41 protein-coding genes and 1 tRNA gene are annotated in these 43,301 nt (G+C 73.8%); 26 read left to right on the top strand and 16 right to left on the bottom strand.

All coding sequences use genetic code 11. The features are described 5' to 3' along the window. Positions 1-367: 367 nt before the first annotated feature. The 4 genes from hisN to KZX45_RS19185 all read right to left on the bottom strand — a co-directional run bounded on the left by hisN (position 368) and on the right by KZX45_RS19185 (position 4,145). Positions 368-1,174 carry a histidinol-phosphatase gene (hisN, locus tag KZX45_RS19170; RefSeq protein WP_248259360.1) on the bottom strand — a complete coding sequence of 269 codons (807 nt, stop codon included), beginning with the start codon at positions 1,172-1,174 and terminating at the stop codon, positions 368-370. A gap of 77 nt (positions 1,175-1,251) precedes the next feature. Continuing rightward, a complete protein-coding gene (rsgA, locus tag KZX45_RS19175) occupies positions 1,252-2,280 on the bottom strand; it encodes a ribosome small subunit-dependent GTPase A (RefSeq protein WP_248259361.1) in 1,029 nt (342 codons plus the stop codon). A 4-nt stretch (positions 2,281-2,284) separates the two neighbouring features. Then, positions 2,285-3,634: a 3-phosphoshikimate 1-carboxyvinyltransferase gene (aroA, locus tag KZX45_RS19180; RefSeq protein ID WP_248259362.1), complete on the bottom strand. Its 1,350-nt coding sequence runs from the start codon at positions 3,632-3,634 to the stop codon at positions 2,285-2,287. Positions 3,635-3,644: 10 nt separating this feature from the next. Further along, positions 3,645-4,145 (bottom strand): DoxX family protein, encoded by a 501-nt coding sequence (locus tag KZX45_RS19185; RefSeq protein ID WP_248259363.1) that lies wholly within the window; start codon positions 4,143-4,145, stop codon positions 3,645-3,647. 121 nt (positions 4,146-4,266) lie between these two features. Here KZX45_RS19185 and KZX45_RS19190 point away from each other — a divergent pair, with 121 nt between their 5' ends. The 6 genes from KZX45_RS19190 to KZX45_RS19210 all read left to right on the top strand — a co-directional run bounded on the left by KZX45_RS19190 (position 4,267) and on the right by KZX45_RS19210 (position 8,107). After that, entirely contained in the window at positions 4,267-4,989 is a 723-nt protein-coding gene (locus tag KZX45_RS19190) for a sigma-70 family RNA polymerase sigma factor (protein WP_282453932.1), read from the top strand. Further along, positions 4,986-5,312 (top strand): mycothiol system anti-sigma-R factor, encoded by a 327-nt coding sequence (gene rsrA, locus KZX45_RS19195; protein ID WP_248259365.1) that lies wholly within the window; start codon positions 4,986-4,988, stop codon positions 5,310-5,312. The genes KZX45_RS19190 and rsrA overlap by 4 nt, the downstream gene beginning before the upstream one ends. A gap of 120 nt (positions 5,313-5,432) precedes the next feature. Next, entirely contained in the window at positions 5,433-5,507 is a 75-nt protein-coding gene (locus KZX45_RS20525) for a 50S ribosomal protein bL37 (protein ID WP_156968370.1), read from the top strand. A gap of 167 nt (positions 5,508-5,674) precedes the next feature. Next, positions 5,675-6,664, top strand: coding sequence for a zinc-binding dehydrogenase (locus tag KZX45_RS19200; RefSeq protein ID WP_248259366.1), 990 nt, complete (start codon positions 5,675-5,677; stop codon positions 6,662-6,664). 10 nt (positions 6,665-6,674) lie between these two features. Next, positions 6,675-7,490 carry a hypothetical protein gene (locus KZX45_RS19205; protein ID WP_248259367.1) on the top strand — a complete coding sequence of 272 codons (816 nt, stop codon included), beginning with the start codon at positions 6,675-6,677 and terminating at the stop codon, positions 7,488-7,490. Continuing rightward, positions 7,487-8,107 (top strand): hypothetical protein, encoded by a 621-nt coding sequence (locus tag KZX45_RS19210; RefSeq protein WP_248259368.1) that lies wholly within the window; start codon positions 7,487-7,489, stop codon positions 8,105-8,107. The genes KZX45_RS19205 and KZX45_RS19210 overlap by 4 nt, the downstream gene beginning before the upstream one ends. Before the next feature lie 25 nt (positions 8,108-8,132). Here KZX45_RS19210 and KZX45_RS19215 read toward each other — a convergent pair whose 3' ends face one another. Genes KZX45_RS19215 through KZX45_RS19235 form a run of 5 tightly spaced genes read right to left on the bottom strand, consistent with a single transcriptional unit; the run spans position 8,133 to position 13,823 of the window. Then, positions 8,133-9,080, bottom strand: coding sequence for an ATP-binding protein (locus tag KZX45_RS19215; RefSeq protein WP_248259369.1), 948 nt, complete (start codon positions 9,078-9,080; stop codon positions 8,133-8,135). Then, positions 9,077-9,784, bottom strand: a complete 708-nt coding sequence (locus KZX45_RS19220) for a molecular chaperone (RefSeq protein WP_248259370.1) — start codon at positions 9,782-9,784, stop codon at positions 9,077-9,079. Before KZX45_RS19220 ends, KZX45_RS19215 begins: the two co-directional genes overlap by 4 nt. Positions 9,785-9,798: 14 nt before the next feature. Next, complete coding sequence (locus KZX45_RS19225) at positions 9,799-10,731, bottom strand: DmsC/YnfH family molybdoenzyme membrane anchor subunit (protein WP_248259371.1); 933 nt, start codon at positions 10,729-10,731, stop codon at positions 9,799-9,801. A gap of 3 nt (positions 10,732-10,734) precedes the next feature. Beyond that, positions 10,735-11,352, bottom strand: coding sequence for a DMSO/selenate family reductase complex B subunit (locus tag KZX45_RS19230; protein ID WP_248259372.1), 618 nt, complete (start codon positions 11,350-11,352; stop codon positions 10,735-10,737). Between the two features lie 14 nt (positions 11,353-11,366). After that, positions 11,367-13,823, bottom strand: coding sequence for a DMSO/selenate family reductase complex A subunit (locus KZX45_RS19235; RefSeq protein ID WP_248259373.1), 2,457 nt, complete (start codon positions 13,821-13,823; stop codon positions 11,367-11,369). Positions 13,824-14,060: 237 nt separating this feature from the next. On the opposite strand from KZX45_RS19235, the gene KZX45_RS19240 reads away from it, so the two are divergent. The 3 genes from KZX45_RS19240 to KZX45_RS19250 are packed head-to-tail and all read left to right on the top strand — an operon-like array spanning position 14,061 to position 15,240. Then, positions 14,061-14,381, top strand: a complete 321-nt coding sequence (locus tag KZX45_RS19240) for a carboxymuconolactone decarboxylase family protein (protein ID WP_248259374.1) — start codon at positions 14,061-14,063, stop codon at positions 14,379-14,381. After that, positions 14,378-14,791 (top strand): DUF6457 domain-containing protein, encoded by a 414-nt coding sequence (locus KZX45_RS19245; RefSeq protein ID WP_248259375.1) that lies wholly within the window; start codon positions 14,378-14,380, stop codon positions 14,789-14,791. The genes KZX45_RS19240 and KZX45_RS19245 overlap by 4 nt, the downstream gene beginning before the upstream one ends. Next, on the top strand, positions 14,788-15,240 hold the full coding sequence (locus KZX45_RS19250; protein ID WP_248259376.1) for a molybdenum cofactor biosynthesis protein MoaE: 453 nt from the start codon (positions 14,788-14,790) through the stop codon (positions 15,238-15,240). Before KZX45_RS19245 ends, KZX45_RS19250 begins: the two co-directional genes overlap by 4 nt. A 28-nt stretch (positions 15,241-15,268) precedes the next feature. Here KZX45_RS19250 and KZX45_RS19255 read toward each other — a convergent pair whose 3' ends face one another. From KZX45_RS19255 to KZX45_RS19270, 4 genes are all read right to left on the bottom strand, one after another. After that, positions 15,269-15,568, bottom strand: a complete 300-nt coding sequence (locus tag KZX45_RS19255) for a MoaD/ThiS family protein (protein ID WP_248259377.1) — start codon at positions 15,566-15,568, stop codon at positions 15,269-15,271. Between the two features lies 1 nt (position 15,569). Beyond that, positions 15,570-16,667: a GTP 3',8-cyclase MoaA gene (gene moaA / locus KZX45_RS19260; RefSeq protein WP_248259378.1), complete on the bottom strand. Its 1,098-nt coding sequence runs from the start codon at positions 16,665-16,667 to the stop codon at positions 15,570-15,572. A gap of 136 nt (positions 16,668-16,803) precedes the next feature. Further along, entirely contained in the window at positions 16,804-17,430 is a 627-nt protein-coding gene (locus tag KZX45_RS19265; protein WP_248259379.1) for a GDSL-type esterase/lipase family protein, read from the bottom strand. Positions 17,431-17,568: 138 nt separating this feature from the next. Next, positions 17,569-21,375: a multifunctional oxoglutarate decarboxylase/oxoglutarate dehydrogenase thiamine pyrophosphate-binding subunit/dihydrolipoyllysine-residue succinyltransferase subunit gene (locus KZX45_RS19270; RefSeq protein ID WP_308221774.1), complete on the bottom strand. Its 3,807-nt coding sequence runs from the start codon at positions 21,373-21,375 to the stop codon at positions 17,569-17,571. A 418-nt stretch (positions 21,376-21,793) separates the two neighbouring features. Between KZX45_RS19270 and KZX45_RS19275 the strand changes: the two genes are divergently transcribed. From KZX45_RS19275 to KZX45_RS19310, 8 genes are all read left to right on the top strand, one after another. Beyond that, positions 21,794-23,110, top strand: coding sequence for a hemolysin family protein (locus tag KZX45_RS19275; protein ID WP_248259380.1), 1,317 nt, complete (start codon positions 21,794-21,796; stop codon positions 23,108-23,110). Beyond that, positions 23,107-24,165, top strand: coding sequence for a hemolysin family protein (locus tag KZX45_RS19280; RefSeq protein ID WP_248259381.1), 1,059 nt, complete (start codon positions 23,107-23,109; stop codon positions 24,163-24,165). The genes KZX45_RS19275 and KZX45_RS19280 overlap by 4 nt, the downstream gene beginning before the upstream one ends. A 236-nt stretch (positions 24,166-24,401) precedes the next feature. Next, positions 24,402-25,520 (top strand): M23 family metallopeptidase, encoded by a 1,119-nt coding sequence (locus KZX45_RS19285; RefSeq protein WP_248259382.1) that lies wholly within the window; start codon positions 24,402-24,404, stop codon positions 25,518-25,520. Positions 25,521-25,813: 293 nt separating this feature from the next. Then, positions 25,814-26,581: an ABC transporter ATP-binding protein gene (locus KZX45_RS19290; RefSeq protein WP_248259383.1), complete on the top strand. Its 768-nt coding sequence runs from the start codon at positions 25,814-25,816 to the stop codon at positions 26,579-26,581. Beyond that, on the top strand, positions 26,574-27,266 hold the full coding sequence (locus KZX45_RS19295; RefSeq protein ID WP_248259384.1) for an ABC transporter ATP-binding protein: 693 nt from the start codon (positions 26,574-26,576) through the stop codon (positions 27,264-27,266). Before KZX45_RS19290 ends, KZX45_RS19295 begins: the two co-directional genes overlap by 8 nt. A gap of 110 nt (positions 27,267-27,376) precedes the next feature. Then, complete coding sequence (locus tag KZX45_RS19300; protein WP_248259385.1) at positions 27,377-28,630, top strand: ABC transporter substrate-binding protein; 1,254 nt, start codon at positions 27,377-27,379, stop codon at positions 28,628-28,630. A 70-nt stretch (positions 28,631-28,700) separates the two neighbouring features. Then, entirely contained in the window at positions 28,701-29,570 is an 870-nt protein-coding gene (locus tag KZX45_RS19305; protein ID WP_248259386.1) for a branched-chain amino acid ABC transporter permease, read from the top strand. Next, positions 29,567-30,580 (top strand): branched-chain amino acid ABC transporter permease, encoded by a 1,014-nt coding sequence (locus tag KZX45_RS19310; protein WP_248259387.1) that lies wholly within the window; start codon positions 29,567-29,569, stop codon positions 30,578-30,580. The genes KZX45_RS19305 and KZX45_RS19310 overlap by 4 nt, the downstream gene beginning before the upstream one ends. Positions 30,581-30,649: 69 nt before the next feature. Here the strand turns inward: KZX45_RS19310 and KZX45_RS19315 are convergent, their stop codons facing one another. Then, on the bottom strand, positions 30,650-32,524 hold the full coding sequence (locus KZX45_RS19315) for a GAF domain-containing protein (RefSeq protein ID WP_248259388.1): 1,875 nt from the start codon (positions 32,522-32,524) through the stop codon (positions 30,650-30,652). A 124-nt stretch (positions 32,525-32,648) separates the two neighbouring features. Next, positions 32,649-33,410, bottom strand: a complete 762-nt coding sequence (locus KZX45_RS19320) for a 3-hydroxybutyrate dehydrogenase (RefSeq protein ID WP_248259389.1) — start codon at positions 33,408-33,410, stop codon at positions 32,649-32,651. Positions 33,411-33,519: 109 nt separating this feature from the next. Here KZX45_RS19320 and KZX45_RS19325 point away from each other — a divergent pair, with 109 nt between their 5' ends. Together KZX45_RS19325 and KZX45_RS19330 are read left to right on the top strand one after the other, a co-directional pair. Continuing rightward, positions 33,520-34,302 carry a glycerophosphodiester phosphodiesterase gene (locus KZX45_RS19325; RefSeq protein ID WP_248259390.1) on the top strand — a complete coding sequence of 261 codons (783 nt, stop codon included), beginning with the start codon at positions 33,520-33,522 and terminating at the stop codon, positions 34,300-34,302. A 25-nt stretch (positions 34,303-34,327) separates the two neighbouring features. Then, a complete protein-coding gene (locus tag KZX45_RS19330) occupies positions 34,328-34,873 on the top strand; it encodes a TetR/AcrR family transcriptional regulator (RefSeq protein WP_248259391.1) in 546 nt (181 codons plus the stop codon). Positions 34,874-34,960: 87 nt separating this feature from the next. On the opposite strand, the gene KZX45_RS19335 is transcribed toward KZX45_RS19330, so the two are convergent. Further along, positions 34,961-35,033 (bottom strand) — tRNA-Arg (locus KZX45_RS19335). 232 nt (positions 35,034-35,265) lie between these two features. Between KZX45_RS19335 and KZX45_RS19340 the strand changes: the two genes are divergently transcribed. The 7 genes from KZX45_RS19340 to KZX45_RS19370 all read left to right on the top strand — a co-directional run. Next, on the top strand, positions 35,266-35,997 hold the full coding sequence (locus tag KZX45_RS19340) for a hypothetical protein (RefSeq protein WP_248259392.1): 732 nt from the start codon (positions 35,266-35,268) through the stop codon (positions 35,995-35,997). Between the two features lie 127 nt (positions 35,998-36,124). Further along, complete coding sequence (gene argS, locus KZX45_RS19345) at positions 36,125-37,771, top strand: arginine--tRNA ligase (RefSeq protein ID WP_248259393.1); 1,647 nt, start codon at positions 36,125-36,127, stop codon at positions 37,769-37,771. Further along, positions 37,768-39,171: a diaminopimelate decarboxylase gene (gene lysA, locus KZX45_RS19350; RefSeq protein ID WP_374112621.1), complete on the top strand. Its 1,404-nt coding sequence runs from the start codon at positions 37,768-37,770 to the stop codon at positions 39,169-39,171. Before argS ends, lysA begins: the two co-directional genes overlap by 4 nt. Before the next feature lie 173 nt (positions 39,172-39,344). Further along, on the top strand, positions 39,345-40,652 hold the full coding sequence (locus tag KZX45_RS19355; protein WP_248259394.1) for a homoserine dehydrogenase: 1,308 nt from the start codon (positions 39,345-39,347) through the stop codon (positions 40,650-40,652). Beyond that, complete coding sequence (thrC, locus tag KZX45_RS19360) at positions 40,652-41,752, top strand: threonine synthase (protein ID WP_248259399.1); 1,101 nt, start codon at positions 40,652-40,654, stop codon at positions 41,750-41,752. Before KZX45_RS19355 ends, thrC begins: the two co-directional genes overlap by 1 nt. A 5-nt stretch (positions 41,753-41,757) precedes the next feature. Beyond that, positions 41,758-42,648: a homoserine kinase gene (gene thrB / locus KZX45_RS19365; RefSeq protein WP_248259395.1), complete on the top strand. Its 891-nt coding sequence runs from the start codon at positions 41,758-41,760 to the stop codon at positions 42,646-42,648. Positions 42,649-42,954: 306 nt separating this feature from the next. Beyond that, positions 42,955-43,301: Rho termination factor N-terminal domain-containing protein (locus KZX45_RS19370; RefSeq protein WP_248259396.1), on the top strand; the 347-nt coding region annotated here is incomplete at its 3' end.

Raw genomic sequence — 43,301 nt, forward strand, 5'->3', positions numbered from 1 at the left:
GTGGCGGGACGGGGACAACTGGACGTACAAGCACCGGGACTGGATCGCGGCCCAGCACTTCGACGACCTCGCCGCCCAGACGACCCTGCGCCACTACATGGCGACCCTCGACGCCCGCGAGGCCGCGCTGACGGCCAGGCCACCACACAGGGCCCGGCGCGTGGCTATCTCGGCAAGACAACCCCACAGCGTTAACCAGGGTCCCACCTGTCCGCGCCATCAAAGGATTCTGGACGCGCACCCACGGCCTCAAGGGTCGCTACGCGATCGCTCCGCGACGGCCTACGGCCGCCCTTGACCCCGCACGCCCGCGCCCAGAACCAGGGCGACTACGCGGAATCCCCCTACTTGACAGAGCCGTTCCACATCAGTCCTCCTGCGAGGCCAGCTGCGCCAGCACGGCGTCGTGCAGCAGAGAGTTGGTCACCACCGCGTTGCCGCCCCACGGACCGTCGACGCCGTCGAGGCTGGTGAACCGTCCGCCGGCCTCGGTGACGATGGGGACGAGCGCGGCCATGTCGTACAGCTCGAGGTCGGGCTCGCAGGCGATGTCCACCGCGCCCTCGGCCACGAGCATGTACGACCAGAAGTCCCCGTACGCGCGGGTGCGCCAGACCTGCTGCGCCAGGCCGAGGAACGAGCGGAGCGAGCCTCGCTCGGCCCAGCCGTCGAGGCTGGAGTAGCTCAGGGACGCGTCGGTGAGATCGGCGACGCCGGAGACGCGGATCTGCCGCGCCGCGGACAGGGAGCGGCCGGTCCAGGCGCCCGATCCCTTGGCAGCCCACCAGCGGCGGTTCAGCGCGGGGGCCGAGACCACCCCGAGAACAACCTCGCCGTCCTCCACGAGACCGATGAGCGTGGCCCACACCGGCACGCCGCGCACGAAGTTCTTCGTCCCGTCGATCGGGTCGATCACCCACTGCCGCTGGGAGTGACCGGTGGTTCCGAACTCCTCGCCGAGGACGGAGTCCCGCGGCCGCGTCCGGGCGAGCTGGGCGCGGACGATCTCCTCGGCGGTGCGGTCCGCGTCGGAGACGGGGGTGAGGTCGGGCTTGGTGTCCACCCGCAGGTCCTGCGCCCCGAAGCGGCCCATCGTCTGCCCGTCGACCTGGTCGGCGACCACGTGCGCGAGGCGCAGGTCGTCGGTGTAGCGGCTCGCGCCTTGCACAGTCATGCGGGGAACCTATCGCGGGCGCGGTGCCGGGCCGGTCATTCGTCGAACAGGTGGCACCTCGACCAGAAGGGGCGAGGCTAGTCGGCGGCCTCGGTCTTCGCGGCGAGCAGCCGCCGGAAGGACGCGAGCCGGGCCTCGCCGGCCGCGCCGGCCCGGCCGCCGGCCACCCACTCGTCGAGCGCGCAGTCGGGCGCGTCCGCCGCGTGGGAGCACCCCCGCGGGCAGTCCTGTGCGACGGCGTGAAGGTCCTCGAACGCCGCCAGCAGGCCGTCGGGGCTCACGTGGCTGAGCCCGAAGGAGCGCACCCCGGGGGTGTCGATGGCCCACCCGCCGCCCGGCAGGGGCAGCGCGACGGCGGAGGAGGAGGTGTGCCGCCCGCGCCCTGTCACGACGTTGACGTCCCCGGTCGCCCGACCGGCACCGGGCACGAGCGCGTTGACGAGGGTCGACTTTCCGACGCCGGAGTGACCGATGAGCACCGAGATACGCCCGGCGAGCCGCTCCCGCACCGCGTCGAGGCCGCGGACCTCGCCGCCCACGAACGACGTCACCAGGGCCGGCACCTCCAGCGCCTCGTAGAGGGAGAGGAACGGCGCCGGGTCCGTCAGGTCCGCCTTGGTCAGGCACAGCACCGGTTCCATGCCCGCGTCGTACGCCGCCACCAGGCACCGGTCCACCATGCGCGGGCGGGGCTCGGGGTCGGCCAGCGCGGTGACGATGACGAGCTGGTCGGCGTTGGCGACGATGACCCGCTCGACGCCGGCCGTCTCGCCGTCCTCCGCGGAGCGGCGCAGCGCGGAGGTGCGCTCCTCGACCCGGACGATCCGGGCGAGGGTGTCCTTGGCGCCGGACACGTCGCCCACCACCCGGACGCGGTCCCCGACGACGACGGCGGAGCGGGACCCGCGCCCCAGCTCGCGCGCCTTCATCCCGACCACCGCGACGCCGTCGTCCGTGAGCAGGTGGTACCGGCCACGGTCCACCCCGAGGACCAGGGCGCCCACCGCGTCGTCGAACGCGGGCCGCTTCTTCGTGCGCGGCCGGTTCCCCTTCGGGTTCGGCCGGACGCGGACCCGCGCGTCGTCGGTGCCGGTGTCGCGAACCATCGGCTCAGCGGGCCCCGGCGAGCATCGCCTGCCACATCCCGGTGAAGTCGGGCAGGGTCTTGGCGGTGGTGCCGACGTCGACGATCTCGACGCCGGGCACCCGCAGCCCGATGACGGCGGCGAAGGTGGCCATCCGGTGGTCGGCGTAGGTCTCCACCCGGGCGCCGTGCAGCGCGGCGGGCTCGATCTCTACACCGTCGTCCGTCTCGCGGGCGCGGCCCCCGAGCCGGTTGATCTCGGTGACGATCGCGGCGAGCCGGTCCGTCTCGTGCCCGCGGAGGTGGGCGATGCCGCGCAGCCGGGACGGCGCGGCGGCCAGCGCGCACAGGGCGGCGACCGTCGGGGCGAGCTCGCCGACGTCGTGCAGGTCGGCGTCCAGGCCGCGGATCACGCCGTCGGCGGGGCCGGTGACCGCGAGGACGCCGTCGGTCAGGTCGACGGTGGCGCCCATGCGGGCGAGCAGGTCGCGCAGCCCGTCGCCGGCCTGGGTGGTGGCCGCCGGCCAGCGCGGCACCCGGACCGTGCCGCCGGCGGCGAGGGCCGCGGCGAGGAAGGGGCCGGCGTTGGAGAGGTCCGGCTCGACGACGATGCGCCCGCCGGCCACCGCCCCGGGGTGCACCCGCCAGCGGCTGGGGGCGACGCCGGTGCGCCCGCCCGCGGGTCCGCCGTCGGCCGTGAGCTCGTCGACGGCGACGCCGCGCCCGCGCAGGAGGGCGACAGTCATGTCGATGTGGGGGAGCGAGGGAAGGGTGGGGCCGGTGTGGCGCAGGTCGATGCCGCCCTCGAACGCCGGGGCGGCGAGAAGGAGCGCGGAGACGAACTGGCTGGAGCCGGAGGCGTCGACGTCGACCGCCCCGCCCGCGAGCTTGCCCCTCCCGTGCACGGTGAGGGGGAGGACCGCCGCGCCGCCCGGACCGGAGGCGGCGTCGATCTGGGCGCCGAGGTCGCGCAGCGCACCGACGACGGGGGCCATCGGGCGCTCACGGGCGCGCTCGTCGCCGTCGAGGCGCACCTCGCCGTCGGCCAGGACGGCGAGCGCGGGCACGAACCGCATGACGGTGCCCGCGAGCCCGCAGTCCACCTGCGCGGGCCCCCGCAGCGGGCGCGGGGTGACGAGGAGGTCCGAGCCGTCCTCGCCGGCGGGCCGGACCTCCGTGCCGAGGGCGCGCAGCGCCCCGACCATGAGCTCGGAGTCGCGCGAGTGCAGCGGGCGTACGAGCTCGGTGGGGCTCTCCGCGAGGGCGGCGAGGACGAGGTAGCGGTTCGTCAGCGACTTGGACCCGGGGACGTCGACGAGGGCGTCCAGAGGCTGGGTGGCGGTCGGGGCGGGCCAGGCGGCGGTGGACACGGGCATACCGCGGAGCCTAGTCAGTCGACGCGTACCGGGCCTTCACGCGGGCCGTGACGGGGCGGGCGGCGGCGCGCTCCCTGCGCGCGTTGGCCAGGCGCCAGCCCCAGGAGGGCTTCCCGGCGAGGTCGGCGGCCGCGACGAGCAGGCCGCCGCCGAGGCTCACGCCGCGCACGAGACCGCCGAGGTAGCGCTTGCGCTCCTCGCCGTGCGCGGCCCAGACGGGGTTGTTGAGCAGCGTGAGCGGGACGTTGACGAGCGCCAGCGTCAGGGCGGCGCTGCGCGGGCGGCGGCCCGTGGCGAGCATGAGCCCCGAGACGGCGGTGACCGCGCCGCTGACGCGGGCGAGCATCTTCGGGTCGGCGTACAGCGCGGCCGGCACCCCGGCCCGCTCCAGCGCCGGAACCACCTTCCTGAACTTCTCCGCGTGCGCCTCGGGGCGGATCACGGAGTCCACCCCGTCCGTGACGAACGTGGCGGCGAGCATCGGGCGCGCGATCAGGCGTAGGAGGTTCATGTCACATTGCTACCGCACAACCGCGGTGAGGGCGACCGTTCCGGCGGTGCCGCTGCCACATGTCTCGAATAGGCGGGCCGGTGCCCGGAATGGACCGGGCGGGCTCGCGGTTGTACCCGGCATGACCAGCCCGACCCTCGTCCTGCACGCGACCGCGCCACCCGCCCCGGCAGCCTTGGGCACCGCGGGACCGGAGGGCGGACCCGGGTTAGGCTCGTGGGTGATGAGCGAGACCCACGAGGGCGACCTCGACCGCACTCCCGACGGCGAGACGGGCGCCGAGCGGGCCGAACGTTTCGAGCGCGACGCGCTGCCGTACCTGGACCAGCTGTACGGCGCCGCGATGCGCATGACGCGCAACCCCGCCGACGCCGAGGACCTCGTCCAGGAGACGTTCGCCAAGGCGTTCGCCTCCTTCCACCAGTACCGACCGGGCACGAACCTGAAGGCGTGGCTGTACCGGATCCTGACGAACACCTTCATCAACTCGTACCGGAAGAAGCAGCGCGAGCCGCAGCAGTCGGACGCCGAGCAGGTCGAGGACTGGCAGATCCACCGCGCCGCCTCCCACACCTCCACCGGGCTGCGCTCGGCCGAGGCGGAGGCCATGGACCTCCTGCCCGACTCGGAGATCAAGCGCGCGATGAACGAGCTGCCCGAGGACTTCCGCATCGCGGTGTACCTCGCGGACGTCGAGGGCTTCGCCTACAAGGAGATCGCGGACATCATGGGCACGCCGATCGGGACGGTGATGTCCCGGCTGCACCGCGGGCGGCGGCAGCTGCGCGAGCTCCTGGTCGACCATGCCCGCGACATGGGGATCCGGACGGAGGCCAAGGCATGAGCGAGGACACTGAGAACCTCACCGAGCGGGCCGAGAAGGCGTTGCGGGCGCGCGCCGAGGGGCGCACCACGCCGTGCAGCTGCGACGAGCTTCTCGAGCACCTCTTCGAGTTCCTCGACTCCGAGCTCGACGAGGACCAGGTGGAGCGGTTCCGGCGGCACGCGGCGGAGTGCCCGACGTGCACCGAGGCCACCGACGCCGAGCAGCACATCCGCGCCCTCGTACGGCGCTCGTGCGCGGAGGTCGCCCCCAGCTCGCTGCGCCTGCGCGTGCAGTCCCAGCTCACGGTGCTGCGGGTGAACGGCATCCGCGCGGTCGACTGACCCGGTCCGCGGCACCTCGGGCGCACGCCGCCGCCCCGTCCCGCGCGGGAGCCTGCGGATGTGTGGGAGGATGATCGGCGTAAATCCGCCCGTCCGGGCGAGCACAGATCGGGAGACAACATGAGCAAGCGCGGTCGCAAGCGCCGGTCCCGCAAGGGCAGTGCCGCCAACCACGGCAAGCGCCCCAACGCCTGAGTCCGGCGGGCGTAGCGCCCCCTGGCTCCACGGGCCGGTCACCCACGGGTGACCGGCCCGTCGTCGTCCCCAGGGGTCAGCCCCGTCGTCGTCCTGGGGCGCCCTCCGTCGGCCCGGCCCGTCGTCGTCCCGGAGCTGCCGACGACGGCGCCGCTAGGGTGTCCGCCATGCGCTGCGCCTTCGTCCGGAGCCAGGACCCCGACGACCCGCTCGCGGGCCTGGAGATCGGCGAGCTGGACCCCGAGCCGCCCGCCGGCTGGGTGCCGGTGACGGTGCGCGCGGCCTCCCTCAACCACCACGACCTGTGGTCGCTGCGCGGGGTCGGCCTGCCGGCGGACCGGCTGCCGATGATCCTGGGCACCGACGCCGCCGGCGTCCTCGACGACGGCACCGAGGTGGTCGTGCACTCGGTGCTCCCCAGCCCGGCCTGGCACGGCGAGGAGACCCTCGACCCGCGCCGCACCCTGCTCTCCGAGAAGCACCCCGGCACGCTCGCCGAGCGCGTGTGGGTGCCCGCGCGCAACCTCGTCCCCAAGGACCCCGCGCTGAGCTGGGCCGAGGCGGCGTGCCTGCCCACCGCCTACCTCACCGCCTACCGGATGCTCTTCGACGCGGCCGGCCTGCGCCCCGGCGGGACGGTGCTCGTGCAGGGGGCCGGGGGCGGGGTCGCCACCGCGGCCATCCTCCTCGCCCGGGCCGCCGGGCTGCGCGTGTGGTGCACCTCCCGCACCGAGGCCAGGCGCGCCCGCGCGGTCGAGCTCGGCGCCCACGAGGCCTTCGAGACCGGCGCCCGGCTGCCCGAGCAGGTCGACGCGGTGCTGGAGACGGTCGGGGAGGCCACCTGGTCCCACTCCCTCCGGGCGCTGCGGCCGGGCGGCACCGTCGCGGTGGCCGGGGCGACGTCGGGCGCCATGCCGCCCGCCGACCTCAGCCGGGTCTTCTTCCGCTCGCTGCGCATCGCGGGGACGACCATGGGCACCCGTGAGCAGCTCGTCGCCGTGCAGCAGATGCTGCTCGCCACGGGGGTGCGCCCCCTCGTCGACTCTGTCGTCCCCCTCGACGGCGTCCGGGACGCCCTGGCCCGGATGGCGGGGGGCGACGTCGTGGGCAAGATCGTCGTCGAGCCCGGTGGGGTCGACGCGGCGGCCGCCGCGTAGGGTCGGGGGCATGGCTACCCGGTCCTGGATCGTCCCCGGCCCCTCCCAGCACGACGTCGAGGGCGTCGCCCGCCTGCGCGTCCAGCTTGTGGCGGGTTCCGTCACCGTCCTCGGGCACGACGCCCCGCACGTGCGGGTGGACGTCGCCGAGGTCGTGGGGAACCCGCTGGAGCTCACCGTCGAGGGGGACCGGCTCACCGTCGGCTACCCGTTCCTCGGCTGGGACGGCTGGGTCAAACGGCTGCGCTCGTACCGTTCCACGGACACCGCCCGCCTGACCGTCCACGTCCCCCGGGCCACGGCCGTCACCGTCGCCACTGCACTCGCCGAGGCCACCGTCGGCGACGTCGCCGAGGACGTCACGCTGACCACGGCCAGCGGGCGGCTGCGCGTCACCGGCTGCCGCGGCGCGGCGTCGCTCAAGTCGGTGTCCGGGACGGTGGACGTTCTCGGCCACGACGGACCGGTGCGCGTGAGCACGGCCGCGGGCCGCACCACCCTGACGGGCGACCTGCCGCGGGTGGAGGCCAGCACCGTCGCGGGCGCCGTCGACGTCGCCACCTCCGCCCGGACCTCCATGGTCGACCTGTCCACGGTGTCCGGGGCGCTGGCCGTGTCCCTGCCCGCCGGCACCGGGGTGTCGATGACGGCCCGGACCGTCGCGGGCCCGGTGCGCCTCGACGGCACCGACCGCCGGTCCCCGGGCCTGGGCGCCACCACCGTGGAGGACCGCACCGACGGCGGCATCTGCTTCCTCACCACCCGGTCGGTCTCCGGCAGCGTCGACGTCACCCGCGCCGCCGTGCTGCCGGAGGGGCTGCGGTGAGCGAGGACGGGCGGCTGGCCCCGGTCGAGGGCATCGCGGAGGACACCGCTGCCGGGTTCCGCGCCCAGGTGGCGCAGGCGGCCAGGGACCGGGCGGGCAGCTGGGACGCCGTCGCCGACGTGCTCGCGGCCCCCGGGCCCGAGCTGGTCGAGCGTCTGCGCGCCGGCGAGCTCGCCACGGTCTGGCGCCTCGGGGCGCGCTGGCTGGGGGCCGACGCCGAGCTGTTCACCCGGGACCTCATGAGCCTGGACGTCTACGCGCGCGGGTCCAGGCGTCGCAGCGCCGACGACGACCTCGCCGCGCTGCGGGCCGACCACGACCGCTCGGTCGCCGCCGAGGGTGACCTGGTCTCGCCCGTCCGCCGCGTCGCTGACCTCTGTCGCGAGGAGGCCGACGCCTGGGCCGCCGGGGACATGGCGGCCGGGCGGGCCGTCCGCGCCCGGGAGCGCACCCTCATCGAGGACACCCTCGTGCCGGGCCTCCCGAACGCCGGCGGGCGCCTCGCCCAGGAGGCCGAGGCGCGAGTGTCGAGCACGCTCGGCCGGCTGGTCCTCGCGGTGCTCTCCGTGGAGAGCGGCCGGGACTACCTGCGCGCGGTGCTGGGCGACGAGGGCTGAGTCGACCGCAGGCCGTGCCAGGACGCTAGACGGCCGCGCGCTGCGCCGCCGGCGGGACCACAGAGCCGAACGGGTTCGCCCGGCGGTAGGCGCACACCGGGCACAGCCGCTCGCCCGACGGCGTGGGGAAGCGGGTGCCGCACCGCTCGCAGGGCGCCGTGGAGAGCGTCTGGACCGGCGCGAGCCCGCCGCCCAGCACCTTCTTCCAGGACTCCTGGCCGGCCGCCGTGAGCGCGTCCTGCGGGCACAGGTCGACGCAGCGGAGACAGCCGTCGCAGGCCGCCGGGTCCTGCAGCAACGTGGTGATCGCCGGTCCGGACGCGGCGCTGTGCCGCAGGGCGAGCGCGTCCGTGGGGCACGCCTGGACGCACACCCCGCACGCGGTGCAGCCGCGGGCGGACAGCGCCGCCGCGGGCCCGGCCAGCGCGGCGAGCGCGGGGGCGTCGGGGGCGACGAGCTGCCGGGCGGCCGCGACGAGGCGCACCTGCGGGTGGGCGTCCTCGTCGGGGAGCTGACGGGGCGCCGGGTCGGCCAGCCCCATCACCTGGCGACGGCTCAACGGCATGTGCTCGGCGTCGAGGACGGCGCGGCGACGGCGCGACCCGCGAGGCCACCGGCCTGCCGCCCCCGGGCCCTCAGCGTCCGTCGGTCCGGCGTCCGGCCCGTCGACGCGGAGCCGGTCCACGCCGGACGACTCGAGCAGGGCGACGAGCGGGCCGAGCCGCGACGTCGCCATGGTGGCGGCGGCGCAGCCGTCGAGCCGCACGAGAACGTCCGGGGCGCCGAGCGTGAGGAGCTCGAGCAGCTCGTGCGCGGCGAGGTCCGCGGCGCACGAGCCCAGCCGCACGACCACGCGCCGGCGGTCGCCCAGGGAGGCGCCCGGGTGCTCGGCGCACACGAGCTCCAGGGGGCGCGGCTCCGGCTGGCGCACGAGCCAGGCCTGCACCCCGCGCAGCCCGACGGTGCCGCTCATGGCAGGAAGGTGACCCGTGCCAGGTCCAGGGTGCCGAGCCCGAGCGCGGCGACGCCCTGGTAGAAGAACGTGGTCGAGCCGTTCGCCGCCTGCGTGAGGCAGCGCGGGGCCCACGCGAGCAGGTGCTCGTCCAGGAACGCCACCAGAGCACGGAGGAGGTGCGCGAGCTCGCGGTCGTCGCCGAGCTCCAGCGCGTCCAGGCCCCGCACCGCCAGCGTCGCGACGAAGCTCAGCTCGAGCCCGAGGTGGTCGTCCGGCTCGCTGTTGAGGCGCGGCGCCACCAGGCCGAACTCGGCGTAGGCGGCGCGCACCTGCATCGTCTCCGCCTCGAAGAGCAGACGGTCCTCGGACCGGTGCACGGACTCGTAGGGAGGTGCCTTCATCGGACCTGGCCCGCGGAACAGCCGGAGGTAGTCCCGGCGGATGCGCGTCTCGTCCTCGTCGGCGGCCGCAGACTCGGCGAGGAGCGCGACGCCCCGCCGACAGTCGGCGTGACCGGGCAGCGGCCACTCGCGCAGCAGGTCGGCGTCACGGACGCGGGCGAGGACGTCCGCGGACGGCGCCGCGACCAGCAGCGAGGACAGCGTCGTGAAGGCGGCGGCGAACCGGTCGAGCGTCTGCGCGAGGACCGCGCGGTCCCCGAGCAGGGTGGCGACGGGCGTGGGGTCCGCGGTCGCACCGGGGCGGACGGGTGTGGCGGTCATGTCATGGCCTTCCCTCACATGCCGATCCGGGTCATGGAGTCGTAGAACAGCGAGCGGCCGATCAGCTCGCCCCCGAGGACCAGCACCAGGGCGGTGACGGCCAGCACGGCCAGCGGCACGGCGCGGGCGGTCGGCGACGCGCGCCGGACGAGGAAGACGGACAGGAGCCCGGCGCCGGCGAACACCAGCACCAGCCGGGCGACGAACCAGCCGCCGGAGAAGACCGCGGCAGACTCGGCCGCGGCCCCGCCCGCCGTCGTGAGGCTGGTCAGGTGGAGCGGGATGATGAGGAACTCGACGCCCAGGAGTGCGACGGCGGCGACCCCGACGCCCTTGAGGGAGGAGGACAGCAGCTCCCGGGTGGGGGCGTCCACCTCGTCCGTGCGTCCCGCGCGGGCGGCCGCGCGCCGCCGCCACAGGACGGTCCCCATGAACGCGGCCCCGACGGCCAGCGAGCCGAGGAGGAACGTCGTGGTGAAGAACTGCGCCGGCGTGGCCCAGGTGTGCCAGGCCGGGACGGTGACGAGCGAGTAGTAGATCATGCTCATGGAGAGGACGAGCAGCAGCCCGACCGCCGCGGCGACCACGGCGAGCGCCTGACGCAGCCTGACGGATCCCCACCGGAACCACTGGGCGAGGGCGAACAGGAACCCCAGCCCCGCGAACGTGGTGCCGGCGATGATCTCCCGCGAGAGCCACGAGGTCTCCACGTGGCGGATGACGTTGAGCGTGTTCGTCACGTCGTTCATGTGGAACATCGAGGCGATCAGGCCCAGCACCAGGGTCGGTCCGATGGCGTAGAGCGCGGGGTCGGTGACGCGGTCCACCGCCTCACGACCGAACCGGCGCGCGGCGACGACCTGGACCACGCCGAGGACGACGAACGCGCCGACGCTCATCTGCGCGAGCACGGTGAAGATGATCATGGGCAGCTCGTGCGTGTTCACGGTTCACAGCTCCTCGGGGTTGGCCACGGCGCCGGTCCCGGCACCCGTGGGCTGCGCGTCGCGGTGGGGGGTGATGACCAGGCGCGGGCGGGTGATGGAGGGGTCGGGCAGCGGCTCGACGGCGGCCAGGTCGCCGTGCCGGGCGCGCAGCTCGTCGATCGGGCCCCAGTCGAGCGCGCGGGACGGGCAGGCCGCCACGCACGCGGGGTCCTCGCCCTCGGCCCGGTAGTCCGCGCACATGTCGCACTTGGACATGTGACCGGTCTGCGGGTTGAACTGGGGGGCCGAGTAGGGGCAGGCCCACTCGCAGTAGCGGCAGCCCACGCACTTGTCGTCGTCGACGCTGACGATCCCGTCCTCGCCGACGTGCATCGCGGTGGTGGGGCAGACCTCCACGCAGATCGGGTTCTCGCAGTGGTTGCACGCCATCGACGTGTAGTACGAGAAGACGTTCGGGACGAACGTGTCGCCGTCCTGCTGCCAGGTGCCGCCGGTGTACTCGGCGACGCGGCGCCAGGTCACCCCGGTGGGGAGGTCGTGCTTGTCCTTGCAGGCCACCGAGCAGGCCTTGCAGCCGTTGCACAGGGTCTGGTCGAAGTGGAATCCGAGTTGCTGAGCCATGTTCCTCTCCTGCCTCAGACCTTCTGGACCTGAGCGAGCGTGGTGTGCTGGGCGTTGCCCTTGGCGATGGGGGACGGGTGCCAGGAGGTCAGCGAGTTCACCGAGCCTCCGACGTCGACCCCCCGCTTGTCGGGGGAGTACCAGGCGCCCTGCGGGACGGACATCACCCCGGGGGCGATCCGCGCGGTGACCCTGGCGGGCAGCTGGATGCGGCCGCGGTCGTTGAACACCTGCACGAGGTCACCGTTGGCGATGCCGCGCGCGGCGGCGTCGCCGGGGTTGATCCACACCACCTGCGGGTGCGCCTCCTTCATCCAGTCGACGTTCCCGTAGGAGGAGTGCGTGCGCTGCTTGTAGTGGTGGCCGATGACCTGCAGCGGGTACGTGGCGTTCGTCCTCGCCTCGGCGGCGCCCTCCCAGGTGTCGAGGTGCTCGGGCAGCGCCGTGATCCGGTCCCCCTCGGGCAGCTCCCACGTCCTCGCCAGCTCGAAGAGCTGCTGGGAGAAGATCTCGATCTTTCCCGACGGCGTGGCGAGGGGGTTGGCCTCGGGGTCGGCACGGAAGTCGGCCAGGGCGACGTTGCCGCTGTCGGTCGGCGCCTTGACCTTCCACACGCCCATCTCCCGCAGCTCCTCGAAGCTCGGCAGGTCGGGGATGTTCTCCCGGGAGGCGTCGACGACCGCGGCCACCCACTCCTCCTGGGTGCGGCCCTCGGTGAACTCCTGCTCCACCCCGAGCCGCCGCGCGATCTCGGTCATCATGTCGTAGACGGTCCTGCAGTCGTAGAGCGGCTCGATGACCTTGTCCGCCACGATCGTGTACCCGAGGTTGCCGGCGCTGCCCTGCTGGATGATGTCGAGCTGCTCGGCGTTGGAGACGTCCGGCAGGACGATGTCGGCGTACCGGGCGGACACCGTCATCTGGTTGTCGATGACGACGATGAGCTCGCACTTGGTGTCGTCCTCGAGCAGCCGGACGGTGCGGTTGATGTCGCCGTGCTGGTTGGTCAGGGCGTTCCCGGCGTACTGCCAGACCATCTTGATCGGGACGTCGAGCTTGTCCTTGCCCCGCACGCCGTCGCGGAGGGCGGTCATCTCCGGGCCGTGGTCGATGGCGTCGGTCCACCCGAACACCGAGATCGCCGTCTCGACGGGGTTCTCCGTGGCGAACGGGTTCGCCATCGGCAGGGAGTAGGCGCCCTCGCGCTCGCCGGTGCCGCCGCCGGGCACGCCGACGGAGCCGGTGAGGGCGGCGAGCGTGAAGATCGCCCGGGCCTGGTTCTCCCCGTTCGCGTGGCGCTGGGGACCCCAGCCCTGGGTGATGTGCACGGGGCGGGCGCGCCCGATCTCCCGGCCGAGCCGGATGATCGACGACGCCGGCACCCCGGTGACCGAGGCGGCCCACCGGGGGGTCTTCTCGGTGCCGTCGGGGCCCTCGCCCATGATGTAGGAGCGGTAGGAGCTCCCCGCGGGCACGCCGTCGGGCATGTGGTCCTCGTCGAAGCCGACGCAGTACCGGTCGAGGAACGCCTGGTCGTGCAGGTCCTCGGAGATCATCACGTGCGCGATTCCGGCGACGAGCGCGGCGTCGGTGCCGGGCCGCAGCGCGACCCACTCGTCGGCCAGGCCGAGCGCCGTGTCGGAGTACCGCGGGTCAACGACGATCGTGCGGACGTTGTGCAGCTTCTTGGTCTGCTGGCTGACGAACGTCTCGCCGCCGCCCGACATGCGGGTCTCGAGCGTGTTGTTGCCGAACAGGATCTGCAGCTGGGCGTTCTTGGCGTCGTCGAGGCTGTTGGAGCCGATCCAGCCGCCGTAGTGGTAGCCGACGGCGCCGGCGATCTGCGCGGAGGAGTAGTCGCCGTAGTGGTTGAGGTAGCCGCCGACGCAGTTCATCAGCCGCGCGACCGGGGTCTGGACGGGCGGCCAGCTGCGGGTGATCGTCCCGCCGAGCGTGCCGGTGCCGTAGTTGAGGTAGATGGACTCGTTGCCGTAGTCCTTGATGAGGCGCTGGATCGTCGCGGCGATCTCGTCGAAGGCCTCGTCCCAGCTGATCTCCTCCCACTCGCCGGCGCCGCGGGTCGTGCCGGGCACCCGGCGCAGCGGGGTCTTGAGCCGGTCGGGGTTGTAGATGCGGTGCCGGATGGAGCGGCCGCGCACGCAGGCGCGGATCTGCTGGGTGCCGAGCTCGTCGTCGCCGGTGTTGTCCGGCAGCACCCGGACGATCCGGCCGTTCTTGACCTGCATCCGCAGCGGGCACCGGGAGCCGCAGTTGACGTTGCAGGAGGACCAGACGGTCCGCTCGACGTCGAGCGAGGAGGCGGTCGCGGCGTTCGCCGGCCCCACCCCGGGAAGCACGCCGAAGTGCGAGGCCGCGCCGGCGAGGGCAACGGTGCCGCCGGCCGCCGCGGACCACTTCAGGAACGAACGGCGCTCCAGACCTGCCGGTCGTTCGGTGATGTGCGTGGTCATGGGTCCTCCCGGTGGCTGCGCTCGGATACCCGTTCATTAACGCCCACCCGGAGGGTGTGAAACGTGGGGCGATGGTCCCGCGGGCCCCCGCGGCGGGGCCGCCGCGGTGTGACGCACGTCCCGACCGGGACCTTCCGCCCGGTCCGCCCGCCCCGGTCCGGGCGGGCCCTCGGGGCGGCACGGGCGGTGTGCCACGATGAGCAGGACCCGAGACCGCCACCGCGGAAGGAGCACCCCATGCCCGACCACCTGCCCGAGGTCTACACCGACTTCCGGAGGCGCTTCGGCGAGGTCGCCCGCAGCCAGGACGCCCTCGCGGCGGCCGTCGACGCGGCGGGCCCGCTCGACGAGCGGACGACGCGCCTGGTCAAGCTGGGCATCGCCGTCGGCGCCCAGGCCGAGGGGGCGGTCCGCTCGAACGTGCGCAAGGCGCTCGCGGCCGGGGCGAGCGTGGAGGAGGTCGAGCAGGTGGTCCTGCTCGGGATGACGACCCGCGGCTTCCCCGCCACCGTGGCCGCGTGGCAGTGGCTGAACGAGGTCGTGGGGGAGCGGGCGTGAACGCCCCGCGGACCGGGCCCGCAGGCGCCCCCCGCGGCGGCACGGAGGAACGCGGCGACGAGACCCGCAAGATGACGGCGATGAACGCCTGGCTCGACGACGTGTGCGCCGAGCTCGGCGTCGACCGTGCCCTGCTGAGCGCGGTCACCCCGCCGATGCTGCGCCTCATCAGCGAGGTCGCGCACGGCCCCAGCCGGCCGGGCGCACCCCTGACGGCGTTCGTCGTCGGCCTCGCGGCCGCCCGCGCGGCCGGCGACGCCCAGGAGCAGCGGGCGGCCGCCGTCGTCTCGCGGGTCGAGGCCGTCAGCGCGCTGGTGGCGCGGTGGACGGAGCGTCAGGCGGGCGACGCCGGGCCGGGCGCCGTCCCCACCGCGGAGCAGGGTGCGAGCCGCCCGGACGGTGCGCGATGACCGACCGCTCGCGGGTGAGCCCGCCCGGTCACCGGGTGGTGCTCGCCGACGTGCGTGACGGCGCGGTCGAGGTGGGGGAGTGCGCGTCCGCGGTGGACGACCCGGCGGCCGGCGCCGTCGTCACGTTCGGCGGGGTGGTGCGCAACCACGACGGCGGCCGCAGCGTCACCGAGATCGAGTACGTCGGCCATCCCAGTGCCGGGCAGGTGGTCGCGGAGGTCGCCGCCGACGTCGCCGCACGGTACCCGGTCGACGCGGTCGCCGTCGTCCACCGGGTCGGGACGCTGCGGGTGGGCGACGTGGCCCTCGCCGCGGCGGTCTCAGCCGCCCACCGCGCCGAGGCGTTCGAGGCGACGGCGGAGCTGGTCGAGGAGATCAAGCGGCGCCTGCCGGTGTGGAAGCGGCAGGTGTTCCCCGACGGCACCCACGAGTGGACCGGGAGCGCCTGAGGCCGACCCCGGGCTCAGCGCCGGCTGCTCAGCCGCCGGCGAAGGGCGGCAGGACGTCGACGCGCACCGCCGCCGCGCCGGGTGCGCCGAGCGGCGCCGAGCGGTCCTCCCGGACGACGTCGTCGACCAGCAGGCTGGAGATAGCAAGCACGCGCCCGAGGGCGGGGCCGTGGGCGGCGGCGAGGGCGTCGACGAGGTCGCCGGCGCTGGCCCCGGCCACCAGCGGGACGTCCTCGGCCGGGACGCCCGCGGCCTCGGCCGCCGCGGCGAAGTAGCGGACGCGGGCGGTGAGGGTGCCCACAGCGGGCGGGTCGAGCCGGGTGGTCATGTCATCCTCCGATGGCGCTCATGGGACGCTGCGGCTGCAGGAAGCCGGGGTCGTCGATGCCGTGGCCCGCCTTCTTGCCCCACATGGCCACCCGCCACGTCTCCGCGATCTCGGCGTCGGACGCGCCCGCCCGGACCAGGCCGCGCAGGTCGGTCTCGGTCCGGGAGAAGAGGCAGGTGCGCACCTGGCCGTCGGCGGTGAGGCGGGTCCGGTCGCAGGCCCCGCAGAACGGCTGGGTCACCGAGGCGATGACGCCGACGGTGCCGCCGGGGGTGTCATCGGTGGGCTCGACCGTCCAGCGCTCGGCCGGCGCGGCCCCCCGCTCGCCGGGGTCGTGAGGGGTGAGGGTGAACCGCCGGCGGAGCGTCGCCAGGATCTCCTCGGCGGTGACCATCTCGCCGCGCCTCCACATCTCGGGCGGGCCCAGCGGCATCTGCTCGATGAACCGCAGCTCGAACCCTCGGCGCAGCGCGAAGGCGAGCAGGTCGGGCGCCTCGGCGTCGTTGAGGCCGCGCATGAGGACGGAGTTGATCTTCACCGGCGTCAGCCCGGCCGCCTCGGAGGCGTCGATGCCGGCCAGGACGTCGGGCAGCCGGTCGCGGCGCACCAGCGTCGCGTACGTCTCGCGGTCCAGGGAGTCCAGGGAGATGTTCACGCGGTGCAGCCCCGCGGCGGCCAGCCCGGCGGCCCGTCGCTCGAGGCCCAGACCGTTGGTCGTCAGCGAGGTCTCCGGCACCTCGCCGGTGTCGGTGCGCAGCGCGGTGGTCGCGGCGACGATGCCCTCGAGGCCCTTGCGCAGCAGCGGCTCGCCGCCGGTGAAGCGGACCTCGCGGATGCCCAGGTGCTCGACGGCGACGGTGACCAGGCGCACGACCTCGGCGTCGGAGAGCACCTCCGCGGTGGGCAGCCAGTCGAAGCCCTCCGGCGGCATGCAGTACTCGCAGCGCAGGTTGCACCGGTCCGTCAGCGAGACGCGCAGGTCCCGGGCGACCCGCCCGAAGGAGTCCACCAGCCCGGCCGTCCCGGGCCGGGGGCTCGCCGGTGCGCCGGCCACCGCCGTCCGGGGCGGGCCGGGCAGACCGAGATCGACTGGGGCCACCTCACCACTGTAGCCATGACCGTCCGGGACGTTCGCCCCGACCGGAGCCGCCGTCGGCGTGCGGCGCGTGAGGGCCGTCGTCGTGCGGTCGGTCAGGGCCGTCGTGCGGTGGGTCACGCCGTCGTCGTGGGGTGGGTCAGGAGCCGTCGGACGGGACGCCGAGCCAGGCGTGCCAGCCGTTGTGCAGCACCAGCCAGGCGAGCAGGCCGTACCCGGCCTGGCCGGGGTGGGCGCCGTCACCGGCCGCGACGTCGGCGTGCCACTGCTCGTGGGTGCGCAGCGGCTCGTGCGTCTCCACGTAGGGGATGTGCCGCCGCTGGCACACGTCCGCGAAGGCGGCCGAGAGCTGGGCGAGGGCGACGTCGTCGACGTCCGGCCTGGGCGGGGGGCCGACGACGAAGCACCCGACGCGGGAGGCGGTGGCGCCGTCGAGAATGTTGGCAAGGTTGAGGCGCGACCGGGCGAGCGAGAGGCCCTCGTCCAGGTCGGCCGAGCCGAGCCCGATGACGAGCCGGTTGTCGCTATGGGCACCGAAGCGTCGGTGCGCCTCCGTCTCCCACCGGGCGGAGAGGCTGGTGGTCGACTCCCGCGGCACGGCCAGCTGGGCGACGAAGACGGGGTCCTCGGTCCGGGTCCGGGCCATCACCCGGCCCACCCAGCCCAGCCCGCGGGCGTCTCCCAGCCCGGCGACGAGCTCGTCGCCGATCACGCACACGCGCAGTCCCTCGTCCACAGATTCACCTTCCGTCGCCGTCCTGCTCATCCTGCCCCGTGCGACCGCCGGACCCGTGGACCCGCGCCGGGCCCAGCCCGTCCGGCAGGACGACGGAGGGGCCGGCCCAGGACCCGCGGGTCCTGGGCCGGCCCCTGCCGGAGGCCGTCATGCGGTGCGCGGCACCGCTCAGCGGGCGAAGGCGCGGGCCATCAGGTCCGCGTTCTCCTCCTTGTGGCGCTTGCCCGAGCCGGTGGACGGCGAGGCCGCCTCCGGACGGGAGACGACGCGCAGCTCGCGACCGCCCAGGGCGTCACCCAGGTGGTCGGAGACGAACGTCCAGGGGCCCTGGTTCTGGGGCTCGTCCTGGACCCACACGACCTCGGCGCCCGGGAAGACGTCGAGCTCTGCCCTGATCTGCTCCAGCTCGAGCGGGTAGAGCTGCTCGAGGCGGAGGATCGCGGTGCGCGAGTCGTCGTTCTTGATCCGCTGGGCCGCCAGGTCGTAGTACACCCGGCCCGAGCACAGGAGGACGCGGTCGACCTGGTCCGCGGCCTCACGGACGCGGGACTCCACCTCGCCGATGATCGGGCGGAACGTGCCCGACGTGAACTCCTCCACCGGGGACGCGGCCGCCTTGAGGCGCAGCAGCTGCTTGGGGGAGAAGACGATCAGCGGCTTGCGCGGCCGGGCGTAGGCCTGGCGGCGCAGCATGTGGAAGTGGTTCGCCGGCGTGGACGGCTGGGTCACCACCATGTTCTCCTCGGCGCACATCTGCAGGAAGCGCTCGATGCGGGCGGAGGAGTGGTCCGGCCCCTGACCCTCGTAGCCGTGCGGCAGCAGCAGCACGAGCGAGGACGACTGTGCCCACTTCTGCTCCGAGGAGGAGATGAACTCGTCGATGACCGTCTGGGCGCCGTTGGCGAAGTCGCCGAACTGGGCCTCCCACAGCACCAGGGCGTCCGGACGCTCGACCGAGTAGCCGTACTCGAACGCCATGGCGGCGTACTCGCTCAGCGAGGAGTCGTACACCCAGAACTTCGCCTGGTCGGGCGTGAGGTACATCAGTGGCGTCCACTCGGCACCGGTGCGGTGGTCGTGGAGGACCGCGTGACGCTGCACGAACGTGCCACGCCGCGAGTCCTGGCCCGCCAGGCGCACCGGAGTGCCCTCCATCAGCAGGGAGCCGAAGGCGAGGATCTCGCCGAAGCCCCAGTCGATGCCGCCCTCGGCCGCCATCTTCTCGCGGCGCTCGAGCAGCTGCATGAGCTTGGGGTGGACGTCGAAGCCCTCCGGCGGGCGCACGTGCGCCTGGCCGACGCGCTCGAGCACCTCCGGGCCGACGGCGGTCTGCCAGCCGACCATCGTGCCGGCGTCCTCGAGCTGGGACTCGGGCAGCTCCAGCCCGGCGACCTGCTCGCCCTTCTGGGGCGGCGTCCAGCCACCCTCGCGGGTCTCGGTGAAGGCCCGCTCGAGCTCGCTCTGGTACTCCTTCAGGGCCGCCTCGGCCTGCTCCTCGGTGAGGTCGCCGCGGCCGATGAGGGACTCGGTGTACAGCTTGCGCACCGAGCGCTTGTTCTCGATCAGGGAGTACATCACCGGCTGGGTCATCGAGGGGTCGTCACCCTCGTTGTGACCGCGCTTGCGGTAGCAGACCATGTCGACGATGACGTCCTTGTGGAACCGCTCGCGGTACTGGAACGCCAGCTCCGCCACGCGGGCCACGGCCTCGGGGTCGTCCCCGTTGACGTGGAAGACGGGGACCTGCAGACCCTTGGCGATGTCCGTCGCGTAGTACGACGAGCGCGAGCTCGACGGGCCGGTGGTGAAGCCGATCTGGTTGTTGACGACGATGTGCACCGTGCCGCCGGTGCGGTAGCCGCGCAGCTGGGAGAGGTTGAGCGTCTCCGTCACCACGCCCTGGCCGGCGAAGGCCGCGTCGCCGTGGATGAGCACCGGCAGGACGGAGAAGCCCTGCTCGCCCAGGTCGATGCGGTCCTGCTTCGCGCGGACCACGCCCTCGAGCACGCCGTCGGCGGCCTCGAGGTGGGAGGGGTTCGCCGCCAGGTAGACCTTGGTGGTCGAGCCGTCGGGCGCGGTGAACTCGCCCACGGTGCCCAGGTGGTACTTCACGTCCCCGGAACCCTGGACCGTCCGCGGGTCCTGGTTGCCCTCGAACTCGGAGAAGATCTGCCCGTAGGACTTCCCGGCGATGTTGGCCAGGACGTTGAGGCGGCCACGGTGCGCCATGGCGATGCCCACCTCGTCCAGGCCCTCCTCGGCGGCGCCGGTCAGCAGCGTGTCCAGCAGCGGGATGAGGGACTCCCCGCCCTCCAGGGAGAAGCGCTTCTGCCCGACGTACTTCGTCTGCAGGAACGTCTCGAACGCCTCGGCCTCGTTGAGCTTGCGCAGGATCCGCAGCTGCTGCTCGCTCGTGGGCTTCGCGTAGGGCGTCTCGAGCCGCTCCTGGAACCAGGTGCGCTGCGTGCGGTCGGCGATGTGCATGTACTCGACGCCGATGGTGCGGCAGTACGAGTCACGCAGCTGGCCGAGGATGTCGCGCAGCGGCATCTTCGCCGACCCGCCGAACCCGCCGGTGGGGAAGGTGCGCTCGAGGTCCCACAGGGTCAGCCCGTAGTTGGTGATGTCCAGGTCGGGGTGCCGGCGCTGCCGGTAGGCGAGCGGGTCGGTGTCCGCCATGAGGTGGCCGCGCGAGCGGTACGCGTGGATCAGCTCCGCGATCCGGGCCGACTTGCCCATCTCGTTCTCGGGGTCGTACTCGACGTCCTTCATCCACCGCACGGGCTCGTAGGGCACGCGCAGGGCGGAGAAGACGCGGTCGTAGAACCCGTCCGTGCCGAGGAGCTTGGTGTGGATGATCTTGAGGAACTCGCCCGAGGCGGCGCCCTGGATGATCCGGTGGTCGTAGGTGGAGGTCAGCGTCAGGACCTTGGAGACGCCGACGCGGGCGAGCGTCTGGGCGGAGGAGCCGGCGAACTCCGCCGGGTAGTCCATCGCGCCGACGCCGATGATCGTGCCCTGGCCCTTCATCAGCCGGGGGATCGAGTGGACCGTGCCGATGCCGCCGGGGTTGGTCAGCGTGATGGTGGTGCCGGCGTAGTCCTCGAGCGTCAGCTTGTTGTTGCGCGCCTTGCGGACCAGCTCCTCGTAGGCCGCCCAGAACTGGGCGAAGTCCATCTCGTCCGCCTGCTTCACGGACGGCACCACGAGGCTGCGGGTGCCGTCCGGCCTGGGCAGGTCGATGGCCAGGCCGAAGTTCACGTGGGCGGGCTGGAAGACGGCCGGCTTGCCGTCCTCGGTCTCCGTGTACGAGTAGTTCATGTCCGGCATCTCGGACAGCGCCTCGACCATCGCGAAGCCGATGAGGTGCGTGAAGGAGATCTTCCCGCCGCGGCCGCGCGCGAGGTGGCTGTTGATGACGATGCGGTTGTCGACCATCACCTTGGCGGGGACGGCGCGCACCGACGTCGCGACCGGCAGCTCCAGGCTGGTCTCCATGTTCGACACGGTGCGGGCCGCGACGCCGCGAAGCTTGACCGTCTCGTCCTCGGCCTGGTGCGCGGTCTCCCCGCCGCGGGCGGCGACGCGCGCGGCGTAGGGCGACGACGGCGGCTGCGCCGCGACCGGCGGCGCCGGCGGCAGGTCGCCGCGCAGCTCGTCGGTGGCGGGCTGCTCGCTGCGCGGGTCGACGCGCGTCACGGCGGTGGGCCGCGTCGCGGTGGAGGGGGCGTCGGTCGGGCCGGCGTCCGGCGTCCGTGTCTCCTGCTCGGGGGTGGCCGGGCGCTCGGCGGCGGTGCCGGAGGTCGGGGCACGGCCGGAGCCGTTGGCCCCACCGCCCTCGTAGCCCTCGAAGAAGTCCCACCAGGCCGGATCCACCGACTGCTTGTTCTGGCGGTACTTCTCGTACAGCTCCTCGATGAGCCACTCGTTGGCGCCGAAGGCGGCCATGGGGTCGTTGTGTTCCTGCGTGGACACTCGGAAATCGCCCTCTTCCAGGGGGTGTGACGAAGATCCCTTCAACCCTATGCGGTGGTGGTCGGCGCGGGCGCATCACCCGGCACGGGAGGGCTGAAAATCACATCTCCGGACGCCGGGCGGGGCGGACCCGACCAAGGACGGGTCAAGCGTCCGTCACCGGCCGTCTAGGACCAAGGGCCCGGCAGTGGCACCCGTCCGACCGGCGGTGGGCCGGTCACGGGCGGCGACGCGGCGCGGTGACGGGTCCCGCGGTGCCGGCCGGCGGACGCCCGAACGACCTGCTCGTGCGCGGTGGACGGCCCGGGTCCCGCTCGTACAATCGAGCCACCATGCGACGATCCCGCCGCGGTCGACATCCCGCCGACCCTCCAGAACCCAGCCCGGACAGGTCCGCGCACCCGACGCGGAGGAGCGCGTGCTGAGCGACTGGCTGCTCGTCCTCCTCGGCGTGGTCCTGACCGCCGGCACCTTTGTGTTCGTGGCGGCGGAGTTCTCGCTCGTCGCCCTCGACCCCGGCACGGTCGACCGCCGGGTCGCGGCCGGCGACAAGCGCGCCGCCGGGGTGAGCCAGGCCCTGAGGCACCTCTCGCTGGAGCTCTCCAGCGCCCAGGTCGGCATCACCGCGACCACGATCCTGCTCGGGTACACCACGCAGTCCGCCCTGGCGGACCTGCTCGTCGAGCCGCTCGGGTCCGCCGGGCTGGCGCAGACGGCCGCCACGGCGACCGCCGTCGTCCTCTCTCTCGTCCTCGTCAACACCTTCTCGATGGTCTTCGGCGAGCTCGTCCCCAAGAACCTCGCGCTGGCCGACCCGCTGGCGACGGCCGGGTACGTCGCCCCGGTGCAGCGCGTCTTCACCCGGGCGCTCCGCCCGATGATCACCGGTCTGAACGAGTCCGCCAACTGGATCCTGCGCCGGTTCGGCGTCGAGCCCGCGGAGGAGCTCTCCGGCGGCCGGTCCGCCTCCGAGCTTGCGGCGCTCGTGCGCCGCTCCGCCGAGCACGGCACCCTCGACGTGTCGACGGCGACCCTGCTGACCCGGTCCATCGGACTGGGCGCGCTCACCGCCGTGGACGTCATGACCGACCGTGGCCGGATCCATGCCCTCACCCGAGAGCAGACCGCGGCGGACGTCGTGGAGCTCGCGCGCACCACCGGCCACTCCCGCTTCCCGGTGATCGGGGACGACAGCGACGACATCGTCGGGCTGGTGCACCTGCGCCGTGCCATCGCCGTGCCCTACGAACGCCGTGCCGAGGTCCCCGTCGCCTCCTCCTCGCTCATGGTCGAGGCACCGCGCGTGCCCGAGACGCTCGCGCTCGCGCCGCTGCTCGTCCAGCTGCGCGACGAGGGCCTCCAGATGGCCGTGGTGGTCGACGAGTACGGCGGGACCTCGGGCGTGGTCACGCTCGAGGACGTCGTCGAGGAGGTGGTCGGCGACGTCGCCGACGAGCACGACCGCCGTCGGTCCGGCGCGCACGCGGGGCCGGGCGGGACGTGGGTGGTGCCGGGTGTGCTGCGGCCGGACGAGCTCGCGCACAAGGCCGACCTCGTCGTGCCCGACGACGGACCGTACGAGACCCTCGGAGGCCTCGTGATGGAGCGGCTGGGCCGGATCCCGCGGGTCGGCGACGAGGTGCGGGTCAACGACGTGGTGCTGCACGTGGAGCAGATGGACGGCCGACGGGTGGACCGCCTGCGGGTGTGGCGAGCGGCGGGGGAGGAGTCGTGAGCACCGGGACCGCGCTGCTCGTCGGCCTCGTGCTGCTCGCGCTGAACGCCTTCTTCGTCGGCGCGGAGTTCGCCGTCATGTCCGCGCGGCGCTCCCGCATCGAGCCGCTGGCGGAGCAGGGGTCACGCCCGGCCCGGATCGTCCTGTACGCGATGGAGCACGTCACCCTCATGCTCGCCTGCGCCCAGCTGGGGGTCACCGTGTGCTCGACCGGCCTCGGCGTGGTGGCCGAGCCCGCGATCGCGAGCCTCGTCGAGGGCCCGATGGTGGCGGCGGGGCTCCCGGCGGAGGCGAGCCACGTGGTCGGCTTCACGGTCGCGGTCGCCCTGGTGGTGTACCTGCACGTGGTCGTGGGCGAGATGGTGCCGAAGAACCTCGCCGTGACCTCGCCCGAGCGGGCCGCGATGATCTTCGCGCCCCCGCTCGTGGCGATCTCGAAGGTGCTCCACCCGGTCGTCGCCGGGCTGAACTGGATCGCGAACTCGATGCTCCGGATCGTCGGGATCGAGCCGAAGGACGAGGTGACCTCCGCCTTCACCGCGCAGGAGGTGGCCTCCATCGTGGAGCGTTCCCAGGCGGAGGGCGTGCTCAACGACGACCTGGGCCTCCTCTCCGGCGCCATCGAGTTCTCGGAGGAGACGGCTGAGCAGGTCATGGTGCCGCTCGCCAAGCTCGTCACCCTGCCGGTCGGGTGCACGCCGGAGGACGTCGAACGTGAGGTCGCCCGCACCGGGTACTCCCGGTTCCCCGTCGTCGCCGACGACAGTTCGCTCGCCGGCTACCTGCACGTCAAGGACGTGCTCTACGCCGACGGCGAGGAACGCCGCGCCCCGGTCCCGCCCTGGCGGATGCGGGCGCTCGCCGAGGTCGTCCCCGGCGACGAGGTGGAGGACGTGCTGGCCGTCATGCAGCGGACCGGGGCCCACCTTGCCCTCGTCACCCGGGAGAGGGCCCCGGGGGAGAGGGTGGAGATCGGCGTAGTCTTCCTCGAGGACATCCTCGAGGAGCTGGTCGGCGAGGTGCGCGACTCCATGCAGCGGGCCGCGCGCAGGTGACGCCCGGGCCGCCGTGAACGGTTCATGAACCGCTTCGTGACGCGGTTTTCTCGCGTGCTGCGGCGTTCGTGCCAGGTGATCCACACCTCAGCGGAGAGGTATTGGACGGGCAGGTGCACCTTCGTTATTGTTCCGTGACACACCGTTAACCGGGGTCGCCCGGCGGCGGTCCCCCACGGCCTCGCGCAGGTCGAGCTACTCCACCCTCCGGAGGTTGTTCCATGTCGGAAAGTGCTGTGCCCGCATCCCAGGCACCGCTGACCCGACGACAGATCCGTGAGGCGGAGCGTGCGGCTGCGCTGGCCGCGGAGCGTGAGCGTGAGGCTGTGCTGGCCGCGGAGCGTGAGCGAGCGGCTGCGGAGCAGGCGCGGCAGACCGTGGTCGCGACGGACGTGACGGGCGCGCCGGCCAGGCACGACGCGGTGCCGCAGCGCCGGCAGCGTCGCCCGGCCCCCGCCACGACCCACGCGGTCGGGCGGGGCGCGGCTGACACCGAGGTGCTGCCCGTCCCGCAGACGCCTCCCTCCCGCCGTGCCCTCCGCCCCGCTCCACGCACTGCCGCCGTCGTGGGCCGCACGCACCGGTCATGGGCCCCGCGCGCGGCCGTGCTCGGCGCGATGGGAGCCCTCACCATCGTCGCCCCGCTCACCGGCTTCGCGGCGCCGGAGGCGGAGCCTGCCGCCGCCGTCGCGGTGGCTCCGCAGCCCAGCGTCCTCGACGTGCTCGACTCGCAGGCCGCCAACGTCGCGCTCGCGGCCGTGCCGGCCAGTCTCCTGAAGGACCCCGCGGCCTCCAGTCGGGCCACGGTCCTGCAGACCTCGCGCGCCGCGGACCGCGACGCGCTCACCTGCGCCCCCCTCGACGGGGCCAGCGGAGCCCGCGCCGCCGTGACCGAGCGGACAGCGCAGTACGTCCGCCCGCTCGCCGACGGCACCTACCGCAACTCGTCGCACTACGGGAACCGGTCGCACCCACTGTCCGGGGCGTACAGCTTCCACACGGGGACCGACTACGCCGCACCGCTCGGCACGCCCATCTACGCGGTCGCGGACGGCACCGTGGAGTACGTCGGCGCCGGCAAGGACGGCCGCTCGAGCATGCTCGTGATCCTGCGCCACGAGGTCGACGGGCAGACGGTCTACAGCTGGTACGTGCACATGTACCGCGACGGCATCCACGTCACCGAGGGGCAGCAGGTCGCCGCCGGCGAGGTCATCGCCGAGGTCGGCAACAACGGCAACTCCACCGGCCCGCACCTGCACTTCGAGATCCACCTCGACGACCGGGGCACGACGACGGACCCGCTGCCCTGGCTGGAGAAGCTCGGCGCGGTCGAGGTCGCCGCTCTCTGCTGAGGCCTGCTGCTCGCCCCCGCGGACGCTTCCGGCAGCTGCGGCGGGCCCGCCCCACCCCGGCACCGCTCTCTCGGGGGCAGGGCCGCCGTGACCGTCCGTGACGCCGCGTCCCGCCTGCGGCGCAGCCTCTCGCCCGCAGGCGATCCCTGCGTCGCCCGGGGGTACCCTGTAGTGAGCAACGCCACAGCAAGCATGTGGTTTATGGCCGACCCCCACATGGTTGCGGCCGATCAGCCTTCCTAACGTTCACTGCACCGCACTCGTAGCGGCAAGGGAGCCAAGGAAGGAGCGGCGTGACGTCGACGACACAGGGGATCGCCCTGCGGGCCACCGGCCTGACGAAGGACTTCCGCGGCTTCCGCGCCGTCAACGACGTCGATCTGACGGTCGCGGAGGGCGGCGTGCACGCCCTCGTGGGCCCGAACGGCGCCGGCAAGACCACGCTGTTCAACCTGCTCAGCGGTTTCCTCAGGCCCACCTCCGGCACGATCACGGTGCGCGGCGAGGACGTGACCGGGTTGCAGCCCGAGCAGATCGCCCACAAGGGCGTCGCCCGGTCGTTCCAGATCACGAGCCTGTTCGAGAACCTCGACCCGCGCGAGCACGTCGAGCTGGCGCTCCAGAGCCGCACCACGATGGGCAGGAAGTTCTGGCGCTCGGACCGCCTCATGCGCCGGTTCCGGCCGCGGGCGGACGAGCTGCTCGAGGAGGTCGGTCTGAGCCACCTGGCGACGAAGCCCGCGGGCGAGCTCGCGTACGGGCAGAAGCGTGCCCTCGAGATGGCGCTGGTCCTCGCCCTCGACCCGGCGATCATGCTCCTCGACGAGCCCACCGCAGGCATGGGCATCGAGGACGTCACCCGCACCATCGAGCTGGTCAGGAGGATCGCGGTCGGCCGCACGGTCGTGTTCGTCGACCACAACATGCACGTCGTCGGCAGCCTGGCCGACCAGGTGACGGTGCTCCAGCAGGGCCGCGTCCTCGCCGAGGGCACGTACGAGGTGGTCCGCAAGGATCCCCGCGTGATCACCGCGTACCTCGGGGAGGCCAGCAATGCTTGAGATCCGGAACCTCAGCGCCTGGTACGGCGAGGCACGAGCGCTGGACGACGTCTCCGTCGACGTCGCGGCCGGGGAGGTCGTCACCCTCGTCGGGCGCAACGGCGCGGGCAAGACCACGCTGCTGCGCTCGGTGATGGGGCTGCACCGCCACGCGAGCGGCGCGGTGATCCTCGACGGCGCGGACGTCAGCGGCGTGCCGGTCCACCGCCGGGCGCGCCTGGGGATGGGCTGGGTCCAGGACGACCGCGGCATCTACGCCTCCCTCTCCGTGGAGGAGAACCTCCTGCTCCCGCCTGTGGTCTCGTCCGGCGCGTGGCCGCTCGCCCGCGTCTACGAGACGTTCCCGGTGCTGGCGGACCGGCGCAAGGCCGCCGGCACGACCCTCTCGGGCGGCGAGCAGCAGATGCTCGCCATCGCGCGCGTCCTCCGGACCGGCGCCAAGGTCCTGCTGCTCGACGAGCCCACCGAGGGGCTCGCCCCGGTGATCGTCGCAGCCATCGGCGACATCGTCCGCGAGGTCAAGGCGGCCGGGGTGACCGTGCTGCTGATCGAGCAGAACGTCAAGTTCGCCGCCACCGTGGCCGACCGCCACTACCTGCTGTCCCAGGGGCGCATCGTCGAGCACCTGGACAACGCGGAGTTCGTCGCGCGCGAGCACGAGCTCCTCGAGCACCTCGGGGTCTGACGCCACCGACGTCGCCAAGCCCTGCACCCCCCAGGTCCGGTCCCGAAGGCCGGCCCCACCCACGAACCGACCATCCACCAACGGCACCACTCATGAACGAAGGAGTTCGGATGACCAAGAAGCTTGCGGGCAGCGCGGCCGCCCTGATGTCCGGGACGCTCCTGCTGGGCGCGTGCGCCGGCGGTGGCCCCTCGAGCGCGGAGGGGGCGTTCACCGACGACAAGATCGTCATCGGCGTCCTGAACGACCAGTCCGGCGTCTACAAGGACCTCTCCGGTCCGAACAGCGTGACCGCCGTCGAGATGGCCGTGCAGGACTACCTCGAGAAGTACGGGGACGACGCCGTCGTCACCGAGGAGCAGATCGAGGTCATCACCGCCGACCACCAGAACGAGCCCGACGTCGCCAACACCAAGGCCCAGGAGATGTACGACCGGCAGGGGGCCGACATCATCCTCGACGTCCCCGCCTCCTCCGCCGCGCTGGCGGTGGCCAGCCAGGCCGACCAGAAGAAGAAGCTGCACTTCAACATCGGCGCCGCCACCACGGAGCTGACCGGCGCGCAGTGCAGCCCGTACGTCTTCCACTGGGCCTACGACACCTACATGCTGGCCAACGGCACGGGCAAGACCGTGACCGAGAACGGCGGCAAGGACTGGCAGATCATCTACCCGGACTACGCCTTCGGTCAGGACATGGAGAAGTCCTTCACCGAGGCCGTCACGGAGGCCGGCGGGACCGTCAGCGGGTCCATCGCGACCCCGTTCCCCAACGACAACTTCTCGACCTTCCTGACCAAGGCGGCCTCCGGCGGTCCGGACGTCATCGGCACCATGCAGGCCGGCGGTGACCTGATCAACCTCGTCAAGCAGTACAACGAGGCCGGGCTGCGTGACCAGGGCATCAGCCTCGCCGTCGGCCTGATGTTCATCACCGACATCCACTCCCTCGGGGTCGACCAGTTCGAGGGCACGACCTTCACCGACGCCTGGTACTGGGACATGGACGAGGAGTCCCGCGAGTGGGCCGACCGGTTCCTCGAGGAGGCCGGGAGCCGCCCGTCCTTCGCCCACGCCGGCAACTACTCGGCCGCCCTGCAGTACCTCGAGGCGGTCCAGGCCACCGAGACGGACGACGCCGACACGATCGTCGAGGACCTCAACGGCAAGGAGGTCGAGGACGTCTTCCTGCGCAACGGCAAGATCCGCGCTGAGGACCACCGCGTCATCCACGACGTCTACCTCGCCGAGGTGAAGGCCCCCGACGAGGTCACCGAGGACTGGGACTACCAGAACATCCTCAACACGATCCCGGCCGAGGAGGCCTTCCAGCCGGTCGACGAGTCCGGCTGCGAGATGGGCTGACCCGCATCGGTCACACGTGCGCCGGGTGCCGTGAGGCACCCGGCGCACCCCGGACGGGAAGGGACGGACGATGAACGAAATCCTGCAGTACACGATCCAGGGCCTCGCGGCGGGCAGCTTCTACGCGGTCGCCGCCCTCGGGCTGGCGGTCATCTTCGGCGTGCTCGGCGTCGTGAACTTCGCGCACGGCGCCTGCTACATGCTCGGGGCGGTCGTCGCCGCAGTCCTCCAGGACGTTCTTGGGCTGAGCTTCTGGTGGGCGCTCCTCGTGGTCCCGATCCTGCTCTTCATCTTCGGGGTGATCATCGAGCGGCTGTTCGTCCAGTGGCTGCTGCGCCTGGAGCCGCTGTACAACTTCCTGCTCACCTTCGGGCTGGCGCTCTTCCTCGTCGACCTGGTCAAGCGTCGTTACGGCGTCTCCGGACTGCCCTACGAGCGTCCGGAGGTTCTCACCGGCCAGCTCACGGTCGGCGAGCTGCGCCTGCCGACCTACCAGGTGTTCGTGTTCGTCTTCTCGGTGCTGGTGTGCCTGGCGGTGTGGCTGGTCATGAGCCGCACCCGGGTGGGCATGATCGTCCGGGCGGCCACCGAGCGCCCCGACGTCGCGCGGGCCCTGGGGGTCAACGTGGGCCGGTGGATCACGCCCGTGTTCGGCTTCGGGATCGCCCTGGCCGGGCTGGCGGGCGTGCTGGCGGCCCCGTTCCGCGCCATCACCGCAGACATGGGCTCGAGCTTCATCATCATCCTGTTCGCCGTCGTCGTCATCGGGGGGCTCGGCTCGATCGTCGGCGCCGTCGTCGCCGGCTTCCTCGTCGGTCTGGTCGAGGCCTTCGGCCAGGCCTACGCGCCGGCGTTCGCCCAGATCGTCATCTTCGTGCTCATGGCCGTCGTGGTGCTGCTGCGCCCGGCCGGCCTGTTCGGACGGGAGGAGCGGGCATGAGCCCGACACCGCAGACCATGCTCGACGAGCAGGCGGCCAGCCGGATCGTCCCGAACTACGTCGCCCGCCGGTCGGTGAAGACCTGGGTCCTCATCGCCGTCGGCCTGGTCGCCGCGCTGGCGCTGCCGTGGATCATCTACCCGCCGGTCGCCATGGACATCGCCTGCTGGGCCCTGTTCGCCATCGCGCTGGACATCCTGCTCGGTTACACCGGCCTGCTCTCGTTCGGGCACGCGGCGTTCTGGGGCGGGTCGGCCTACGTCACCGGCCTGGTGGCGGTGCACCTCGGGGTGCCGTTCCCGCTGGCGGTGCTCGCCGGCGCGCTCGCCGCGATGCTCATCGCCCTGCCGGTCGGCTTCCTCTCCGTGCGACGCGCGGGCATCTACTTCGCCATGGTCACCCTGGCCTTCGCGCAGATGCTCTTCTTCGTCGCCAACCAGTGGCGCGACGTCACCGGCGGCGAGAACGGCCTGCAGTCGGTCCCGAAGACGTTCTTCGGCATCGAGGCGATCGAGACCGACTCCTTCTACTTCTACTACGCGGCGCTGCCGATCATCGTCCTCGGCATGTGGATGGCCTGGCGGATCGTGCACTCCCCGTTCGGACGGGTCCTGGTCTCCATCCGCGACAACGTGCCGCGGGCCCGTGCCCTGGGCTACGACGTCGAGAAGTACAAGGTGGCCGCCTTCGTCCTCTCCGCCGGCCTGGCCGGGCTCGCCGGCGGCATCTTCGCCATCAGTCACGGGTTCGTCTCGCTGCAGGAGGTCAACTGGACCACGTCCGGCAAGGTCGTGCTCATCACCGTCCTGGGCGGCATCGGCACCCTGTGGGGCGGCATCGTCGGTGCCGTCATCATCGTCATCCTCGAGGACCAGCTCGCCTCGTCCGGGTTCGAGGGCATCGGCATCATCACCGGCGCCGTCTTCGTCACCGTGGTGCTGCTGTTCCGCCGGGGCGTGTGGGGCACGGCGCTGCACGCCGTGCGCACCCGGCGCCGTAAGCAGGAGTGACAGCCGAGAACGACGACGAGCGCCGGTCCCGCGGGGGGCCGGCGCTCCGTCGTGCCGGGACGGGACGGCTCAGGCGAGGAGCGCGTGGAGCCGCAGCGCCAGCTGCACCTCGAGCTGACGGTCCGGCGCGTTCCACCCCTCGCCCAGCAGGTTGGTGATCCGCTCGAGGCGCTGGGTGACCGTGTTCGCGTGGACATGGAGCGCGCTGCCCGTCCGGCTGAGGTTGCCGCCCTGGCCGAAGTAGGTGCGCAGGGTCTCGAGCAGCGCGGTGCCCCGCTGGGCGTCGTAGTCCAGGACGGGGCCGATCACGGAGGCCACGTAGGACGGCACGTCACGGTCCTCGCCCAGGAGCAGACCCACGAAGCCGAGGTCGCCCACGTCCGCGACCTCCCCGCGGCGCCCCAGCACGAGCAGCGTGTGGAGGCAGCGCGCCGCCTCGGCCCGCGCGGCGGCGATCTCCGCCGGACCGCGGGCGGGTCCCGCCGTACCGGCGGTCACCGGCCGGCCGGCGGCCCGGCCGAGCTCCGAGCTGACCACCCGCGCGGCCTCGCGCGGCTGGAGACCGGGGAGGATGAGCACCAGCTCGCCCTCCTGCAGCGTGGACAGGCCCCCGCGGCCGCCCGCGAGGAACGCGGCCGCCTGCACCGCCCGGGAGCGGTCGCCGGCCACCTCCGCGACGACGACGGCGTGCGAGGCGTCGAGGTCGGCGCCGGCCAGGCGGGCGCGCTCGCGCAGGCCCTGCGGGTCCCTGCCCAGCAGCACGTCGTCGAGCAGCTCGCCGCGCAGCCGCTCCTCGGCGGCGGCCACCGAGCGCCGGAAGAGCAGCTGCAGGGCGGTCACCAGGGCGGCGCGCTCGAGGATGCGCCGGTCGGCCTCGTCGAGCGGCTCGGACCGGATGAGGACCAGCGCGCCGAGGGCCTCGCCGCCGGCGAGGACGGGGGCGGCGACGACGCCGTCGCCGGTCCGGGTCCGGCTCGTCGTCACGGCGACCCGAGCCGTCTCGGTCGCCGCGGCCGCCGCCGGCCCGGCGAGGGCGGCGGACGGCAGGTCGGCGGCCCCGGGGAGCCGGGCGCCGTCCGGGCCCGCCATGACCACGTGCCCGCCGAGCACCTCGCCCACCTCGCGGGCGACGTCGTCGACGTCCCCGCCCTGCAGGACCAGCTCGAGCAGACGGTCGTGGGCGTCGGCGGCGCGCTCGACGCTCACGGTCCGCGCGCGGAGCTCCTCGCCCGCGACCCGCAGGTCGTGCAGGGCGAGCTGGGTCTCGCTCAGCAGCCGCGCGTTGTCCAGGGCGATCGCGGCGTGGGCGGCGAAGGAGCTGAGCAGTGCGATCTCCGAGCGGCCGAACGGGCGGACCGTGCGGTTGGCGGCGTAGAGCACCCCGATCACGCGGCGCGCCAGCACCAGCGGGACACCCACGATGGACGTGATGCCCTCGTCCGCCACGGCCGAGTCGATGCCCTCGGTGTGGCGGAACCGCTCGTCCTGGAAGTACGTCGCGGAGGCGTAGGGCGTGGCCGTCTGGGCGACGAGACCGCCGAGGCCGGCGCCCATCGGCAGGCGCACGGCCCGGAACAGGTCGGACGAACAACCCACGGTGACCCGCATGTAGGTGTCGCCGGCCTCCTCGTCGTTGAGGGAGAGGTAGGCGACGTCGCTGCCGAGCAGCTGGCGCGAGCGCCGGACGATCGCCTCGAGGACGGCGTCGACGTCGGTCAGGGACGCGAGGTCGCTGGCCGTCTCGAACAGTGCGGAGAGCTCGGTCTCCCGGCGTCGCCGCGACTCGAGCACGCCCCGCACCTGCAGCGCGAGGGCCTTGGCATGCTCGAGCAGCGCGATGGTCTCCGCGTCGGCGCCCGCGCTGCGCGCCGCGAGCAGCGGCCCCTCGAACTCGACCGGTGACGCGTCGCGCGCCAGCAGCTCCAGGTACTCCGTGCCTCTCACGCCCGCCATTGTTGCCGACGACGGTCGCCCGGTGGGCAGACGCGCGTGCTGACGTGGCGTCGCGCGGGAGGCGAACGGGTCCATGGTGGTCTCGGTCGACGGCTCGGGCCGGTGCACGGAGGCCTCAGCGCGCCGACCACCCGCCGTCGAGGACGATGTTGCTGCCGGTCACGAAGGAGGCGGCGGGGGAGCAGAGGTAGGACACCGCCCGCGCCACCTCCGCCGGCTCGAGCAGGCGCTTGATCGCCGAGTTCTTGAGCATCACCCGGCTCAGCACCTCCTCCTCGGAGAGACCGTGCACGCGGGCCTGGTCGCTCACCTGCCGCTCGACCAGCGGGGTGCGCACGTAGCCGGGGTTGACGCAGTTGCTCGTGACCCCGCGGTCGGCGCCCTCCAGCGCGATGACCTTGGAGAGCCCCTCGAGGCCGTGCTTGGCGGAGACGTAGGCGGACTTGTAGGCGCTGGCGCGCAGGCCGTGGGCGCTGGAGATGTGGACGAGCCGGCCCCAGCCCCGGGCGTACATGTGCGGCAGGGCGGCCCGGGTCAGCAGGAACGGCGCCTCGAGCATGAGCCGCAGGATGTGCGCGAACCGCTCGGGCGGGAAGTCCTCGACCGGGCTGACGTGCTGGATCCCCGCGTTGTTGACCACCACGTCGGCCGACAGGCGGAGGTCCGCGAGCGCGCCGGTGTCCGCGAGGTCGAGGGCCCACGCCTCGCCGCCGATCTCGGTGGCGACGGCTGCGGCGCCGTCGGCGTCCACGTCGCAGACCAGGACGTGCGCGCCGTGAGCCGCGAGCTCACGGGCGACCGCCGCCCCGATCCCGCTCGCCCCGCCCGTGACCAATGCGGTGCGCCCGGCCAGCCCGACTCCGTCGTCGTCTCTCATGCCGAGCAACCTACGAAGCGCGCGGCGACCGCTCGATGGGGGGCCGCCACATACTTCACCGCGGGTGTGTGTGGGCACTCCCACGTACGGCGTCGGGCAGGATGAGGGGGTGAGCTCCTACCTCCACGGCCCGGGTCCCATCGCCCTCGCGCACCGCGGCGGCGGCCGCGAGGTGCCGGAGAACTCGCGCACCGCCGTCGAGCACACCCTCTCGCTCGGGCTGAGCTACCTCGAGACCGACGTCCACGCCACCGCCGACGGCGTGGTCGTGCTCTCGCACGACCCCACGCTGGACCGGGTCACCGACGGCACCGGCGCCGTGGGCGAGCTGACCTGGGAGCGCGTCTCGGCGTACCGGGACCGCTCCGGCGAGCGGCTGGTGCGCCTCGACGAGCTGCTCGGCGACTACCCCGGGCTGCGGGTGAACATCGACGCCAAGGACGACGCGGTCGTCGACCCCCTGGTCGAGACCCTGCGGCGCACCGCCGCCTGGGACCGGGTGTGCCTGGCCTCGTTCTCCGACGACCGGCTCGCGCGCCTGCGCGCCGTGCTCGGGCCCGGGGTGGCCACCAGTCTGGGCCGTCGGGACATCGCCCGGCTCGTGGCCGTCTCCCGGCTGCCCGCGCCCGCGCAGGGGCGGGCGCTGCGCGCGCTGCCCGGCCCCGCGGACGGGGTGGTGTGCACCCAGGTCCCCGTCTCGCACCGCGGACTGCCCGTCGTCACGCCGCGGTTCGTCTCCGCCGCCCACCGCCACGGCCTGGCCGTCCACGTCTGGACGATCGACGAGCCGGACCGCATGCACCGGCTGCTCGACCTCGGGGTCGACGGCCTGGTCTCGGACCGGCCCCGGGTGCTGCGGGACGTCCTCACCGCGCGCGGGCCCTGGCACTGATCCCGGTGAGCGCCGAGGTCGTCGCATGAGCACGGCGGAGCACGTCGACCCGCGCACCCGGCGCACCCGCGACGCGCTGGCGCGCGCGATGGCCGAGACGGTGCTCACCGCACCCCTGGCGGAGGTGTCGGTGGCCGGGCTGTGCCGCGCCGCGGGGGTGCACCGGACCACCTTCTACAAGCACTTCCGCACGGTCACCGAGCTCGCCGACGCGGTGCTCGGCGACCTCTTCGACCAGATCGACGCGCTCGGCCCGCTGTCGGACCGCGGGCGGTTCGAGGACCTGCTCGCGCACGCGGCGGCCCGTCGGCGCACGTACGCCGCGCTGATCGGCCCCGACGGCGACCCGGCACTGTCGCGCGCGGTGGCCGAACGTCTCGTCGCGGCGGTCGGGCGCGTGCCGGCCGCGTCGGAGCGCGACGGTGCCGTAGGCGTGGGGACGACGGCGCGGGTGTCGGGGTTCGCCGCGTACGGCGCGGTCGAGGCGGTCCTCCTCGGCGCGGAGCCCGCGGCGGCCGCCCGGGCCTGCGAGCCGATCCTTGCGTCGACCGAGGTCCTGCCCGACCGGTGACCTGCCCGACCGGTGAGCAGCCGTCCCGCGCCGGCCCGGTGAACGGCAAGAGCCCCCGCCCGGGTGGGCGGAGGCTCGTGCTGTGCGTGCCCCCTACTGGATTCGAACCAGCGACCTTCTGCTCCGGAGGCAGACGCTCTATCCACTGAGCTAAAGGGGCGCCGCTGCTGACAGCGCCTGGTGATGTTATCAGTCACCGGGACGCCGCTTCACCTCCGTGCGCGGTGACGGCCGGACGTGTGGCGCAGGTCACCGGCGGGGCGTTGAGGTGCCGGCACAGGGGGAGAACTCCCCGCCCCGGGGCAGCCCCAGGAGGCGGCGCAGGACCGGCCGGGTGTCTAGCCTGAGCGCGGAGCACCGGGCATCCCGCCCGCCGCACGAAGGGGGGAGAGATGACCCGGACGCCGCCCGAGGGACCTGACGAAGGCCGGCCTTCCTACGGGCCGCCGGCGAGCCAGCCTCCCTACGGGCCGCCGGCGGAGCGGAAGAACACCTGGCTCGTCCCCACCGTCATCGGCCTGGCAATCGTGCTGGTGGTCGCCGCCGTCGTGCTCCTGCTGACGCGCACCGGCGCGGGAACCACGACCGCGGACCCGAGCGCGCCGGGCGCGAGCGCCCCCGGGACACAGCAGGCCACCGAGCCCACGGACGACGCCACGGCCGGCGGGACTCCCGGCGGTGCCGCGGCGACCGAGGACGCCCGCGAGGTGTCCGGCGAGCCGCTCGGACCGCGGGTGGACCCCGAGGTCGTCGGCACCGACTTCGCCCTGAACGACGCGGGCTGGGCCGAGCACGCCCCGGCGCTGGCGGCGGGTGCGCGCGAGGCCGTCGCGGGCACCTACACGAACGGCTCGGTCGACGTGCCGGTCACCGCCGCCGCGTTCGACACCATCGAGGCGCAGGACGCCTACGGCGAGCAGCTGACGACGGCCCTGAAGGACGACGGTGCGCAGCTGCTGTCGGACGGGCCGGTCTACCCGGACTCGACCGGCCATCACTGGGCCTACGTGCTCGCCGACGGCGTCACCACCACGGTCGTGTGGCGCACCGACGACGGCGTCGTGCTCACTCTCACCGGCGACTCCGAGGCGGTCCCGGAGATCTACTCGAACATGCTCATCTGAGCGCGGGCGGGCGCTCTCACGTGGGACGTCGGCACCGGCCGGCGTCCCGGCGGCTGTGACGAGGGCCGCACCACGGCGGCCGGCCTCGGACGTCGCCCGGCCGCAGGGGCCTACTACCCTGGGCCGGGTGACCCCAGCCGAGCTCGCCGCACTCATCCGCTCCGTCCTGCTCGAGGCCGTCGCCGCCGGCGACGTCGCCCTCTCGGCCGAGGACGTCCCCGAGCCCAAGGTCGAGCGGCCGCGTCAGCGCGAGCACGGCGACTGGGCCACCAACGTCGCCATGCAGCTGGCCAAGAAGGCGGGCACCAACCCCCGCGCCCTGGCGGAGCTGCTGGCGGCCCGGCTGGCCCGGGCCGACGGCGTCGCCGCCGCCGAGGTCGCGGGCCCCGGCTTCCTCAACATCCGCCTCGAGGCGGGCGCGGCCGGCGAGCTCGCCCGCGCCGTCGTCGAGGCCGGGCCCGCCTTCGGCCGCAACGAGGCCCTGACGGGCCACCGGATCAACATGGAGTTCGTCTCCGCCAACCCCACCGGCCCGCTGCACGTCGGGCACACCCGCTGGGCGGCGCTCGGCGACGCCATGGTGCGGCTGCTGCGCGCCTCGGGCGCCGAGGTGGTCCCCGAGTACTACATCAACGACGCCGGTTCCCAGATGGACAAGTTCGGCGCCTCGATCGTCGCGCGGGCCACCGGCACCGACGTCCCCGACGGCGGTTACCAGGGGTCGTACGTCGCAGAGCTCGCCGCGAAGGTCCTCGCCGAGCGCCCGGACCTGCCCGAGCTGCCCCACGACGAGGCGGTCGCCGTCGCCCGCGAGCTCGGCTACCGCCTCCAGATGGCGGAGATCGAGGAGACCCTCGCCAGCTTCAACGTCCACTTCGACGTCTGGTTCTCCGAGCGCGAGCTGCACGACGGCGGGGCGGTCGAGGGCGCCGTCGAGCGACTGCGGGAGCAGGGCCACGTCTACGACGAGGGCGGCGCGGTGTGGCTGCGCACCACCGACTTCTCCGACGACAAGGACCGCGTGCTGGTCCGCGCCGACGGCTCGCCCACCTACTTCGCGGCCGACGCCGCCTACTACCTGTCCAAGAAGGACCGCGGCTTCGGGGAGAAGATCTACCTCCTCGGCGCCGACCACCACGGGTACGTCAACCGGCTCAAGGCGATCGCCTCGTGCGCGGGCGACGACCCGGAGAAGAACATCGAGATCCTCATCGGCCAGCTCGTCTCCGTCGCGGGCGCCCGCATGAGCAAGCGGGCCGGCAACATCATCGAGCTGCGCGACATCATCGAGTGGATCGGCACCGACCCGGTGCGCTACACCCTGGCGCGTTTCCCCGCGGACTCGCCGCTGACCCTGGACGGGGAGAAGCTGCGGGAGAAGAACCTCGACAACCCCGTGTACTACGTCCAGTACGCCTACGCCCGGACCCGGAACGCCTCGCGCAACGCGGAGGAGCACGGCGTCCCGCGGGACGGCTTCGACCCCGCGGCGCTGGACCACCCGGCCGACACCGAGCTGCTCGGTGCCCTGGGGCAGTTCCCGGAGACCGTCGCCCACGCCGCGCGGCTGCGCGAGCCGCACCGCGTGGCCCGCTACCTCGAGCAGGTCGCCGCCGCCTACCACCAGTGGTACGGCCAGACCCGGATCTCCCCGCGCGGCGAGGACCAGGTCGACGCCGGTCACACGGCGCGGCTCTGGCTCAACGACGCCACCAGCCAGGTGCTCGCCAACGGCCTGGACCTGCTGGGCGTCTCGGCCCCGGAGCGGATGTGAGCGGCCAGCACGCCGCCCCGGAGGCGGCACCCCTGCAGGCGCCCGAGCCCGACGGCGCACCCGCCGGCGTGTGGTCGACCGGAGTGCGCCGCGGCGACGACGGCGCCCTGAGCGTGGCCGGCGTCGACGTGCGGGAGATCGCCCGGACGCACGGGACCCCCGCGTACGTCGTCGACGAGGCGGACCTGCGCGGGCGCGCCCGCGCCTTCGCCGAGGCGTTCGACGCCGCGTTCGCCGAGTCCGAGGGCATGGCCGGCGCCGACGTCTACTACGCCGGCAAGGCCTTCCTCTCCCTCGCCGTCGCGCGCTGGGTCCACGAGGAGGGCCTGCGCATCGACACCTCCACGGCGGGCGAGCTCGCCGTCGCGCTGCGCGCCGGCGTCCCCGGCGAGGCGATCGGCCTGCACGGCAACAACAAGTCCGACGACGAGATCCGCACGGCGCTCGCGCACGGCGTGGGGCGCATCGTCGTCGACTCCCTCGCCGAGGTGGAGCGGGTGGCGGCGCTCGCGACGGGGGCCGGGACGCGCGCCCCCGTCATGGTGAGAGTGACCACCGGCGTGCACGCCGGTGGGCACGACTTCATCGCCACGGCGCACGAGGACCAGAAGTTCGGCCTCTCGCTCGCGTCCGGCGCCGCCCGCAAGGCCGTGGACGAGATCCTCGCCCACGACTCCCTCGAGCTCGTCGGCCTGCACTCCCACATCGGCAGCCAGATCGTCGACCTCGCCGGCTTCGAGGTGGCGGCCCGCGCCGTCCTCGGCCTGCGCGCCGAGATCGTCGCCGAGACCGGCTATCTCGCCCCCGAGGTGGACCTCGGCGGCGGGTACGGCATCCGTTACACCGCGGCCGACGACGTCCCGCCCGCGCCGGCGCAGATCGCCGCCACCCTCGCCGACGCCGTCCGCCGGGTCTGCGCGGAGCTCGGCACCCCCGTCCCGCGCGTCTCGGTCGAGCCGGGCCGCTCCATCGCCGGGCCGGCCGGGCTGACCCTCTACACGGTCGGCACGGTCAAGGAGGTCGCCCTCGACGGCGGCGGCACCCGCACGTACGTCTCGGTCGACGGCGGCATGAGCGACAACATCCGCACCGCCCTGTACGACGCCGCGTACACCGCCACGCTCGCCGGACGGCGCCCCGACGCCGCCACCGTGACCGCCCGGGTGGTCGGCAAGCACTGCGAGAGCGGGGACATCGTCGTGCGCGACGTGGCCCTGCCGGCCGACGTGCGCGCCGGCGACCTGCTCGCCGTGCCCGCCACGGGCGCGTACGGGCGCTCCATGGCGAGCAACTACAACATGGTGCCCCGCCCCCCGGTGCTGGCCGCGACGCACGACGGCGTCCGGGTGCTGGTGCGCCGCGAGACGGTGGAGGACCTGCTGGCCCTCGACCTGGGTTGAACCGCGCCCCGCGAGCTGTGGCGGTCCCCGGTGGGCGTCGCAGCACCGGTCGGCGAGGAAGCGACATGCCGCCAGCCGGCGGCGGTTGGTGGACAGCGCGGAGGCCCGCCGCGGCGGGCCCCTATCCTGGGCGCGGCGCCGGCCGGCGCTGCCTGAGAACGAGAGGATCCCCGGTGAGCACATCCGCGACCGACGGCGTCGTGCGCGTCGCCCTGCTGGGCTGCGGCACGGTGGGGAGCCAGGTCGTCCGCCTGCTCCGCGAGCACGGTGACGACTGGACCGCCCGCAGCGGCGCGAAGCTGGAGCTGGTCGGCATCGCCGTGCGGGACGTCGCCGCCGAGCGGGACCCGTGGGTGCCCCGCGAGCTTCTCACCGCCGACGCCGAGGGGCTCGTCACGCGGGCCGACGTCGTCGTCGAGCTGATCGGCGGCATCGAGCCCGCCCGCACGCTCGTGCTGCGGGCCCTGACCTCCGGCGCCACCGTGGTGACGGGCAACAAGGCGCTGCTCGCCGCCCACGGGCCCGAGCTGCACGCGGCCGCCGAGGCCGGCGACGCGGACCTGTACTACGAGGCCGCCGTCGCCGGCGCGATCCCGGTGGTCTACGGCCTGCGCGAGTCCCTGGCGGGGGACAAGATCACCGCGGTGCTGGGCATCGTCAACGGCACCACGAACTTCATCCTCGACGAGATGGCGACCCGCGGCCTCTCCTTCGACGAGGCCCTCGCCCAGGCGCAGGAGCTCGGCTACGCCGAGGCCGACCCGACGGCGGACGTCGACGGCCACGACGCCGCCGCCAAGGCCGCGATCCTCGCCTCCCTCGCCTTCCACACCCGCGTGAGCATCGAGGACGTCCCCGTCACCGGCATCCGCTCGATCACCGCCGAGGACATGGCCGAGGCCCGCGAGTCCGGCCACGTCATCAAGCTGCTCGCCGTCGCGCGCCGCACGGTCGCCGAGGGCACCGAGGGCATCAGCGTGCGGGTCCACCCGGCGCTCCTGCCCGCCGCCCACCCGCTCGCCGCGGTGCACGGCGCGTTCAACGCCGTGGTCGTCGAGGCCGAGTCCGCCGGACGGCTCATGTTCTACGGGCAGGGCGCGGGCGGCGCCCCGACGGCCTCGGCGGTGCTGAGCGACGTCGTCGCCGCCGCGAGCCACAAGGTCCACGGCGGCCACGCGCCGCGGGAGTCCACCTACGCCGAGCTGCCGCTCCACGGCCCGGTCACCACCGCGGCGCGCTCGCAGATCAAGCTGCGCCTCGCGGACCGGCCCGGCACGCTCGCCGCCGTCGCGGGCGTGTTCGGCGAGGAGGGCGTCTCGATCGACAGCGTGCGCCAGCAGCGCGCCGACGACGGCGTCGCCAGCATCACGATCGTCAGCGACGTCGCCACCGAGGCGGCGCTCGACCGCACGGTGGCACGGCTGGCCGACGAGCCCAGCGTCCACGAGGTCATCTCGGTGACCCGAGTCGAAGGAGCATGATGGCCCACCAGTGGCGAGGCGTGATCGAGGAGTACCGCGACCGGCTGCCGATCGGGGCCGACGACCCCGTCGTCACCCTCGGCGAGGGCGGCACCCCGCTGGTCGAGGCGCCCGTGCTCGGCGAGCGCACGGGGGCGCGCGTGTGGGTCAAGGTCGAGGGCGCCAACCCCACCGGGTCCTTCAAGGACCGCGGGATGACCATGGCCATCTCCAACGTCGCGGCCACCGACACCCGGATGGTCGTGTGCGCCTCGACCGGCAACACCTCCGCCTCGGCGGCGGCCTACGCGGTCCGGGCCGGGCTGGGGTGCGCCGTCGTCCTGCCCGCGGGCAAGATCGCCGCCGGCAAGCTCGCCCAGGCGATCGTGCACGGCGCGACGCTCGTGGCGGTCGACGGCAACTTCGACGACTGCCTGCGGATCGCCCGGGACCTCGCCGAGGCCTACCCGGTCGCGCTGGTCAACTCGGTCAACCCCTACCGCCTGCAGGGGCAGAAGACCGCCGCGTTCGAGGTCGTCGACGCGCTCGGCGACGCCCCGGACGTCCACGTCCTGCCCGTGGGCAACGCCGGGAACATCTCCGCGTACTGGATGGGCTACAACGAGTACGCCGGGCGCACCACGGCCTCGTCCGTGGACGACACCGCCACGCGCCTCGCCCCGGTCGCCACCCGGGTGCCGCAGATGTGGGGCGTGCAGGCCGAGGGTGCCGCCCCGTTCGTCAAGGGCGCTCCGGTCGAGCACCCGGAGACCGTCGCCACCGCGATCCGGATCGGCAACCCCGCCTCCTGGGACTACGCCGTCGCCGCCCGCGACGACTCCGGCGGGTGGATCGACTCGGTCACCGACGCCCAGATCCTCGACGCCCAGGCGCTGCTCGCCGCGGAGGTCGGCGTCTTCGTCGAGCCCGCCTCCGCGGCCTCCGTCGCCGGGCTGCTGCAGGCCGCCGAGCACCGCAAGGTGCCCGCCGGTGCCCGCATCGTGTGCACGGTGACCGGCAACGGGCTGAAGGACACCGCCACCGCGCTCGGCCACACCTCCGTGGAGCCGGAGGTCATCGCGCCGACGCTCGAGGCCGCGGTCGCGGCCCTCGGCCTGTAACGACCGTGCGGCTCGCTCGCGACGCGGTCCGGGTCCGGGTCCCGGCCACCTCGGCCAACCTGGGCCCCGGCTTCGACGCCCTCGGCCTCGCCCTGGGGGTCTGGGACGAGGTGACGGTGCGCGCCGTCGCCGGTCCCACGACCGTCACGGTCGTGGGGGAGGGGGACGGCGCCCTGCCCGACGGCGAGGAGCACCTCGTCGTCCGCGCCGTGCGTCTCGGGCTGGACCGGGCCGGCGCGCCGCAGGCCGGGCTCGAGCTGGTCTGCCACAACGCCATCCCGCACGGGCGCGGGATGGGGTCCTCCGCGGCCGCCGTTGTCGCCGGTCTCGTCGCCGCCCGCGGGCTCCTCTCCGAGCCGGAGGCGCTCGACGACGACGCGGTCCTCACGCTCGCGACCCAGCTCGAGGGGCACCCGGACAACGCCGCGCCCGCCCTCCTGGGCGGGGCCACCGCCGCGTGGGTCGACGGCGACGGTCCGCACGCCGCCCGGATCCCGCTGGCGCCGGGCCTGCGGCCCACGGTCCTCGTGCCGCAGTCCCAGCTGCTCACCCACACGGCGCGGGCGGTGCTGCCCACGCAGGTGCCCCACGCCGACGCCGCCTTCAACGCGGCCCGCTCGGCGCTCCTCGTCCTGGCGCTCGGGGGCCGCTCCGAGCTGCTGATGGCCGCCACCGAGGACCGGCTGCACCAGAGCTATCGCGCCGACGCCATGCGCGGCACCGCCCAGGCGGTCCGCGCGCTGCGCGAGGCGGGCTGGCCCGCGGTCATCTCGGGCGCCGGCCCCAGCGTCCTCGTCCTCGAGCGGCTCGACGACGCGACCGCCCGCACCCTGGAGGAGCACGGCTGGCAGGTGCTCGACCCGGGCGTCGCGACGACCGGAGCGCACCTGCTCTGACCGGCTCACCCGGTGGGTTCGGCCGGTCCGCGGGCGGGCCGGCGGAGCGCCGTGACACGGCGTGAACTGTGCGACGCGAGCGGTTTCGGGCTGGTACGATCGAGGTGCACCGACTCCCTGCGGACGTCTTCCGCGCACCTGGGTGCGTCTACCACGTCGTCGTACAGACGGAGCATCCGCCCCGACCGCCGTGCGCGCTGAGCGCCCGCGCCCGTGGCCCCCATCACCATCCAGCCCTTCAGGGCTGGGGACCCGTCCCGCGTCCCCGCGTCAGCGCCGGGGACGTTCACCGAGGGAAGGAACCTCGTGACCGAAACCGTCGACGCCCCCACCACCGGCTCCGCCGCGACGCGAGGGGGCTCGTTGACCACCATGCGTCTGCCCGAGCTTCAGGCGCTCGCCGCTGAGATCGGCCTCAAGGGCACCGCCAAGATGCGCAAGAGCGACCTCATCACGGCCATCCGCGAGGCTCGCGGCGACGGCCGTGGCGCCCAGCGCACCACCTCCGCGCCGAAGCAGGTCCCTGAGGCCGCTGCCCCGGAGGCCGGCGCGCCCGAGGCCGCCGCCGGCCGCGGGAGCGCGGCCGCCGCGCCCCGCACGGACGCCCCGGCCGAGGCCGACCGGTCCGCCGCGCCGCTCGAGCTGCCCGACGC

It is taken from the genome of Georgenia sp. EYE_87 (assembly GCF_023148685.1).
Classification (GTDB): domain Bacteria; phylum Actinomycetota; class Actinomycetes; order Actinomycetales; family Actinomycetaceae; genus Georgenia.

What these genes read in the sequence shown, in the direction of transcription:
- KZX45_RS19320 (WP_248259389.1), bottom strand. Translation starts at nt 33,410, where the DNA reads ATGAGAGACGACGACGGAGTCGGGCTGGCCGGGCGCACCGCATTGGTC.
- KZX45_RS19190 (WP_282453932.1), top strand. Translation starts at nt 4,267, where the DNA reads ATGACCAGCCCGACCCTCGTCCTGCACGCGACCGCGCCACCCGCCCCG.
- KZX45_RS19255 (WP_248259377.1), bottom strand. Translation starts at nt 15,568, where the DNA reads ATGACCACCCGGCTCGACCCGCCCGCTGTGGGCACCCTCACCGCCCGC.
- rsrA (WP_248259365.1), top strand. Translation starts at nt 4,986, where the DNA reads ATGAGCGAGGACACTGAGAACCTCACCGAGCGGGCCGAGAAGGCGTTG.
- KZX45_RS19295 (WP_248259384.1), top strand. Translation starts at nt 26,574, where the DNA reads ATGCTTGAGATCCGGAACCTCAGCGCCTGGTACGGCGAGGCACGAGCG.
- thrC (WP_248259399.1), top strand. Translation starts at nt 40,652, where the DNA reads ATGGCCCACCAGTGGCGAGGCGTGATCGAGGAGTACCGCGACCGGCTG.
- KZX45_RS19340 (WP_248259392.1), top strand. Translation starts at nt 35,266, where the DNA reads ATGACCCGGACGCCGCCCGAGGGACCTGACGAAGGCCGGCCTTCCTAC.
- KZX45_RS19310 (WP_248259387.1), top strand. Translation starts at nt 29,567, where the DNA reads ATGAGCCCGACACCGCAGACCATGCTCGACGAGCAGGCGGCCAGCCGG.
- KZX45_RS19200 (WP_248259366.1), top strand. Translation starts at nt 5,675, where the DNA reads ATGCGCTGCGCCTTCGTCCGGAGCCAGGACCCCGACGACCCGCTCGCG.
- KZX45_RS19185 (WP_248259363.1), bottom strand. Translation starts at nt 4,145, where the DNA reads ATGAACCTCCTACGCCTGATCGCGCGCCCGATGCTCGCCGCCACGTTC.
- KZX45_RS19205 (WP_248259367.1), top strand. Translation starts at nt 6,675, where the DNA reads ATGGCTACCCGGTCCTGGATCGTCCCCGGCCCCTCCCAGCACGACGTC.
- KZX45_RS19300 (WP_248259385.1), top strand. Translation starts at nt 27,377, where the DNA reads ATGACCAAGAAGCTTGCGGGCAGCGCGGCCGCCCTGATGTCCGGGACG.
- KZX45_RS19250 (WP_248259376.1), top strand. Translation starts at nt 14,788, where the DNA reads ATGACCGACCGCTCGCGGGTGAGCCCGCCCGGTCACCGGGTGGTGCTC.
- KZX45_RS19215 (WP_248259369.1), bottom strand. Translation starts at nt 9,080, where the DNA reads ATGAGCGGCACCGTCGGGCTGCGCGGGGTGCAGGCCTGGCTCGTGCGC.
- KZX45_RS19220 (WP_248259370.1), bottom strand. Translation starts at nt 9,784, where the DNA reads ATGACCGCCACACCCGTCCGCCCCGGTGCGACCGCGGACCCCACGCCC.
- KZX45_RS19265 (WP_248259379.1), bottom strand. Translation starts at nt 17,430, where the DNA reads ATGAGCAGGACGGCGACGGAAGGTGAATCTGTGGACGAGGGACTGCGC.
- rsgA (WP_248259361.1), bottom strand. Translation starts at nt 2,280, where the DNA reads ATGGTTCGCGACACCGGCACCGACGACGCGCGGGTCCGCGTCCGGCCG.
- aroA (WP_248259362.1), bottom strand. Translation starts at nt 3,634, where the DNA reads ATGCCCGTGTCCACCGCCGCCTGGCCCGCCCCGACCGCCACCCAGCCT.
- KZX45_RS19230 (WP_248259372.1), bottom strand. Translation starts at nt 11,352, where the DNA reads ATGGCTCAGCAACTCGGATTCCACTTCGACCAGACCCTGTGCAACGGC.
- KZX45_RS19305 (WP_248259386.1), top strand. Translation starts at nt 28,701, where the DNA reads ATGAACGAAATCCTGCAGTACACGATCCAGGGCCTCGCGGCGGGCAGC.
- KZX45_RS19240 (WP_248259374.1), top strand. Translation starts at nt 14,061, where the DNA reads ATGCCCGACCACCTGCCCGAGGTCTACACCGACTTCCGGAGGCGCTTC.
- KZX45_RS19235 (WP_248259373.1), bottom strand. Translation starts at nt 13,823, where the DNA reads ATGACCACGCACATCACCGAACGACCGGCAGGTCTGGAGCGCCGTTCG.
- hisN (WP_248259360.1), bottom strand. Translation starts at nt 1,174, where the DNA reads ATGACTGTGCAAGGCGCGAGCCGCTACACCGACGACCTGCGCCTCGCG.
- KZX45_RS19330 (WP_248259391.1), top strand. Translation starts at nt 34,328, where the DNA reads ATGAGCACGGCGGAGCACGTCGACCCGCGCACCCGGCGCACCCGCGAC.